Source organism: Shewanella gelidimarina, from assembly GCF_023283945.1.
Lineage (GTDB): Bacteria > Pseudomonadota > Gammaproteobacteria > Enterobacterales > Shewanellaceae > Shewanella > Shewanella gelidimarina.
Window position 1 is genome coordinate 230,686 of sequence record NZ_JAKIKW010000001.1, and the last position, 57,671, is coordinate 288,356.

46 protein-coding genes and 1 pseudogene (2 of these 47 only partly in view) are annotated in these 57,671 nt (G+C 44.6%); 24 read left to right on the forward strand and 23 right to left on the reverse strand.

Annotated elements, in window-relative coordinates:
- Positions 1–57 carry the 5' end (the start) of a DUF1145 domain-containing protein gene (locus L2729_RS01020; RefSeq protein WP_248986563.1) on the reverse strand. It extends 222 nt beyond the left edge of the window, so 57 of the gene's 279 nt are visible here — the first part of the coding sequence; its start codon is at positions 55–57; the stop codon falls past the left edge of the window.
- Positions 58–675: a 16S rRNA (guanine(966)-N(2))-methyltransferase RsmD gene (rsmD, locus tag L2729_RS01025; protein WP_248986564.1), complete on the reverse strand. Its 618-nt coding sequence runs from the start codon at positions 673–675 to the stop codon at positions 58–60.
- Positions 676–899: 224 nt separating this feature from the next.
- Here rsmD and ftsY point away from each other — a divergent pair, with 224 nt between their 5' ends.
- The 4 genes from ftsY (at position 900) to rpoH (ending at position 5,494) form a co-directional block, all read left to right on the forward strand.
- Positions 900–2,711, forward strand: a complete 1,812-nt coding sequence (ftsY, locus tag L2729_RS01030) for a signal recognition particle-docking protein FtsY (RefSeq protein WP_248986565.1) — start codon at positions 900–902, stop codon at positions 2,709–2,711.
- Positions 2,712–2,762: 51 nt separating this feature from the next.
- The gene (gene ftsE, locus L2729_RS01035) at positions 2,763–3,455 is read left to right on the forward strand and encodes a cell division ATP-binding protein FtsE (protein ID WP_248986566.1); all 693 of its coding nucleotides are present in this window, start codon (positions 2,763–2,765) and stop codon (positions 3,453–3,455) included.
- Positions 3,456–3,463: 8 nt separating this feature from the next.
- The gene (ftsX, locus tag L2729_RS01040) at positions 3,464–4,429 is read left to right on the forward strand and encodes a permease-like cell division protein FtsX (RefSeq protein WP_101090732.1); all 966 of its coding nucleotides are present in this window, start codon (positions 3,464–3,466) and stop codon (positions 4,427–4,429) included.
- Between the two features lie 207 nt (positions 4,430–4,636).
- Positions 4,637–5,494, forward strand: coding sequence for an RNA polymerase sigma factor RpoH (gene rpoH / locus L2729_RS01045; protein WP_248986567.1), 858 nt, complete (start codon positions 4,637–4,639; stop codon positions 5,492–5,494).
- 904 nt (positions 5,495–6,398) lie between these two features.
- On the opposite strand, the gene menE is transcribed toward rpoH, so the two are convergent.
- The 4 genes from menE to menD are packed head-to-tail and all read right to left on the reverse strand — an operon-like array spanning position 6,399 to position 11,427.
- Positions 6,399–7,862 carry an o-succinylbenzoate--CoA ligase gene (menE, locus tag L2729_RS01050; protein WP_248986568.1) on the reverse strand — a complete coding sequence of 488 codons (1,464 nt, stop codon included), beginning with the start codon at positions 7,860–7,862 and terminating at the stop codon, positions 6,399–6,401.
- Between the two features lie 6 nt (positions 7,863–7,868).
- Positions 7,869–8,912, reverse strand: a complete 1,044-nt coding sequence (menC, locus tag L2729_RS01055; protein ID WP_248986569.1) for an o-succinylbenzoate synthase — start codon at positions 8,910–8,912, stop codon at positions 7,869–7,871.
- Complete coding sequence (gene menH / locus L2729_RS01060; protein WP_248986570.1) at positions 8,912–9,718, reverse strand: 2-succinyl-6-hydroxy-2,4-cyclohexadiene-1-carboxylate synthase; 807 nt, start codon at positions 9,716–9,718, stop codon at positions 8,912–8,914. Before menH ends, menC begins: the two co-directional genes overlap by 1 nt.
- On the reverse strand, positions 9,718–11,427 hold the full coding sequence (gene menD / locus L2729_RS01065) for a 2-succinyl-5-enolpyruvyl-6-hydroxy-3-cyclohexene-1-carboxylic-acid synthase (protein ID WP_248986571.1): 1,710 nt from the start codon (positions 11,425–11,427) through the stop codon (positions 9,718–9,720). The genes menH and menD overlap by 1 nt, the downstream gene beginning before the upstream one ends.
- Positions 11,428–12,044: 617 nt before the next feature.
- Here menD and L2729_RS21595 point away from each other — a divergent pair.
- Positions 12,045–12,530, forward strand: a complete 486-nt coding sequence (locus tag L2729_RS21595) for a type II secretion system protein (RefSeq protein ID WP_283104081.1) — start codon at positions 12,045–12,047, stop codon at positions 12,528–12,530.
- Between the two features lie 433 nt (positions 12,531–12,963).
- Here the strand turns inward: L2729_RS21595 and L2729_RS01075 are convergent, their stop codons facing one another.
- On the reverse strand, positions 12,964–13,194 hold the full coding sequence (locus L2729_RS01075; RefSeq protein ID WP_428848206.1) for an Lrp/AsnC ligand binding domain-containing protein: 231 nt from the start codon (positions 13,192–13,194) through the stop codon (positions 12,964–12,966).
- A gap of 186 nt (positions 13,195–13,380) precedes the next feature.
- Positions 13,381–13,659 (reverse strand): annotated as a pseudogene (locus L2729_RS01080) (Lrp/AsnC family transcriptional regulator); the annotation flags it as partial.
- A 113-nt stretch (positions 13,660–13,772) separates the two neighbouring features.
- Here L2729_RS01080 and yjeH point away from each other — a divergent pair.
- Positions 13,773–15,026, forward strand: coding sequence for an L-methionine/branched-chain amino acid transporter (gene yjeH / locus L2729_RS01085; RefSeq protein WP_248986572.1), 1,254 nt, complete (start codon positions 13,773–13,775; stop codon positions 15,024–15,026).
- Between the two features lie 20 nt (positions 15,027–15,046).
- Here yjeH and L2729_RS01090 read toward each other — a convergent pair whose 3' ends face one another.
- Together L2729_RS01090 and L2729_RS01095 are read right to left on the reverse strand one after the other, a co-directional pair.
- Positions 15,047–15,505, reverse strand: coding sequence for a tellurite resistance TerB family protein (locus L2729_RS01090; protein ID WP_101090721.1), 459 nt, complete (start codon positions 15,503–15,505; stop codon positions 15,047–15,049).
- 374 nt (positions 15,506–15,879) lie between these two features.
- Positions 15,880–16,389: a DUF2780 domain-containing protein gene (locus tag L2729_RS01095; protein WP_248986573.1), complete on the reverse strand. Its 510-nt coding sequence runs from the start codon at positions 16,387–16,389 to the stop codon at positions 15,880–15,882.
- Positions 16,390–16,575: 186 nt separating this feature from the next.
- Here L2729_RS01095 and L2729_RS01100 point away from each other — a divergent pair, with 186 nt between their 5' ends.
- The 3 genes from L2729_RS01100 to L2729_RS01110 all read left to right on the forward strand — a co-directional run bounded on the left by L2729_RS01100 (position 16,576) and on the right by L2729_RS01110 (position 20,398).
- Entirely contained in the window at positions 16,576–17,304 is a 729-nt protein-coding gene (locus tag L2729_RS01100; RefSeq protein ID WP_248986574.1) for a hypothetical protein, read from the forward strand.
- 107 nt (positions 17,305–17,411) lie between these two features.
- The gene (locus L2729_RS01105) at positions 17,412–18,821 is read left to right on the forward strand and encodes a tetratricopeptide repeat protein (RefSeq protein WP_248986575.1); all 1,410 of its coding nucleotides are present in this window, start codon (positions 17,412–17,414) and stop codon (positions 18,819–18,821) included.
- A gap of 293 nt (positions 18,822–19,114) precedes the next feature.
- A complete protein-coding gene (locus L2729_RS01110) occupies positions 19,115–20,398 on the forward strand; it encodes a hypothetical protein (RefSeq protein WP_248986576.1) in 1,284 nt (427 codons plus the stop codon).
- Here the strand turns inward: L2729_RS01110 and L2729_RS01115 are convergent.
- Entirely contained in the window at positions 20,388–20,711 is a 324-nt protein-coding gene (locus tag L2729_RS01115; protein WP_248986577.1) for a hypothetical protein, read from the reverse strand. The genes L2729_RS01110 and L2729_RS01115 overlap by 11 nt on opposite strands.
- A 118-nt stretch (positions 20,712–20,829) precedes the next feature.
- A complete protein-coding gene (locus tag L2729_RS01120; RefSeq protein WP_248986578.1) occupies positions 20,830–21,825 on the reverse strand; it encodes a LysR substrate-binding domain-containing protein in 996 nt (331 codons plus the stop codon).
- 100 nt (positions 21,826–21,925) lie between these two features.
- On the opposite strand from L2729_RS01120, the gene L2729_RS01125 reads away from it, so the two are divergent.
- Together L2729_RS01125 and L2729_RS01130 are read left to right on the forward strand one after the other, a co-directional pair.
- On the forward strand, positions 21,926–23,128 hold the full coding sequence (locus L2729_RS01125) for a multidrug effflux MFS transporter (protein WP_248986579.1): 1,203 nt from the start codon (positions 21,926–21,928) through the stop codon (positions 23,126–23,128).
- A 163-nt stretch (positions 23,129–23,291) separates the two neighbouring features.
- Positions 23,292–23,894, forward strand: a complete 603-nt coding sequence (locus tag L2729_RS01130) for a tRNA-uridine aminocarboxypropyltransferase (protein ID WP_248986580.1) — start codon at positions 23,292–23,294, stop codon at positions 23,892–23,894.
- A 207-nt stretch (positions 23,895–24,101) separates the two neighbouring features.
- Here L2729_RS01130 and L2729_RS01135 read toward each other — a convergent pair whose 3' ends face one another.
- A complete protein-coding gene (locus L2729_RS01135; RefSeq protein WP_248986718.1) occupies positions 24,102–26,213 on the reverse strand; it encodes an EAL domain-containing protein in 2,112 nt (703 codons plus the stop codon).
- Positions 26,214–26,610: 397 nt separating this feature from the next.
- Between L2729_RS01135 and L2729_RS01140 the strand changes: the two genes are divergently transcribed.
- From L2729_RS01140 to L2729_RS01150, 3 genes are all read left to right on the forward strand, one after another.
- Positions 26,611–26,970 carry a hypothetical protein gene (locus tag L2729_RS01140; RefSeq protein WP_248986581.1) on the forward strand — a complete coding sequence of 120 codons (360 nt, stop codon included), beginning with the start codon at positions 26,611–26,613 and terminating at the stop codon, positions 26,968–26,970.
- 147 nt (positions 26,971–27,117) lie between these two features.
- Complete coding sequence (locus L2729_RS01145) at positions 27,118–27,780, forward strand: class I SAM-dependent methyltransferase (RefSeq protein WP_248986582.1); 663 nt, start codon at positions 27,118–27,120, stop codon at positions 27,778–27,780.
- A 51-nt stretch (positions 27,781–27,831) separates the two neighbouring features.
- Positions 27,832–28,803, forward strand: a complete 972-nt coding sequence (locus L2729_RS01150; RefSeq protein ID WP_248986583.1) for a DUF4157 domain-containing protein — start codon at positions 27,832–27,834, stop codon at positions 28,801–28,803.
- Between the two features lie 33 nt (positions 28,804–28,836).
- On the opposite strand, the gene L2729_RS01155 is transcribed toward L2729_RS01150, so the two are convergent.
- Entirely contained in the window at positions 28,837–29,526 is a 690-nt protein-coding gene (locus tag L2729_RS01155; protein WP_248986584.1) for a PilZ domain-containing protein, read from the reverse strand.
- Between the two features lie 835 nt (positions 29,527–30,361).
- Between L2729_RS01155 and L2729_RS01160 the strand changes: the two genes are divergently transcribed.
- Positions 30,362–31,693, forward strand: coding sequence for a M16 family metallopeptidase (locus L2729_RS01160; RefSeq protein ID WP_248986585.1), 1,332 nt, complete (start codon positions 30,362–30,364; stop codon positions 31,691–31,693).
- A 38-nt stretch (positions 31,694–31,731) separates the two neighbouring features.
- Complete coding sequence (locus L2729_RS01165; RefSeq protein ID WP_428848207.1) at positions 31,732–33,129, forward strand: M16 family metallopeptidase; 1,398 nt, start codon at positions 31,732–31,734, stop codon at positions 33,127–33,129.
- Between the two features lie 116 nt (positions 33,130–33,245).
- Here the strand turns inward: L2729_RS01165 and mutT are convergent, their stop codons facing one another.
- From mutT to nadC, 9 genes are all read right to left on the reverse strand, one after another.
- The gene (gene mutT, locus L2729_RS01170) at positions 33,246–33,641 is read right to left on the reverse strand and encodes an 8-oxo-dGTP diphosphatase MutT (RefSeq protein WP_248986587.1); all 396 of its coding nucleotides are present in this window, start codon (positions 33,639–33,641) and stop codon (positions 33,246–33,248) included.
- Positions 33,638–33,865 (reverse strand): DNA gyrase inhibitor YacG, encoded by a 228-nt coding sequence (yacG, locus tag L2729_RS01175; RefSeq protein WP_101090706.1) that lies wholly within the window; start codon positions 33,863–33,865, stop codon positions 33,638–33,640. The genes mutT and yacG overlap by 4 nt, the downstream gene beginning before the upstream one ends.
- A gap of 49 nt (positions 33,866–33,914) precedes the next feature.
- The gene (zapD, locus tag L2729_RS01180; RefSeq protein ID WP_248986588.1) at positions 33,915–34,649 is read right to left on the reverse strand and encodes a cell division protein ZapD; all 735 of its coding nucleotides are present in this window, start codon (positions 34,647–34,649) and stop codon (positions 33,915–33,917) included.
- A gap of 8 nt (positions 34,650–34,657) precedes the next feature.
- Positions 34,658–35,263, reverse strand: coding sequence for a dephospho-CoA kinase (coaE, locus tag L2729_RS01185; RefSeq protein ID WP_248986589.1), 606 nt, complete (start codon positions 35,261–35,263; stop codon positions 34,658–34,660).
- Between the two features lie 766 nt (positions 35,264–36,029).
- A complete protein-coding gene (locus L2729_RS01190) occupies positions 36,030–36,941 on the reverse strand; it encodes a prepilin peptidase (protein ID WP_248986590.1) in 912 nt (303 codons plus the stop codon).
- 89 nt (positions 36,942–37,030) lie between these two features.
- Positions 37,031–38,302 (reverse strand): type II secretion system F family protein, encoded by a 1,272-nt coding sequence (locus L2729_RS01195; protein WP_248986591.1) that lies wholly within the window; start codon positions 38,300–38,302, stop codon positions 37,031–37,033.
- Between the two features lie 117 nt (positions 38,303–38,419).
- Positions 38,420–40,126, reverse strand: a complete 1,707-nt coding sequence (pilB, locus tag L2729_RS01200) for a type IV-A pilus assembly ATPase PilB (RefSeq protein ID WP_248986592.1) — start codon at positions 40,124–40,126, stop codon at positions 38,420–38,422.
- 61 nt (positions 40,127–40,187) lie between these two features.
- Complete coding sequence (locus L2729_RS21600) at positions 40,188–40,664, reverse strand: prepilin-type N-terminal cleavage/methylation domain-containing protein (RefSeq protein ID WP_283104082.1); 477 nt, start codon at positions 40,662–40,664, stop codon at positions 40,188–40,190.
- Positions 40,665–42,490: 1,826 nt separating this feature from the next.
- Positions 42,491–43,375, reverse strand: coding sequence for a carboxylating nicotinate-nucleotide diphosphorylase (gene nadC, locus L2729_RS01210; protein WP_248986593.1), 885 nt, complete (start codon positions 43,373–43,375; stop codon positions 42,491–42,493).
- A 512-nt stretch (positions 43,376–43,887) separates the two neighbouring features.
- Here nadC and ampD point away from each other — a divergent pair.
- From ampD to L2729_RS01250, 8 genes are all read left to right on the forward strand, one after another.
- Positions 43,888–44,430 carry a 1,6-anhydro-N-acetylmuramyl-L-alanine amidase AmpD gene (ampD, locus tag L2729_RS01215; RefSeq protein ID WP_248986594.1) on the forward strand — a complete coding sequence of 181 codons (543 nt, stop codon included), beginning with the start codon at positions 43,888–43,890 and terminating at the stop codon, positions 44,428–44,430.
- Positions 44,431–44,479: 49 nt separating this feature from the next.
- Complete coding sequence (ampE, locus tag L2729_RS01220) at positions 44,480–45,331, forward strand: beta-lactamase regulator AmpE (RefSeq protein ID WP_248986595.1); 852 nt, start codon at positions 44,480–44,482, stop codon at positions 45,329–45,331.
- Between the two features lie 321 nt (positions 45,332–45,652).
- Positions 45,653–46,405 (forward strand): pyruvate dehydrogenase complex transcriptional repressor PdhR, encoded by a 753-nt coding sequence (gene pdhR / locus L2729_RS01225; protein WP_248986596.1) that lies wholly within the window; start codon positions 45,653–45,655, stop codon positions 46,403–46,405.
- A gap of 69 nt (positions 46,406–46,474) precedes the next feature.
- A complete protein-coding gene (gene aceE / locus L2729_RS01230) occupies positions 46,475–49,141 on the forward strand; it encodes a pyruvate dehydrogenase (acetyl-transferring), homodimeric type (RefSeq protein WP_248986597.1) in 2,667 nt (888 codons plus the stop codon).
- A gap of 12 nt (positions 49,142–49,153) precedes the next feature.
- On the forward strand, positions 49,154–51,091 hold the full coding sequence (gene aceF / locus L2729_RS01235; RefSeq protein ID WP_248986598.1) for a pyruvate dehydrogenase complex dihydrolipoyllysine-residue acetyltransferase: 1,938 nt from the start codon (positions 49,154–49,156) through the stop codon (positions 51,089–51,091).
- Between the two features lie 160 nt (positions 51,092–51,251).
- Positions 51,252–52,682, forward strand: a complete 1,431-nt coding sequence (gene lpdA, locus L2729_RS01240; protein ID WP_248986599.1) for a dihydrolipoyl dehydrogenase — start codon at positions 51,252–51,254, stop codon at positions 52,680–52,682.
- A 198-nt stretch (positions 52,683–52,880) separates the two neighbouring features.
- The gene (locus tag L2729_RS01245) at positions 52,881–57,374 is read left to right on the forward strand and encodes an EAL domain-containing protein (RefSeq protein ID WP_248986600.1); all 4,494 of its coding nucleotides are present in this window, start codon (positions 52,881–52,883) and stop codon (positions 57,372–57,374) included.
- Between the two features lie 64 nt (positions 57,375–57,438).
- On the forward strand, positions 57,439–57,671 hold the 5' end (the start) of the coding sequence (locus L2729_RS01250; RefSeq protein ID WP_248986601.1) for a patatin-like phospholipase family protein. 1,984 nt of this gene lie beyond the right edge of the window; the window shows 233 of its 2,217 coding nt (coding positions 1–233); it begins with the start codon at positions 57,439–57,441; the stop codon falls past the right edge of the window.

The following is a 57,671-nucleotide window of genomic DNA, read 5'->3' on the forward strand; positions in this document are numbered from 1 at the left end:
CATCATTAACCATGCCAAGGCGGTGGCTAGCTTTCCTAACAGTAAAGCCAGTTTCATTTAAACGCTCTCCTCAGCACCTTGAGTATCGTCAGTTTCCTGCTGCGGGCAGTATTGATATAAACGATAGATCACTTGTCCTGCTTTTTTCTCTTTAAGTTGTGTCCAACTTGCGGGTACCTCAAGTTGTGCCAGCTCAGACTCTGTTTCAACATAAATAAACGCGTCAGGTAGCAACCATTGGTGTTGGTCTAATAGCTGAATGCAATTTTCAGTCAGTGATTTTCTAAAGGGAGGATCGATAAAGACAATATCAAAGCCTTTATCAGGAGTTATGGCTAAATGCTTTAGGCTATCACCCTTGATAACATCCGCATTTTCACACTTTAACGTCGCTAAATTAGTGACTAGCTGTTTGGCCGCCTGCGGTTGTAGCTCAAATATTCTGGCATAAGCAGCATATCGAGATAAAGACTCTAAACTCAGCGCACCACTGCCACCAAAACAGTCCAGCACTCTGGCGCCACGTACATCGTTTGCTATCCAATTAAACAAGGTTTCACGCACTCGGTCAGTCGTGGGGCGCAATCCTTCTAGATCATGGATAGGCAGTTTGCGTGATCGCCACTGGCCAGAAATAATCCTTACTTGGCCACTTGAGAGTATTTTTTTGACCATGGTGTCCTCGTGATTTTGCCTTATGGCAGAAAGTGGTAGACTATAGCGTCTGATTTAAGGTCGTTATTTTATATCAAAGCACCACCAAAAGGTAAAAAGCCGTCGTGTACATACGATTCGGTTATGTTTTTGCTGCTTTAAGCAGCGTAATTTTGCCATGATTTTGATATAACGTCCTCCCCCTAACGCATTTATGTACAGCTATTTGAGCATCGGTAAAACACATGGCAAAGAAAGGTTTTTTTTCCTGGTTCCGCAAGGATAAATCTACAGAACAACCACAGGAAGCTGAAGCAGAGTTAAACGTATCAGCTTCGGCTGAAACTGAGCAAGCTGACGCTAAACAAATTGAAGCTGATAACGTTGCTGCAGAGCTCGTTGAATCAGAAAGAGTCGCTGCAGAACAAGCAACACAAGCAGAAACTGCGCGTATTGCCGCTGAGCAGGCAGAGGCTGAAAGAGTCGCGGCTGAGCAAGCCGCAGAAGCGGAAGCTGCACGTATTGCCGCTGAGCAAGCAGAGGCTGAAAGAGTCGCTGCTGAGCAAGTCGCAGAAGCGGAAGCTGCACGTATTGCCGCTGAGCAGGCAGAAGCTGAAAGAGTCGCTGCTGAGCAAGCCGCCCAAGCGGAAGCTGCACGTATTGCCGCTGAGCAGGCAGAAGCTGAAAGAGTCGCTGCTGAGCAAGCCGCCCAAGCGGAAGCTGCACGTATTGCCGCTGAGCAGGGAGAAGCTGAAAGAGTCGCTGCTGAGCAAGCCGCCCAAGCGGAAGCTGCACGTATTGCCGCTGAGCAGGCAGAGGCTGAAAGAGTCGCTGCTGAGCAAGCCGCCCAAGCGGAAGCTGCACGTATTGCCGCTGAACAGGCAGAGTCTGAAAGAGTCGCTGCTGAGCAAGCCGCAGAAGCGGAAGCTGCACGTATTGCCGCTGAGCAGGCGGAGGCTGAAAGAGTCGCTGCTGAGCAAGCCGCAGAAGCGGAAGCTGCACGTATTGCCGCTGAGCAGGCAGAGGCTGAAAGAGTCGCTGCAGAGCAAGCCGCCCAAGCGGAAGCTGACAATATTGCAACAGAGCAACAACCAGAGCCGCAAGCTAAGCCGGTAAAAGAGGGATTATTTGCCCGACTTAAACGTGGTTTAAAGCGCACGAGTGCAAGTATTGGTAGTGGCTTTGTTGGTTTATTTAGTGGCAAGAAGATTGATGACGATCTTTTTGAAGAGTTAGAAGAGCAGCTACTGATCGCTGATGTCGGTGTTGAAACCACCACCCGCTTGATTAAAAGTTTAACCGAGCAGGCCAGTCGCAAACAGCTAAAAGACGGTGAAGCACTGTATGAGCTGATGCGTGATGAGATGCAAAAAATATTAGATCCGGTATCAATCCCACTTGTTCCAGAAAGTGCAGACGGCCCGTTTGTTATTTTAATGGTCGGGGTCAACGGTGTGGGTAAAACCACAACCATCGGCAAGCTGGCTAAGCAATATCAAGCTGAAGGTAAAACGGTCATGCTAGCGGCGGGTGATACTTTCCGCGCGGCAGCTGTTGAACAGCTGCAAGTGTGGGGACAGCGTAATGATATTCCGGTAATAGCACAGCATACGGGTGCCGATAGTGCATCAGTGTTGTTTGATGCTCTGCAAGCCGCAAAGGCACGTAAGGTTGATGTGCTGATTGCCGATACCGCAGGTCGCTTACAAAACAAAGCACACTTGATGGACGAATTAAAGAAAGTCGTGCGCGTGATGAAAAAGCAGGACTCAGCAGCGCCGCATGAAGTGATGCTCACCTTAGATGCAAGCACAGGCCAGAATGCGATTAACCAAGCAAAAATTTTCCAAGAGGCTGTGGGAGTAACAGGGATCACCATTAGTAAGTTAGATGGCACCGCAAAAGGCGGGGTGATTTTTGCGATTGCTGACAAGTTTGGTATTCCTATTCGCCATATTGGTGTGGGTGAGCAGATTGACGATCTTCGTACTTTTGATGCAAAAGACTTTATTGAAGCACTGTTTAGTCAATCAAAAGACGACATAGACACAAAATAGCGTTAGTTTATAAACCTTAATAGCGATATCGACGACGAAGAAATCTAATTAATGATTCGATTTGAGCAAGTAAGTAAAGTTTATACCGGCGGGCAAAAAGCGCTATCGGATGTGAGCTTTCATTTAAAGCGTGGCGAAATGGCGTTTCTTACTGGTCACTCTGGTGCGGGTAAGAGTACCTTGCTCAAGTTGATCACGGTAATTGAACGCGCTAATGGCGGCAAGGTGTCAATTAACGGCCATGACATTGCTAAGCTCCGCCGTGCTCAAGTGCCCTATTTGCGTCGAGATATCGGGATGATTTTTCAAAATCATCACCTATTAATGGAAAAGAGCGTATTTGATAATGTCGCACTACCGCTAATTATTGAAGGTTTTTCCCATGGAGAGATCCGTAAGCGAGTGGCAGGTGCACTTGATATGGTTGGCCTCTACGGTAAAGAACGACATCATCCCATCATGCTTTCAGGCGGTGAACAGCAACGTGTCGGCATTGCCCGAGCGATTGTGAATAAGCCGCCGCTATTACTTGCCGATGAGCCCACGGGTAACTTAGACCCTAAATTATCGATGGATATATTGCGCTTATTCGAAACTTTTAATGATTCTGGGACCACGGTATTGATCGCAACGCATGACTTAGGTCTTATCGCACGCATGAAATACCGCACACTCACGCTTAAGCAAGGTCGTGTGCTTGGCGCTCAAGAATTAGATCAATCTGACTCTTTAGGTGCCTACTGAGAATTATGATGAATAAGCAACCTCAGTTAACTCGCAGCAAACTACCCATATCCGGCCAAATAGTGATGTTTTTTATTCGTCATATCCAACACGCTATGGCGAGTTTGGGTGAGTTATGGCGCAATCCCATTTCATCATTAATGACTATGGCGGTACTTGGTGTCAGTCTCAGTTTGCCAGCTGCGCTGCAGGTGCTGGTTAAAAACGCCGAAACTATCACTCAATCTTGGAACAGTGCTGCTGAAATATCGCTATTTGTTGATGAAGGGCGCAGTGAAAAAAGTATTCAAAGTTTGATCGCTCGACTCAAAGTCTACCCCGAGGTGGCAGAGGTCAATTATATTAATCGCGATCAGGCCCTAGAAGAGTTTCAACGGCTTTCAGGCTTTGGTGAAGCATTATCCTATTTAGATGTTAATCCACTGCCAGCTGTCGTAATGGTGACGCCCAGTCTTAAATATTCAAGTGCTACGGGCGCGCGCGAGTTGCTGAGAAAACTGGAGCAAGAAGCTGAAGTCAGTTTTGGCCGACTTGATATTGAATGGCTAGAACGTTTACAAGCCGTGGTGCGTTTACTTGAACGCACTGTACTGGCGATTGCTGCATTATTAGTGTTAGCCGTTGTGCTGGTGATTGGCAATACTATTCGCCTCGCTATTATGAATCGCCGTACCGAAATTGAGGTGATGAAGCTTGTTGGTGCCACGGAAGCCTTTATACGAAGGCCATTCCTTTATACCGGTATTTGGTTTGGTATCATTGGTGGCATATTGGCATGGGTGATTATTAATTTACTAGTGTGGTATTTAGACTCCGCACTGGCTGAGTTACTCGGTTTATATGGTAGCCAGCTGCATATGGAATCACTAACATTAACCGAGCTCGGGCAACTGGTTCTATTAGCTTCATTTTTAGGTTGGCTTGGTTCATACCTCTCCGTACGCCAACATTTACGGGCTATCGAACCTTCATAATCATAGTTCGTGCGTAAAGGCAAAGATGAACTATCCTTCATTTGCGTTGTCTCTATGTAGGTGTGAAAATTAAACCGTACATATTAGATAACGCCGATGGTTGACATATTTTGTCAATTAGTCGATAGTTCACGGTCCATCTCAATAGAGGTGTGATTTTCAGGTTTAGTTAGACCGTAGTATTAGTAATAAGTAGCAGGAGCGTGAATGACAGATCAAACGCAAACAATGGCACTAATGGTTCCTCAAAGTAGTGGAAGCCTCGAGTCTTATATTCACTCTGCCCATAGAATTTCTATGTTGGATGCAGAGACAGAACATGAGCTGGCGAAGCGTCTTCAGGAAACCGGTGACCTACAAGCTGCGAAACAACTGATTATGTCGCACTTGCGCTTCGTGGTACATGTTGCAAAAGGCTATTCTGGATACGGTTTACCGCAAGCCGATTTAATTCAAGAAGGCAATATTGGCCTGATGAAAGCCGTTAAGCGTTTTGACCCAGATGTGGGTGTTCGCTTGGTGTCATTTGCTGTTCATTGGATCAAAGCAGAAATTCACGAATATGTGCTTAAAAACTGGCGCATAGTTAAGGTCGCAACCACAAAAGCACAACGTAAGTTGTTCTTTAACCTTCGTAAAACTAAAAAGCGTCTTGGCTGGTTTACGGATAATGAAGTGGGTATGGTTGCTGAAAACCTAGGTGTTTCAAAGTCCGACGTGACCGAAATGGAATCACGCATGGCAGCCCAAGATCCCGCTTTTGATTTGGCCAGCGATAACGATGATGAGAAAGATTATGCACCTATGCATTATCTTGAAGACCATTCATCTGATTTGGCTAACCAAGTTGAAAATGACAACTGGGAAAAAAATAATCAAACCCGCCTGCTTTCAGCTATCAAAACACTTGATGAGCGTAGTCAGCACATTCTTCAGGCTCGTTGGTTAAATGAAGACAAAACAACGCTACAAGAATTAGCGTCAACTTATCAAGTATCGGCAGAGCGTATCCGGCAACTTGAAAAGAATGCGATGAACAAACTAAAAGGGCGAATGGAAGCTTAAGGCTTTTTATTTGCACTGACTAAAACCTGCTTCGGCAGGTTTTTTTATGTCTGGAACATTGGTTCCAGACATTGTTTTGAAATCAAGCTGGGCTTGATAAAGGTCGTGGTGCTTCGCCCACACCAGAGCCAAGGGGCAAAGCGCTTGCGCCCCTTGGCAATCCCTCAGCGCCCCGGCGAAATTTAAAAAGCAAAATTTCCAACGGGGGAGATTAGATTCTGTGAGTAATGGTTATTCAATTTAACACTAGCGTTTAGTTAAAGGCGTATGTCTTTAAATTGATAACTCAAATGCTGAATGATTGTGCTTTTCGAAACCAGTGTAGATGCAGCTGAGGCCGTCGAAAACAGGGATGTTTTCGTTGAGCTTACAGGGATGTACTAGCAGCGAGCCTCAGTGGCGTCTGCACATACGCGTGCCGCAGGCAATTAGTTGCACTCGATGCTGAAAGAGATCAATGAGGTTATTAGGGATACTGTTAGAACAGTTAAGCTGCTGTGTTTGAGGGTTAAAGCCACCATGGCTAAATGATTGTGCTTTCTAACCCTGTCTAGATACGGCTGAGGCTGTCGAAAACAGGGCCCATTCTGTTTCAGACAGAATTTGGCATTTCCTCCGTCCCTGGAGATCAGATGTTTTCGTTGAGCACATGGACTCTCTCTTTTATAAAGAGTCGCAGCGAGCCTCTGTGGCGTCTGCACATACGGTCGTTCATTCACATCCATGTGGTCACGAGATTCGGACATCCTGTCCAGCACCACCGCAGGTAATTGGAACCACTGTGGCTGGAGTTTTCTTCTCTTGTAGAAGGGTGAGACTGGATTTATGGACGAGAAAAGGAAGCTCACGGGTATATCAAGTGAAGCTTGATAAAAGTGTCAAAAGGTGATTAAAATTCAACTCACTATTTTGGTAGAAGAGCTGCTGCAATAATCTGTTTCCGTACTACTTTAATTCCTGCAGTGGTAACTTCTGGCCATGGGTAGTAACACCTTGGGCGCTTAAAACGGGCTATTTTGTCGGCGAGGAACTCAGTTAAATCTGCTTCCGAAAGCGGGTTAGCTGAATTATTAGCAGGTTTAATAATGGCTGCTGGTAGTGTGCCAAACTTGGCATCAGCTTTAGGGAAGACGATGGCGTCAACAATTAAGGGGTGTAGCTTTAACGCGGCTTCAACCTCTTCTGGTTGTAAGTTTTCACCGCCGCAGACAAACATGTTGTCTAAACGGCCGTCAATGCACAAATTACCGTTGTTATCCCAGTGACCTAAGTCTGTACTTCGAAACCAGCCTTGTGTCTCTAATCGCTTAGCTAGAGGCTTATTAAGGCCATCGACACCAAGGTAGCCAAGAAACAAACATTCGCCCTTTAACCATATCTCACCGTCCACTATTTTCAGCTCTCGATGGGGTAAAACTTGGCCGCTTGATCCGTCTGCACGGGCGATGCCAGTGGTGATCTGTGAGCCCATCTCGGTCATGCCGTAACTGGTAAAAGCGTTAATATTGAGCACGGCAAGTTGGTTGAGTAGATCGGCTGAAATCGCGCCACCACCTAACAGCATCGCTTTGACTTGATGTAAGCAGTGAGTGTCAGCGCTCAGTAACGGCTGCAGTTGCGTGCTGACCAATGACAAATGGCTGACTTGGTCTCTGGTTAATTGCTTGGCGAGGCTGATTGATTTATCTTCAAATACCACGCAGGCACCCACGAGTGCACAACGATTGAGAATAGCCAGCCCACCGATATGAAACAGCGGCAGCGAGAGTAACCAGCTATCTGTCTCCATAATATCGATCAACGTTTTAGCGCCTTTGGCACTGGCGATATGGTTCTGCAGGCTATGCACTGCGGCTTTGGGTAAGCCAGTACTCCCTGAGGTGAGAATGGCATCTACCGCTTGCTTAGGATCGATCTTGAGCGGTTGCTGAGAACTTGTTTTGTCAAACTCAAATTCTAGCAAGCGAGTGTTATCTGGGCCCAGTGTCAACAGTTCAGCTTTTAGATCTGGTAATAGGGCGTGGATGTTATTGGATAGCCAACAATAGCGATATTGATGGGTTTGGATTAACTCAATTAGTTGTATTTGCGCAAAGCGTGGTGACACAGGGCAAAACAGAAGGCCATTGTCGACGCATGCCCAATAAAGCTTGAGTAGCTCAGGGCTATTATTGGCAATACAAGCGACTCTATCGCCTTGCTGCAACCCTGCTTGCTTAAGCTGCTCACCAATCGCAATGACGTGCTGGCTTAGTTGCTGATAACTGATAGCCTTGCCACTCACTTTATAGGCAATTGAATCCGGTCGCTGTAGAGCAACCAGATGAATAGGTGATTGAATGCGGGCGTTAGCAGCACGGTTCGGCATAAGGGTCTAGCCCAACGCGAGTAGCAGTTGCAGATCGCCTAACTGCAGGCATTTTGCTTTACCTGTGCTTTGCAGCAGGTCTTGGCTAAATGCGCTTAAGGTGTCGATCCCAGGGATCTCATCTGGGGTCATAATGCTGGCCAAACGGCTGAGGGCAGCAATACCTAAACTGGCTTCCAAACTTGAGCTTAATATTGAGCGAACCCCATGTTCAGTGGCCAAATGCTGCAGCGACTGCAACTTCTCTAAGCTACCGATCAGCATAGGTTTGATGATAATAGCGCGGAGACCAGCTTGCATTTCAAACTGGTAGTGTGGGTCATTGAGTGACTCATCGAGTGCCCAAGGTGCTCCAATCGCGTTATAAAATTTTGGGTTATCGGCAGGTTGCTTGCAAGGCTCTTCAATGTACTCAATCGCATGCAAAGGAATACAGGCGATAAACTCAATGGCTTGTTGTAACTCAAAACCGCGGTTTGCGTCGAGTCGGAGTTTTAAATCGGGACGTATGGCTAAGATCTGATGGATCAACTGGATCTCATCTTCAAAGGACGTTTGTGCGACTTTGACTTTAACCGCATGAACGTTGTTAGCCAGCGCCGCCACACGCTCAGTAACGACCGTTAATGGCTCATCTTGATTATGGTAAATAAGCGGAATGGTGCGAGTCTCAAGACTGTGTCCATCGAGTGATCCCATCAGTTTGGCATGCAGTAAACTTAAACCATAGCTGATTGCGTTCTGCTCGGTTTCATCTGCAAAATCAAGCAGTCTAATCACTGGTTGTTGATGCAGCGCAGCGAGATATTTACTGAGTTGGTCGCTTGTTTGCAAAAGAGAGTGCTGACTAAAACCGGTTAACGGATGTCCATCGATATCAAGACCTGAAAGCGGTGAGATCTCCACCTGCTCAGTTCGCTCATCTGTAGCGGAACTGATTGTTGCGCTGAGCACCAAACCATGGCGCTGATCGATGCGTTGCTTACCCACGGGCAATAATCTATCGAGATCAATAGTGTATTGATAAAGGCTAAGTTTAGTGAGGATCATTAAGTGGGCCTATTGGATGATGGATTAGATGAGCATGGCTTAAGCAGCTGTAATACCTGCTTGCTAAACGCCATGGGTGCAGCACTATGGACATTATGGCCACTGGCCGCAACGCTATACATAGCGATGGGATATTGTTGCTGCCAGCGAGTCGCGAGTGAGAGAAATTTTTGGTCGTCAGAACCAGCAATAAAATAGCATGGCGCAGATATTATCGCTGGAGTGTCCCAAAGGTCAGCTTGCTCAGCGAGTGAAGTGGCTTGATAACAGTTGCCTAGGGCTAAGACTTGGTTGCCGCGGCGCTGCTGGATCATCGCTTGACGTTTGCTGGCACTAAGGTCGGCAAATACGGCTTGTTGATACCAAAGCGCTAAGAAATTCTCGATAGTCAGGCTATTTAATTGAGTTGCCCAGCGCGCATCACTGGTTTTTCTTGCGGCTCTGTCATCGGCAGATTTCAGCCCTGGATGGCACGACTCGAGTATTAAGCTCAAAATATTATCGGGGGCTTGCCGCGCAAGGTGCAGCGCAATACGGCCACCGAGTGAATAGCCAACCAAGTGATACTGCTGGATCTTAAGCTGTAATAGTGTTTGCTGGATAAGGGCGGTGCAGGCATCAAATCCAGGTGTTGGCAATGTATGGTTAAGGCTCTGGCCGTGGCCAGGTAGATCGATGCTAATGCAATAATATTGCTCCGCGAGCACCTCAATAACCGCAGACCAATCGGCTTTGCTGCCTAAAAAACCATGCAGCAGCACCATTGCTGGCATGCTGGGGTTACCTTGGCATTGATATGCCAACATCAGCTTTGTTTCACCCAAGTCGCGATATGCGCAATCTGGTCAGTGGCTTGGTTTTGCGAAACGCTCACTTCGATGACTGACGGCCCAGCGTAGGTCATGGCATATTCGTAAGACTCGATAAAGTCATCGAGATCGTCAACTTGGTTGTAGGCTAAACCAAACATTGCCGCACCAAAACCAAACTCAAGCCCATGGGACAAACGATAGTAATCGGTTCGTAGCTGCTCGTTTGGCACAGGCAGTAGATTAAAAATGTTACCGCCATCATTATTGAGGATCACAATGATTAATGGACTGGTGACGCTGCGCGCAATCGCCAGAGAGTTGAGATCGTGTAATTGAGAAATATCGCCAATAATCAGTGTGGTTGGCTTTTTTTCCGCAATGGCAACGCCGCATGCGGTGGCGAGTAAGCCATCTATCCCTGAAGCACCGCGATTGGTGAAAACGGTGGCGTGTTCTGCACTAATAGGGGCAAACATATCAAATAGTCTGACAGGCAAACTGTTACCAATAAATAGCTGGTGCTGGTTCGTTTGGCGTTTGGCTATTGCTCGTATGGCCTGCGCTTCACCGAATTGAGCATGATCAATTTGCTGCTGGTATAAGGTTTCTAGCGCTTCATTCTGCTGCACTAATGCTAAGGCCCATTGAGCCTGAGATGAGCGTGGCCAAGGTAGCGCGCTAAAGGTGTTAGCGTGCGCAATCCATACCTGTTTAGCTTTATGGTTAGGGTCGAGCCTTTGTTGCTGCGGCAGTACTTGCCAGTAGTCTTTCCAGTGATGCTCGCTCAAATAACTGCTCAAGCGTTTTGACAAGATACGTCCGCCAAACACAATCACTTTTTCGGCCTGTGCTAGCAAAGCTTGCGACTTAGGTTGCAGTAACAGTTGGTCGATATTACCAATGGCGGCGCTGCTTTGTCGCAGTTGCGATTGGGCATCGGTCACTATGGGCCAGCCGAGCTTTATCGACAATGCGATCAGTTCCTCGGGGTGATGCTCTGGAGCCAGTGTCGCCGCGACAATAATGCCTTTACCATGGACAAACCTTGCCAGCGCATCATGGGTTGGCAGTTGTGAAGCGGTTTGGGCTGCGTACTGAATATAAGGTGCTTTAGTTTGCTGCCATTGGGCTATCGGCTTTAAGTAATGACTAAAGTCTGCTTGGGGCGCTGCAGGGTAGAGTGGCTCGCGGTACATACAGTTTATATGCACGGGTTGTGTTTGGTTACTGACGGCATCATCGATTGAGCTCAGTAATGCCGCTGGGCTAATGCTCTTGTCTGGCGTGGGCAAGTTTAGTGACTTGGCATATTGAGCGAAAATAGCGGGCTGAGTCATCGCTTGGTTAGCGCCACAATCGATAAGCTCTGGTGGACGATCGCCTGAAAGCACAATCAGTGGAACTTGGGTTAGCCAAGCTTCAATAACAGCTGGATAAAGGTTAGCCACTGCGGTGCCAGAGGTGGTGATGATAGCCACTGGTGCGCCACTGGCCTTGGCTATGCCCAGCGCCATAAAGCCTAAGCCTCTTTCATCAAAATGCAGATGTTGGCATAGCTTGCCCTGCTTAGCCGCAGCAAGGGTTAAGGGGGTTGACCGTGACCCTGGCGCCATACAGACATGTTTGACCCCTAGACGAGCAAGCTCCTCTAAGATTAATGTTCCCCAAAGCAGGTTTAATTCAGCTGTATGTTTAGTTTGCATAGATAATTACCATCCCAATGATAATGTTAGTTTAACTTGCTTTAGGGCAAAGGAATATGATCGTCCTTGGTTTTCTTAAATCTAAGGATTTTCACTGGCAACGAATAAATCAATAGTCGGTTTTCGACCGTTAAGCACCTAGCAATAGGTGTAACCGTGATTAACATATCGGAATGTTGAATTTATCGCAGGGCTTATGAATGTATTCTTGGTAAGTGGAGCGTTTAAAATTATCTCCTTTGGCAAAAGATATCATTTCTTTTTACGACCAAATGACATTGTTAACTCGCTGTGAGATCAACACAAAATGTTATTGTCGATTTTGTCACTGCTCTGGGTGATCGCACTTAAATTATTGCTTTCAAAGGCTGCACAAAGTAATACCAATTGTATTAAGTATCTGTTCATTGAGTGCTTTGAAAGTCACCCTACAGGAAGCGCTAAATACTTAATACAATTGCTATGGCGGCGGTTATTTACGCAAGCCATCAAGATGATTTTCCAAGGCATAAATACCATATACACCATTTGGACGATGCTGTAAAATTGCGGAGTGACAATAATATAAGTTCAAACGTTTTATTTATATCGAGAAGAAGATTGGAGTTAAAAAAGCATTGAAAAGTAAGGGCTTTACACTCATCGAGCTGGTGGTAGTTATCATTATATTGGGGATCCTTGCGGTCGCCGTAGCTCCAAAATTTTTAAACATAAGTCGCGATGCACGTATAGCATCTCTAGATGGGTTTGTCGGTGCGGTTAAATCAGCGAACTCAATTGTTATGAGTAAGGCTGTTCTCGCGGGAGTTGCATCGGCTAAAGTTGAAACAAACATCCCGAATACTGATTTATATGTGCTTGACGGTAATATGAGCATTAAGCCTGAACACATAGAAGCTGCAATGAATGTTGATGGGTTTATGATTACTGATTATTCATTAAATGAGCGCATTCCAAGTGCTTTCGTATATTTGGGGGATAAAAAATTAGAATATCCAGAGCTTAGAGCCATGAGGTGTTCTGTTCTCCTTTCACGATCAGTCGTCGGTGGCGATATTGTTACCCGTGAATTGCAGGTGGAAAAAATTTACGATGGCTGTTAAATTGAATTAGACATTATGTGGGCCAGAGCAAACTTTAGTGCCAAGCGTTCGGTTTGGGATTTGACCTTTAATCGAAAGTTCTGAAGTTCGAAATAATCGAAATAATCGAAAGTTGGCAGCCACTCCTTAAGTCTCTCTTGTCAAAAATAGTGTTAGCAATGACTGATACACTCCTATTGAAGATAGTAATAACCCGTAAACGCGGCAGTGGTTAGCATAACGCCGACTGCTAACCAGCAGACAGATTGCGGCTGATTGCCCTTAGAGAGTGTTGGCCAGCTTAGGGCCATTGCTTATCAAGCATCAAGGCCTGCGCTAAAACAGAGTTAGGAGGAGTCCGGAGGGTGTTGCCATAACATGCCAGTGGCAATGACTAGCGGCATGGCAAGTCAATTATCGCTTTCCTTCTTACATCATTTTCAGTTTCATATGATTAACCTTGATTGTCTATCCACTCACTCATCACCACATGCGTTTTAATTTTGGTGATATCGTCTTGAGCATCAATAAACTCACGGATCTCGTGTAGGCGTTTCATTGATGCCGCAGTGGCATAGACCAGCAGATCCATATCGCCAATAATACCAGTTGCATTAAGTATCTGTTCATTCAGTGGGAATTCAAAGCGCTGAAGGCAAGTCGGGAACTTGAAGCTAATAGTAATTCTATATCAAGAGTTTTCGTCGAAGCATGCAGCGCTTTGAAACCCACCCTTTGGGAAGCGCTCACGCATTCCACTTCTGCATTGCATTGGCTCACAAGGGAATAACCATTCTGTCGTCAATGCGCCTTAAATTGAAAAGCTTGAGCGCTTCTGAATTGACAACATACTTGATGCAACTGGTATAAACCCTTTACAAGTAATGATTTCTGGGATGGTATGGAAAATTTTGACGACATCGGCACAGTTGGCGCATTTGTGTTGGATCTCAAAGTAGGCTGAGACCCCATCAGTTTGGGATGCACTTAATATCACTTGATAACCACGAATAGTACCCGATGTTTCCATCTTCTTTATTCGCTCAGTAACTGCAGAGCGAGATAGGTTCACTGCTGCGGCAATGTCTGAGATGCTGCGGCGAGCATCTGTTCTTAGGGCACTTAAAATGGCATTATCAAACTTATCCATAATCAATTCCAACATAATGACGGTAGATTTGGTGAAGGTGACGGCGATCAAACGCAGAAAGCTAGTCAGTCTAGAATTATAATGGTGCCATTGTAAACCAGAGCTTATAAGACATGAATCAAATACAAGGAACCATAGGCCGCTGGCAAGGTGCCGGGCTTATGGCCACCACTTTGTTGGGCACCGGCGTGTTTATCCTGCCACAAATGACAATAGTGACCGCTGGGCAAGGCGCATTAATCGCTTGGCTAGTATTAACGCTAGCGATTATTCCGGTGACGCTGGTGTTTGGACGTTTAGCCAGTCTGCTACCCCACGCCGCAGGGCCGGCCTATTTTGTAGAGCAAGCGTTTGGTCGTACTGCTGGACGAACGATTGGCTTGATGTTTTTACTGGTGGTGCCCATCGGTGCTCCGGCCGCTATTCTAATGACCTTTCAATTCGTTAATGCTCTAGTGCCGATAAATGGTTGGGCGCAAGTTGGCACTGAGTTGTTATTGCTAGGAGTGCTGCTGTTACTTAATTTACGCGGCATTCAAGTTTCGGCAAAGCTGCAGTTTGGGTTAACGTTAGCGATTGTCTCGGTTGTGGTCGCGCTATTTGGCGGTGTTGGCTTGAGTTTGTCGGAGCTTGAATCTTTTACCCATCAAGATGCACCTAATGTGAGCCTAATCATGGCCGCGGTCGGTATCGCATTCTGGAGCTTTTTGGGTATCGAAGCGATGACGCATCTTGCCAATGACTTTCGTCAGCCTAAGCAAGATATGATCCCAGCAATGCTCATCGGCACCGTGTTGGTTGGCGTGGTTTATTTAGCCTGTACTTTATTACTATTGGTCGTGCCAAGCGATACACCAGTGGCGATGGTCGGGGTGTTCGACAGCTTATTGGGCGGCTATGGCGCACAGGTGATTGGCGTATTGGGGATAGTGAGTGGTTTGGCTACCGTTAATGTTTATACCGCGAGTGTCTCTAGATTAATCTGGAGCTTTAGCCGAGATGGCGTATTGCCCAAATACTTTAGCCAATTGAATCAGCATCATTCACCTGCTCGTGCTGCAATAGCGGTGCTGATTGCGATGGCATTAGTCATTATAGTGACCTACGCAACAGGTCAGCAGTTAGAAGATCTTATTGCGTGGAGCAATGGGGTGTTTGTGATTATCTATTTGGCCGCTATGTTTGCTGCGGCTAAATTACTGAGCAAGCGCTACTTGCCATTGGTGATACTGAGCTGTGCATTATGCGCTGTTATTGGTTTTGCTTTAGGTTGGAATATGACCTACGCGATATTATTAATGCTGGTCCTGTTTCCCATGTTGTGGGCGCAGAAAACCCACCTGAATCGAAAACAACTCGCGTTGTAGCAGCGGCAATAGCCGTTTGCTCAAGGTTTTTGTTGTGTTTCAATTGCGATGTTGCGCATCTGAATGAGTTCGCTATGCCTAAGGTGTAGCAATTCAGAAGTGCGACGGATCATCTGGTCTTCATATTGGCACAGGTGACCGTCAACATAGGCTAAGCGCCACATTGCGAGGATCAAATGCTGTTTTTGCTCGATATCGAAGTTGTCATTAATAGCTTGAGTAAACTCATAAAGTGAGGTTGAATTTTGTTGTGACACGGTCGCATTGGCGATTAATGCGCTGACATCTTCTATCGATAAGCCCAAAGTAGTGGTGAGAAGCTCAGGTAATATCTTGGCTTCCTCATCTGACATGTTCTCATCGGCCATGACGACTTCTAAAAGCAAACTGGCTGCGGCAAGGTTAAGGTGCTGCGCCTGCTCTTCAGCAGAAAGCGTGTGGTGTTGAGCTTCAAAAAATTGTTTTAGCTTGGCAAGCATGCAAGTTCCTCAAAGGTGATTATAAAAATTAGAACATTAAATCGCATGAGAGTTCCATCTTGACTAGGGGCAGTTGATCTTTCACGGTTGTTTTTGCCGCAGTTTATTGGCTATTTTGACAAGGCGGAGGCTATGTCGTTTAGTCATTCTCCACAAATAACCTACAACACAGTCAAAATAGCCAAGAAGCGCGGCCCTTCGGGTTCGTTTCATTGCTTTTATTACTGCGTTACGAGCTTTTCGCTTAGCCAGCTAAGCAGCATCGCTCAAGCCTTGTACTAAAATCATTGAATTCGAACAAAAACTAAGCTCGAAAGATCAACAGCCCCTAAGCTGAGTGCTTCAACAATAGCCAAGATGGATAAATCTTTGGTTTACAATATAGCGCCAAGTCCTTTCATGAGTAGGTCTGAGGTGCCAGAAGTGCCATTCGTGTCGAGGTAACCCTTTACGATATCAATCATAGGTGCGGCTAAATCTTTAGAAATACCTAGCTTTTCAAAAGCGTCGTATACCATAGCACCGCCCTGCAGTGAGTCACCTAATCCACCCGCTTTAGATAATAAGCCTGACATACCTGAATCGTTGTCGAGCTCTGGCACTGCACCTAGCAAACCATCAATACCGGGGATAGAGTCCGAAATTGAGCTGAAATCACTGCTGCCCAGTGAAGACTGTGCGAGTGATAACAAACTGCCTAAACCGCCTTCTGCTTGGCCTTGGCTCAAGCCCAATTGCGACATAACATTACCGACTAAATCATCAGACTGTGAAGGAGTTGAAACCGCTTTGGTTGCTTCTGCTAATGGGTCGAATCCGTGGGCGTTAATCTGAGTTGAGAATATGCTGAGAAGGGTCAGAATACTTGCAGTGAATAATTTCATAAGGGCCATCCTTTTAAGTTAAATCTGTTGTGTTTTTTTAGGAGTTTAACGGTTTTAACAAATTGTTTGCAGTTTTTTTACTTTTAACAAATAGCGAATACGTGATTTCAACTGTGCATTAATTACCAAACTTGGGTATCCTTAGCCCTAATTCGTGTTACTCGATTTCATTTTTTGGAAAACTCTATGTCATTATCAGCAATCTTGACTCAAGCATTTAACTTTTTTCGTAATAATATTAGCCAATTAGCGGCTTTGACTGTTCCAGTGTTGTTTATTCAAGTGGGTATTCAGCTGTGGTTGAGTTTAGAGATAAACGCTGCTGATCTTGAAAACCCCCAGTTCGGCACCAGTCATATGGTCGCTATGATGGTGTTGTTGCTGGTATTTTCATTTTTAATTGCCGCATTAACGCTATTTTTAGAGATCCGTTCACAGGGACACAGTCCTAGTAACGGCATGATATTAAAAACCAGTTTGAACTTTGTTCCTGCGCTATTGTTAGCTGGCGTCTTTTCGGGTCTAGCGGTACTGGCACCTTTCTTCGTGCTACTCGCGATCAACCCTATGCTGGGAATAATTGGTTTGGTGATGAGTGTTTATCTTTTTGCTCGGCTGGCCTTTGTTAACTTCATGGTGGTCGTTGAGCGATTGACACCCATGGAAGCCATTAAGCGTAGCTTTGCATTTAGTGGACCGATAACACTGAAAACAATAACGGTATTATTACTGTATATTCCGGTCTCTTTGGTGGGAAGCGTACTAGCGATGGCGACACAACTTGGCGGTCTACCGTTACAGTTAGTGGGTGAAGTTATTGTGGCATTTTTTGGCTTATTCGTTAACGTGGTCCTATTTCGTTTATATATGGTGTCACGTGAACAGCCAGATACAGCCGGTAACCTAGAGCCGTAACCCTCAGTATTGAACATCGGCAATGATGGCGAGTGTTTTGGATGACATGCGCCATTGTTCTAGCTAATTCAACGTAACGCAGGTGGTAAACGGCGTGGGAGCATATCTTGTTAAACGATATTGAATTCGTTAATCAGTTTTCAGTCGAGCTGGGACAGGATTATCGCAAGGCTAAAAGCTTTGTAACTGATGTGCCAACGCAAGCTTTGCTTCATGTCAGAAGCTTTAGCCATAAGCTCACCAGCTTATTGGCTGAAGAGCATGCTATCGATTTCGATAGCCCCAACCTTTACGATCGGATTGAACTGCTAAACCAACGCAGACTTATCGATGTTAAAACCACCCGAGCTCTACATAAACTGCGTGCCGATGGTAATCGTGGTGCCCATCCTGAAAAGTATCACCTTACTCCTGAGCAATTGCAGCAGTTAAGTCAGCGCGCAATAAAAAATCTACTCTTGCTGGTGGATTCACTGTTTAGTCAGGTGACGAATACGAGCAAGCCAGAATATTACTTTGAAGAGTTTGATGCCTTAGCGGGTAGAGACTTGTGCTATCGCGCGGTGATGGAGCGAGATGCAGAATCGCAATATCTGGTCGGTATGTCGCTTAAGACACGAGCGTTAATGCAAAGAGAGCAGGAATTAGCATTACAAGAAAGCCGTGAAGACAGGGTTGAAGATCGCTCTACTGCATCGTTTAAGCAAGCCAGCTATTGGTTTGCGCAAGCCGCCAATGATGATGTGAATGCCTTATATGAACATGGCGTATCATTAGTCCATGGTTACAGCGGTGAATTTGATGTTGTAGCGGGTGAGCAGGCGATTGCTTCAGCGGCAGCTGAGGGGGTTGCTAATGCCATGGCGTTGTTAGGTTACTTCTATTTAGTCGGTAGTCAGCATTTTGAAGCCGATGTTCAGCTTGCAGAGCGTTACTTGAGTCAAGCAGCGAAGCTTGAGCAATCAGAAGCTATGGCAAATCTGGGTGTACTTTATTATCAGCAATCTGATCTAAAAACGGCTTATAAATATATCAGTCGCGCAGCAAAAGTCGGCTTCCCGCATGCACAGTACCATCTGGCACTGATGCTAGCCCGCGGTGAAGGCTGCGATGCTGATGCGGTACAAAGCGAACATTGGTTGGCTGAGGCTGCAGAGCAAGGCCAAGTCGATGCTATGTTCTCTAGAGCGCAGTCGATGCTACATGATGACACTGGATTAGGTGATGATTACTCTCAAGCAGAAAGCTATTTACGTGAAGTGATTAAATACGGTCATAGCGTGCCAGCGATGATAGAGCTGAGTATTGCGCTTGCCGACGGCATGCTGGGGCGTATCGATGTGGTTGCTTCAGCCTCGTTATTGAAACTGGCCCGGGAGCACGCTAATGATGAAGAGCTGGCGGTTATCGAACCCTTATGGGCTTCACTTGAGCAGCAAGTGCTCTCTGTGATTAAAATGACAAACTCACCTCAAGAAAAAGAAGCGTTAGCAAAAGCGGCTGAATTACTTAGCTAAAGTCATTTATTTGCGTTTTATAATGTACTCACTACTAATGCATATTAGTTTGTTCCACCTTTCCTAAGCGGTATGAATGAACCTGATTGAACTGAATATTTTGTATCCAGGTTGGCTATAATTCAGTGAAACAGCGGATTGAAAACATAGTGTCGTTGATTTATCTCCTCTGAAGCATCACTGCTGACAGTACACTTTTTGTCACATGACGATGTGAATTATTCGTTAACCACTCGTTGTATACATTATTCAATGCGTGTACATTGACGACAATCTACACGCTGGAGCGCCACATGCCTTACTCTGCTAACAAAGAAGCAAAATCCATTGTTACACCTCTCACGGATCTTAACGCCAGCAACCAAGAACTTAATCAGTTTGCGGAGCGCTATACTCGATTTGCGCTTGCAATCGGACAGCATGACGAACTTTACGTTGATGCGTATTTTGGCCCTAGAGCATGGCAAGAGGAGGCTTTTTGGCAGCCATTAACAGAGCTTAGGTCGCAATACGAAGAGGGCTGTCAGGTGCTTGCGGTTATTGGCGAAAATCATCTTGATAAAGAATTGAGTGGTCGCTATTGTTTCCTCGAAAAGCAATGGCTATCGATTGGTGCGTATTTAGATCTATTGGAGGGGAAGCCCCTTAGCTTTGGGGAAGAAGCTCGTCGGCTGTACGATTCAGCGGTCGCTGAATACTCATTAGCAGAATTGAACAGTATCCATATAGAGCTCAATACTTTATTGCCTGGCGAAGGGGCATTAGCAAGCCGTTTGGCCGAATTTAAGTTGTCTTATATTGTACCGAAAGATAAAGCCGCTGCAGTATTTAACGCGGCGATTGATAAAGCGCGTGAATTGACTAAAAAGCAGTTCATATTACCTGCCCATGAGAATTGTGAAATTGAGTATGTTAATGACAAAGTGTGGACCGCATATAATTGGTACAAAGGTGATTACCATAGCTTAATTCAACTCAATCAAGATCAACCGTTAACGATTGACCGTTATTTGGAGTTAGCGACTCACGAAGGCTATCCTGGTCATCATGTCTTCAATGCCCTGCAAGAGCAGTTGTTGGTAAAAGAAAAAGGTTGGTTGGAATATTCAATCTATCCTTTGTTCAGTCCAATATCTTACCTTGCTGAAGGCAGCGCTAATTATGCTTTGCGTCTATTGATGAGTCAGGATGAGAGGGTGTCATTTGAGCGTGATGTGTTAATGCCGTTGGCTGGCCTCGAGGCGGACCTTACTCTGTTCCACCAGGTGTTTGCTTGTATTAAGCGGCTTGGGTACTTTGAAAACCATGTCAGTAAATTATTAACGGATAAAAAGATTGATCATGAAGAGGCGACTCGTCTGCTGGTTGATGACGCGTTTTATACTCACTCAAAAGCGGAACAACGCACTCGTTTCTTTGAGCAAAATCGTTCGTATATTATTAACTATAGTGTTGGGGAAGATGCTGTTGCTGAGTGGGTGGAGAGTGGAACTGCTGATAAAGCGATACACTGGCAGCGATTTGAGGCCTTATTATCAAGACCTCGTAGCGCATCAGCAATGAAAGTTACTCGTTAGGATTATGCTCAAAGATACGGCCTGCTGCCGTTGATTGAGAAGTGTTTTCTCGGGAAACGTTTTCTTGAGATGTATCGTCTTTCTGAAATTTTTGTCCAGCTTGCTGTTTATTGAAACGGGCGAGTTGACGCTTTAGGTAAACGCGACCAAACAAGCTTAATGCCATAAATGTGATGGCGCCGAAAAGCAGCAAAAAAGGCAGCGCGACGAGCGCTAGAGTCATAAAGGCCAAACCGATAATGAATGCTAACCAGCCACGAGAGCCAGAAAATCGATTTTGCATTGGGTTGCTTTGAAACGAGTTATAAATCATATCTTCTCCAAAATGTCTTAGTTGTTAGCTTACACTAAAAAGATTAATAGCAACTGAATGGGCAAGTTAACGGTTTTAATATTGCCGATTATCTAAGCAGAGATCACGTTAATAAAGGTTAATCTTGTTCTGCGTTCAAAAAGTGCTTTAAGTCAGGTGAATTGAAAGCTGTTGCAACACTTTGACAAATAACATTTTTCACCCACTGGTGCCCTGGATCATCATCGTTTCTTTGGTGCCAAAGCAATACATAGGCAAGTGGCATGAATTCGAAAGGCAGTGGCAGTTCCGCTAGCGGGTACAATTTCTTTGCATGTTGGGCAAAACTCGCGGGCAGGGTAAATATCAAATCACTATGGGCGCAGATACTCGCAGCGCCATAAAAGTCAGGTACAGTGGTACTGATCCGGCGATGATGCCCTAGATCTGCCAGATGATAATCTAATGCCCACCAATCATTGCCTTCACAGCGCACCTGTACATGAGACATCTCTAAATAGATATTTAGATCCCAGAGGCCGGTTGCAATCGTAGCCAGCAAGGGGTGATCTTGCCTGACTAAGCAAACTTGCTCATCGGTGAATAGGGTCTGGTGTGCAATACCTTCTGGCAGGCGATCAATTTTAAAAGCGGACTGAGGGTGAAGATCACGCCCTGAAATACCGAAATCTATCTGACCTTGCTGAATCGCTAGGGTCGAGTTTTCCGTCCAAACATAGCTGTCTAATTTAAGATTGGGTGCCTTGGTCAGCAAAGGGCCGATAAAGTAGGGGATCAGCGTTTCATATGCACTCTCAACCATAGAAAATGAAAACTGCCGAGTGCTGCTGCCAGGTTCAAAACTGGGGGGTAAAGTCAGTTGATATAAGCTCTGTAAACTTTGAGGCAGCAATTTTCCAAGTTGTACGGCATGGGCAGTAGGCCTTAAGCCATGCGCCGTGCGTAAAAAAAGTGGATCGCCTAAGGTATCTCTCAAACGATTAAGGCTCTTACTCAATGCTGACTGACTTACATGTAAGCGATTTGCTGCTCGGGTAACACTTTGCTCCTCCAATAGTATTTGTAGAATGACGAGTAGGTTTAAGTCGATACGTGCCAAATTCTCTAATTTCACGAGATATTCCTCAATGGAAATTCATTATGGAAATAATATCATTTCTGTTCATACCATAGTTTGATTAATATAGCCGTGTTTACAATATTTGAGAAAGATAATGCGCCGTAATTTACTCCCTATTTTAATGTCGATGGTTGTACTCAGCCCATTGGCGATCGATATTTACCTTCCTTCTATGCCTGCTATGGCGACTGAATTTGCTGTTTCGGCTAGTCAAATACAGTCGACTTTAGTGTTGTTCCTTTTTGCTATGGGAACGGGACAATTATTAATTGGACCGTTAGCCGATAGATATGGCAGACGACCTGTCGCATTGGGCGGTATTATTCTTTACATCGCCAGCAGTATCCTTGCCGCCGTTTCCGTTGAATTTCACTGGTTGCAGTTTGCGCGTGTATTGCAGGGCTTAGCGGCTTGTTCGACCTCTATTGTGGTCTTTAGTGCGGTACGTGACTGCTTCACTCCAAAAGAGAGCGCGCGTTATTATAGCTATCTTAACGGCATGATTTGCGTTATCCCTGCATTGGCACCAACCTTGGGTGGTTTACTGGCATTGCAGTTTGGTTGGCGTTCGACCTTCGTGTTTATGACGTTGTATGCGATATTAATCCTGATTTTTGTGGGTTATCGCTTACCGGAAACACGTCCTAAAAGTACCGATAGTTCAGGGCCATTATACCGTTGGGCTCGCTATAAACCCGTAGTGATAGAGACACACTTTTTGTTCTATGCATTTGCCTGCATGGCGGGAATGGCAGCTATTTTAAGCTATGTCTCATACGCTCCGGTGTGGTTGATTGACCGATTAGGGGTATCAGAGTTGATGTTTAGTGGATTGTTCGGTTTAAATGCTGCCGTCAACATCGTCGCTTGTTTTGCCGCGCCTTTAGTCATCAAAAAATTAGGTAACCGTCCCACTGTCATTGTCGCACTTTGGTTTATGTTAGCGTCTGCAGCCACCCAAGTATTGGTGCAGGTGGTTGGCCCACAAACTGGGTTAGCGGCAGCGATTAGCTTTATGTTACCAATGATGTTGCTCTGTATTGGCTTTGCTTTATTGCTTGGCCCTGCAACCAGTATGGCGTTATCCGCATTTGGTGAGAGAGCTGGCACTGCGACGGCAATGCTCGGTTTTATTCAGATGAGCGGTGCGTCACTGCTGACTGCGATAGTGCAACAAACGAGTTTGCCTGCACCTTATGCTGTTGCCGTTATCATGGGCGGATTGGCGATTATCTTGTTGGCTATGATGGCGATGTCTCGCTTTGATCATTGGCATCAAGAGCAGTACGCTCACTAACAAATTAAGGATTAACCGTTAGCGTAACGCGACGGTTAACCGTAAAACACCCTTTGACCTGTATGAATTAACCATTCATGCAGGTTTTTTTTATCCATAAATTGGCTTGGAATTGGTATAAACTAAGCACTATCGAGTTTGTCCCATTATTAGGTTTACACTTTTGTCTCGTCCTAACTGCCCTTCGTGCCACTATCCACTAAAAGCCTGTTTGTGCGCCAGCATCAAAAAAATGCAGGTTAAAACTGAGCTGATTATTTTGCAAGATCCCACTGAAGTGGGCCACGCTAAAAATAGTGTGCGGCTGTTGGAGTTAGTTATTCCTCAGGCGCAAGTCGTGGTAGGCGAAACCGCAGAGGACTTTGCTCTGTTGCGTGAGCAATTGGCTTTGGCCAATAAACCGATATATTTGGTGTATCCATCAACGGCAAGTCAGTCAGTGACTGATATCGTCATTGATACCGATGTGATTCTAATCTTGCTCGATGGTACCTGGCGCAAGGCATATAAATTATTGCAATTAAACCCATGGTTACAGGCTTTTCCGGCTTTGCATCTTGATTTAGATTGCGCTTCTAACTACACGATTCGTAAAGCCAGCCGCAGCGATAGTGTGTCAACATTGGAAGCGAGTGCGATGATGCTAAAAGTGATAGAGCCTGAACAAGATGTGACACCACTAACCGATGCGTTAGCGGCTTTAGTCGAACAGAGGTTAGCGTCAATGCCGGCTGATGTGCGCGCACGATACCAAGAAAATAAATAGAAGTAGGATTTGTGAATTGCATCGTCTCTTACTTAATAAAACCCCATTTAGGTCACGCTAATTCAATAAGAGATAGGGTTTAATAGAGATGTCAGCTAGATTAGTTGATATAAGAGGCTGCCTCTTTCACCGCTTTTGCAGGGAGCGATACTGAATTTATTCAGGTGATTGATGCAGTCATCTTTTAGTACAATGGCACTTATTATTTTAAGCTTTTTTTAGCAAGCTTAATGATTCCGATGCAAAAACCTCGGCCGTAGCTGGCCAGCCAAAGTAATAACCTTGACCATATCCTTTACCCATCTGCAGTATTAGATCTTTTTGCGCTTGGGTTTCAACACCTTCAGCGATATAGCAAATATTCAATGTATGAGCCAGTTGCACCATGGCTTTGCATAACTCTTTGCCTTGAGGTTCGTGCAGTCGTTGCGCGAAACTGGAATCGATTTTCAAGCAATCAATGGGCAAGCTACCTAATCGGCTTAGCGAGGATAGACCTGCGCCGAAATCGTCAATGGCTATGCCAATATTGAGTTGTTTGAGCTCGTTTAATACTGCCGCTATCATAGCGGGTTTGCGGATCAAAGCTGACTCTTCAATTTCAATCACCAGTTTGTCGGAAGGTAATTGAGTTTGCTGCAGAACCTTGGTTAACATTGACAAGAAGTCTGGATGTTCTAACTGCGAAGTGGAAATATTGACCGTGATTTTCAACTGGTCATTGTACTGCGCATGCCACTTACTCATCTGGTTACAAGCTTGCTCAAGAGCCCATAGCCCTACGCTCACCATTGAGTTGGTTTCTTCTAGTAATGGGATAAATTCACGGGCTTCCAATATCTCGCCGCTACTGCGTTTCCATCTTAATAGTGCTTCGACAGCAATCATATTATTGTTTTCGAGATCAATAATCTGTTGGTAAACCAAACTGAATTGACCCAGGCTTTGTGCATGTCTTAGATCATTGAGTATACGCAGTTTTTTCTCTGCTGCTTCTCTGATCGCTGCATTATAGAATCGAATATGATTTGGGCTTTTCTTAGCGGAATACATTGCAGTATCAGCCATGCTGAGCAATTGATTCGCCTCGTCGCTTTGCTGTGGAAATAACGATATGCCGATACTGGTGCTTAAATAAAACTTTTGACCGTCTATCTCAAAGGGGACATCAAACAAGGACAGTACCAGATCTGAAAAAGCTTCTATCTCTTGTTTGTTTTTGCACTTTGGCAGCACTAAGGTAAATTCATCGCCCCCTAAGCGGGCTATCTCTGCATCGTCTAGGCAACAGGTTTCTAATCTAGCAGCCACAAGCTGTAAGACTTTATCACCCGTGGCATGACCAAAACTGTCATTAATATTCTTAAAACCATTGAGATCCAAAAACATCAAGGCGCCAATCATTGTGCTGTGTTGCTTGATATTATTAATGGCTTTATTAAGGATTTTAATAAGGTGGAATCGATTAGGCAGGCCAGTCAGTTTGTCATACATTGCTTGCTGAGTGAGCTTGGCTTCCAGCCGCTTCTTTTCACTGATATCGCTGAATAAGTTAACGAAATAGACGGTATTGCTAGCATAGATACGCCTGCAACTTTGCCAGGCAGGAAATTTTGAGCCGTCGGAACGATATTTCCACACCTCTCCTTGCCAGCTACCTTTGTTTTTTAATGGATTTGGAGCAATGCCATCATTAATCATCGCCTCAAGGTTAAGCTCACTGGGTGTTTTACCCAACATGTGCTCAGCGCTATAGCCGCAAATGCGGCACATCGCTTTGTTTACCGCAAAAATATGACCGTCTTCGTCAGTAATATAAACAGCTTCAGCACTGTCTTCTAAGGTGATCGACATTAACTCTTTGGGTAGATCTTCAAAGCCATTACTTGAGTGTGAACGCCGTTTTCCACGCCTATCCATAGGCGTAAATTGGATTAATACCACATCATTACCATCAAGACTAAACGGATAAAGCGTGACTTTTGTTGGGAGTTCAGTGCCTTGCTGACTTAAGTGTAACCAGTTAAAGGAAACGATCTTTCCTTTGGCGGCTTCACGCAGCTGTTGTTGGCCATATTCGACACTATTTCTTCCAGAAGATTGGATCCTCGGGGAAAAATCATAGGGTGTGGAATGGATGAAATTTTGTTCAATACTTTCGAAATAGCTTAGAGCAACGGAGTTGGCACCAATGAAGCGGTAGTCTTGTACAATTGCCAGAGCGGGCAGAGCTTCAGCGTTTTCAAATTGAATAAGCTGCTCGGAAAGAGAAGGGGTGGCAGATCTCAGACGAGAGTATAACTCTGACCACTTTTGCATACTCATTTTTCCCGTTCCTTCATTACATTATTCAAATAGCAGACACTGACTAAAAGTGAATAAATCTAGCGTTTTAGCAACTGCTTTCCATAAGCGTCAAAAATACCTTTATTTGACGCTTTGTACAAACTTGTTGTAACAAAATTTTATATTTAGTGAATTTACGAGATGTTAATCCTATTTATTGCGGAGGTGTTTACTGAAAACTAACGTTCAAACAAAAGCAGAGTACTGTATTTTTTACATGAATTAGTGGCTTGTTATGGCTGTAGATTGTCGTTGTTGTGAGGTGATTGGTATAACACATTGGTATCAGACCCAAACAAAAAGTGATAAATGAATCATGCTGTTGCTAGAATGTGACTGATTGACTCACACTGATAAAAGGAATTGTTTGATGATGGCACTAAAATCACCTCATATAAGATGGATATTCGGAGTTTTCCTGTGTTTTATCAGTAGCAGTATCATGGCTGCTGATGAGCCATCACTGGCTGAAAGAGGTGAGACTGCAAAGGAACGCTCTTTGACAATAGAGCAAGAACAGTTGAAAAAAGCACGCGAAGCGTCCAGTTTACATGCTGAACAAGAGGAAAAACTGTTGTCGAAGGCTGAGCCAAGCGATTGGGAAAGTCAGCAATATGAAAAAGCTCAGCAGCACTTTGAAGCGCGTGAATCGAGAGAAGAGAAGTACTTACGTGAGGCAAAGGAAGCGGCGAGTAAAGAACGCAAAATGCCTAAACCTATTAAGGACTAGTTAATTATGTTGAGGTTAGGGGCTGTTGCTTATCTGTAGCAATAAATAAGCGCGGTATGAGTGCAAATATGCGATGAAAGTTAAACAGTCCCCTGATACTTATCATCAAAACAATAGCTAAAACTAACCTGAGTAGTGAGACGTCATTTGAGTTTATGTCCTTTATGCCAACAAACGAGTTTGAGCGTATTTCATCAGGATAACGTTCGGGCATATCAACGCTGTGACAACTGCTCTCTAGTCTCTGTGGCGGCTGCGTTTCGATTGAGCGTGATAGACGAAAGAGCGATTTACGATCAACATCAGAATGATCCTGATGATCAGCACTATAGACAATTTCTTGCTCGAGCCATTAATCCGCTATTTGAGCGAATAGAGCCTGATGTAGAAGGGTTAGATTTTGGCTGTGGCCCGGGGCCTACCATTAGCGTGATGGCTGCGGAGTTAGGGATCAAGACTCACAATTATGACCTGTACTACTTTAATGATCCCGAGTTGCTTAGTCGCCAGTATGACTTTGTCACTATGACAGAAGTGATTGAGCATGTGGCAGAGGCACTGCCATTGTTGCAAACGTTAGACTCACTGCTTAAGCCTGGTGCCATTTTAGTAGTGATGACGAAGCGTGTTATTAGTGAAGCGGCGTTTTCAACATGGCACTATAAGCAAGACTTAACTCACATCAACTTTTACTCAATCGAAACATTTGAGTGGATCGCGGCCAAGTTTAATTGGACGCTTGAAGTGATAGGCGCCGATGTGGTGTTTTTGACAAAGCCGCTAGTAGCGGAGGTTAATTGTTATACTTAACAGCTGAGTGTTTCCCCTTTTATCCATCATGATTTTAACGGAATAATAAATATGATAAATCGAATGTCGCGTGTGATTGGTTACGCAGTATTGGTCTCTGGGCTGCTATTAAGTGGCATCGTGCAGGCAAAGGCGCCTTATTCAATCGCATTTCTCAATAAAACTGAAGCTGCACTGGTACTGACCCAAAATGATGATTTCATCCAGCGTGTGAGTCAGTTTGATATCGACGCCAGAATGAAGCAGCCCAATGCACAGTCAAAAAGTGATTATCTTGCTTTTGTCGCGCAGCAGACAATGGATTGGAATGAACAAGAGCAATTAGTGCTCACTAAGGCATTTGACAGTATTAGCGCTAAACTAGTGGATTTAAATATTCATTTACCTGAACCGATTCAGTTTATTAAGACCACGGGGCTAGAGGAGGGCGGCGCTGCTTATACGCGTGGGCAAGCGATAATTTTACAGGCTCGCCAAGTTGCTAATGAAGAGGGGCTTCCGCGGTTATTGGCGCATGAACTGTTGCATGTTTATTCTCGATTCAACCCAAAAGTTAAACAGCAATTATATGGCGCGATTGGTTACCACTATATCGGTGATATTGATTTTCCGAGCAAGCTTGCACAGCAAAAACTCACTAACCCCGATGCACCTGTCAATGACTTTGCAATACGCGTTAACTATAAAGACCAGCCAGTGTGGGTCGTTCCCATTTTATTTGCTGACGTTGCGCAATATGATCTTGAAAGGGGCGGTGAGTTCTTCGATTATCTAACCTTTGAATTTGTCATTGTTGGCCGAGATACTGAAGCTAGCAAAAGCACTTATGATGCCGCTGAAGTTGAAATAGTTGCGGTGCCTGAGCTAAAGGGCTTCTTTAGCCAAGTGGGTCGTAACACCAACTATATTATTCATCCGGAAGAAATTATTGCCGACAATTTTGCTTTATTGGTTATTGAAGAAACCGAATTGAAATCACCAAAAATCTTGTTCAAAATTGAACAGGTCTTTAAGCAACACTAATCGGTAATACTAAACGATATTAAAAATCAGTAATCATTGGTTTTTAGGGTTCTGTAATAAATGGTGCAAGATAACCTTTTGCACCATTTTTTCTGTTTCATCGTGTTCAGTTTCTAAAATTAGCCCATATTGGATCTGTCCTGTTTGACCCTCTGCATCTTGTTGATTCTTCAGGGTGACCAAGGTTTCGATACTGTCGTCTTGCCCTTCAAGGTCGACTTGCAACAGGTATTGACGACCCAATTCAAAGCCTTCTATCTCGTCACCCACAAAAGCGCCCCCCTTGATTGATATATCACGCAAGTTGCCATGAGATACCACATTACGAGTGGTGGTACACACTAGGTTGGCTGTCACGTTAATCGGCACCCGAGAGTGTTGTCTTAGTGCGACCGTTTGCAGCGCTTTGGGGTAATCAATAATTATCCAGCGGCCAACGACGCTGATGATCTTCTGAATACGACTTCTGAAGGCTAGAATGTTAGCGTCATGCTCATCACTATTAACCACGCGCATAATCACGCTTTGATGCTCCCTTACAAATGGAGCCGCCGCTAGCCAAGCTTTATCATTGCCGTGAGCCAGTATTATCGACCGACCGGAGTCCACGCCAATCAACTTACTGCGCAATCGAATCGCTTGAGTGGGTGTCAAAATCTGCAAATGAACCTCTGTATTACAGGTTAAATTATCAAGTGCATTAAAATCATTTTCTGTTGGCATGCTCAGACATATAGTGGCAAAAGTCGTAGCTTGAAGCTAACACACAATCGTGGTTTAGTTGATATTTCACTAAGATATTTTGCTGCATTATGGCTGTCACAATTAAGGGATAACCGCTGCTCACATCGCGTTATTTCGTTGCAGTGCTAGTGCAAAAACGGCTAAAAAATCAAATGTTAGCCAAGCTGGCTGTTACCTTTTATTAACCAATGTTACGATTAATTTACCGAGCGTTACAAATAATGTGCTGGCTTAATTTGATTTTCTCGACGATTTGCTTTGTTATGTCAGCTGGATAATACCAATCAGATTAAATAAGTGGTCTATTTATTAATGTGAATCAATGTGCCTTTACCAGACGTGAATGGCCATAACGAGTGTCTTAATTATAACGTTCACCACATGGTAGAAGTGCATTCTAGCCATTAATAGTGACCAGATAATAAATGAGATTGGTATTAGGGGCTGTTGATCTTTCGAGCTTGGTTTTTGTTCGACTCTTTCCCGTAAAGAATAATGGTTTTAGTACAAGGCTTGAGCGATGATGTTTTAACGTGTTAAATAAGCTTGTAACGCACGCTTGTAGTAAAAGACTAAAAGCATTGAAACGAACCCTAAGGGCCGCGCTTCTTGGCTATTTTTACGGTGTTGTAGGCTATTTGTGGAGAATGACTAAACGACATAGCCTACGCCTTGTCAAAATAGCCAATAAACTGCGGCAAAAACAACCGTGAAAGATCAACAGCCCCTAGTCAATATCGGTAATTAAAACTGATATTTATAGTCATTTAGTTGCTTGCGACTATGACGTAAGTGCTCAAACAAGGAGCGAATAATGAAGCGCTATACAAAGGCATTGTTAGTGTCTGTGGGTATGCTATTGACAGCACCTGCAGTTCAGGCAACAGAAGCCAAAGATATTCAAAGTTTCACGCTGGATAACGGCATGAAAATAATGGTGTTGGAAGACAGCTCGATCCCTAACGCCAACATGTACCTTTTTTGGAAGGTCGGCTCTCGAAATGAGGTACCTGGTATTACCGGTATATCGCATTTCTTTGAGCATATGATGTTCAATGGCGCGAAAAAATACGGCCCGAAAATGTTTGACCGCACCATGGAGGCGGCAGGTGGCGCAAACAATGCTTACACCACCGAGAATCTAACGGTGTATACCGATTGGTTCCCCGCCAATGCGATTGAAACCATTTTTGAGTTGGAAGCAGATCGTATCGAGAACCTCGATATTAGTGCCGACATGGTTGAAAGCGAGCGAGGCGTTGTTGCCTCTGAGCGATTAACCGGGCTCGAAAACTCAAATTGGCGTAACTTGCAAGAGGAGCTTAAAGGCGCTGCCTTTAGAGCGCATCCATATAGTTGGTCGGTGATTGGTCATGAGTCCGATATTGCGGCTTGGACATTAGATGATTTAGTTCAGTACCATAAAACATACTATGCACCGAATAATGCTGTTGTGGTGATTGCGGGTGATGTGAAATTGGCTGACGTTAAACGTCTTGCAGATCAATACTTAGCGCCTATTCCAGCACAAGCACCCCCAAGAGAAGTTAAAACGGTGGAACCGCTGCAAAAGGGTGAACGTCGGGTATATGTTCAAAAAGCGTCGGTAAGTACACCTAATGTGATGTTGGGCTATCACGTGCCTTCGACTTCAAATGCTGATTATTACGCACTGGATCTGTTGTCTTCTATTTTAACGACCGGTAATAGCTCACGCATGTATCAAGGCTTGGTCGATAAGCAAGTGGCGATTGAAGTTGAAACCTACATGCCAATGTCTTTCGATGCGAATCTCTTTTATGTCATGGGTGTGGCTAATCCTGGCGTGACAGCAACTGAACTTGAAAAAGGCATGATTGCTGAGATCAACCGTGTTGCGCGTGACGGTGTGACAGAGAATGAGCTTGAGAAGGTTAAAAACATCAAGTTAATGGGTTTCTATCAGGCGATGGAAACCATTAATGGCAAGGCTAATACAATTGGCACGTATGAACTGTTCTTTGGCAGCTACGATAAACTTTTCAATGCACCGCAAGCCTATAACAAAGTCAGCCCTGCTGATATTCAGCGTGTGGCGCAAACTTACCTTAAACGTTCAAATAGAACTGTTGCTGTGTTGGCTGCTACTGAGGAGACTGACGAATGAAAACCAATGTCTTGAAAATAAAACAAGTTGTCAGTGCAATGACCATTGCAAGCGTTATGGCGCTTACAGGCTGCGCGGCGACAGACATGAAAGCCACCACTGTGGATACCGGCAGTTTTAGTGTGCCCGCCTATCAGCAAATGACGCTTGATAATGGCCTGACTATCTACCTTATGCCGCAAACCGAAGTGCCGTTAATCACCGTGAATGCGACTATTCGTGCCGGTGCGGTGAACGATACTACATCGGGTGTTGCACAGGTGACTGCAGCGAGTTTGATGTTGGGTGCTGCGGGTAAAACGAAGCTGGAAATCGAACAAGAGATCGACTTCTTAGGCGCTAGCCTTTCAAGTGGTGCGGGTAAAGAGGGCAGCTATCTAAGTGCTGACTTTATGGCAAAAGATGCTGATATCATGTTGCCTTTGATCCAAAGTATCCTGTTATCGCCAGATTTTGACGCGACTGAGTTTGATAAGCTACGTCAAAGAGATATCGCCGGATTAGGGCAATCTAAAGAGAGTCCTCGCGCTGTAATCAGCCGTTATTACGACAAATTAATTTTTGCTGATCACCCTTATGGTAATGCCGCGTCAGGCAACAGTGGTTCGCTAGCAGAGCTTAATGTGTCGCAGTTGCGTGCTTTTCATAAGAGTTACTACCAGCCATCAAATACCGCCATTAGTGTCGTCGGAGATTTTGATGCCGCGACAATGAAAGCTAAATTGCAGCAGTTATTCGCTAAGTGGCAAGATACAGAGACCGTCACTCGTTTAAACCTAAAACAGGGCTTACCAAAGCTTGATTCAAGCAATGTGTTGTTAGTCGATAAAGGCGATGCGGTGGAAACCACGTTTTTAGTCGGCGGCATGGGCATTAGTCGTGATAACCCTGATTTTGTTGGTTTAACCGTAGTCAATACCATATTAGGTGGCCGTTTTACTTCATGGCTAAATGATGAATTAAGGGTCAATGCTGGGTTAACCTACGGCGCTCGTTCAGGCTTTAGTGCTTATTCTGCGGCAGGTACCTTTAGGATTAGTACTTTCACTAAGACGGCGACGACTAAAGAAACCATAGATTTGGCTTTGAAAACCTATAACCGCTTATGGGAGCAAGGCCTTGATCAAGCCACGTTAGATTCGGCTAAGGCTTACGTTAAAGGGCAATTTCCGCCTAAGTATGAGACCAGTGGTCAGTTAGCTGGGCTAATGTCGGATATGTATCTTTATGGTTTCGATGATACCTTTATCAATGAATTTCAGGCAAAGGTAGATGGCTTAACGTTGCAAGAATCAAAGCGCTTAATCGATACTTACTTCCCTAAAGACAACTTACAGTTTGTTATTATTGGCAATGCCGCCAAGATAGCGCCTATTGCTAAGCAATACGGGTCGGTAAAGCAGGTCGATATTAAAGATGTTGGTTTTGGTGGGTAGCCGATAACTTGAGCTTCATTATCTTGAGTTCAGGTTATACTGATATTCGCTAATCGATCAAAAAGCCGCGATGAATGTCGCGGCTTTTTTACGCTTAATTTATTATTAAAACATAATTAGGCTGTCGCTAAGATCTTCTCGACTATCGCTTTATTGGCTGCGGGGAACTCAAACGAGGCTAAATCTTTCTTAGCGACCCACTGCACCTCTTGGCCTTCTACACCATTGGCAACCCCAGAAAAATCGGTCACCCAATGAATATCAAGCATGACCTTTTTATCACCGTAATCATGATGGATCTCCATCATAGGCGTGGTGCTTGATACACAGAGGTCGACCTCCTCTTTAAGCTCTCTTATGAGCGCTTGAGAAGTGGTTTCACCAGATTCTACCTTACCCCCTGGAAACTCCCATTTTCCACCTTGATGCAGGTGTACGTGACGTTTAGCCAACAAAATTTGCTTGGCGTTGTTTTCAATCACCCCTACCGCGACGTGAATTTGTTGACTCATTGCTTATTGTCATCGTCGTTGAGAAAGAAGTCCGCATCATCGTAGCCGAGTTGATCGAGCATCTCGGGGTCAAATTCAGGTTTAACAGGGATCGCGTGCTTCTCTGACGCCCAATCACCGAGATCAATCAGCTTGCAGCGGTCACTGCAGAAAGGCTTAAATTTAGCGTTGTTGTCCCAAGTGACTTCTGCTTGGCAGGTCGGGCATTTTACAGTAAGAGGCATAATTTAATTAGCAGTGCTTAAAAATGAGAGTGAGACGATTTTATCGCTTTTAAGGACAGGTTGCCATCTCAAACTGAAAGGATTGATCTGAGTGCTTTTGTTTATCAAACTGCACAAAATGGATTGCATAACGGTTTTTATGGCCGCTAATGGTAGGGTAGCAGCCTTCTTCGGCAGCGAGCTTAACTCTGATCAGCGATAATGTCTGGTCGCTGTTGCCTTGATAAAACCCAGCCACGGCTTGGTGCTCAGTATACTCGGTTGATTGTCGTGTTAAGTCGAGTAGCAACTTAATCGGTGATAGAAGGCAAGCAAACTGGCTCATCCATTCTTGATATTCAGCCTGACGAGCTTCCCAGGGTTTAGCCAGCCAAAAATGCAGTTGTGGCAGGTCAAAATTACAGCTTGCACCAGGCATGTTAAAGCGTTGTCTGAGTGCTGAAAGAAAGCGATCCTGTTTTAACTGCATGCCGGTGCGTTGCGAAATTTGTAAAACCTCTCGCGCCACACTGAGTTTGTCGATATACGTTTCGACCTCTGCGTTATCAATAGTGGGTAGAGATTGCCATTTAGACAGCGCAAAAAGTTGTCTGTCTAAGTCTTTAAGCACTTCACCACGATAATCGCAGCGCTCGGTGAGTTCACATAGTGAGAATAGCGGATAGAAACAGCGGTGCTGGTGGTCATGATCTAAATTGGCCTGTAATTGTTCAGCCAAATACTCTAACCGTAAATAGCGGCGTATTTTTTCGTTGAGTGGTTGTTCATAGATCAAATCAGTCATGGCGTTATTTAAGCACTACTTGATAATTTTAAATAAAGTGTGTTTAGTGCATTTACCTTGCACTTTAACGCTGATACCTCTCCATGATTGTCTATGACATCATCAGCTTGTGACAGTTTCTCGGCTCTAGTGGCCTGACTGCCTATTATATTTTGTACTTGCTTAGCAGACACCGCGTCTCGTGCAACGGTTCTTTGCTGTTGTAACTCAGGTGAAATATCCACCAAAAGTGTACGATGCACTAACCTATCTAACCCGTTCTCAAATAGCAAGGGAACAACCATAATTACATAATTTGATTGCGCTTCCTTACATTTTTCCAGCATGGTTTCTCTGATCAACGGATGCAATAAGCTATTTAACCATAAGCGATCGTCATCGTGATTAAAGATACGCTCTCTTAGCTTTGAGCGATCTAAATGACCATCGCCGAGTAAGATACTGTCGCCAAAATGGTACACAATCGCATTGAGTCCCTTGGAGCCAATGCTGACCACTTCACGCGCTACAATATCGGCATCCACTAAGGTCACGCCAAGGTCCGCAAACAGGTTAGCCACCGTGGTTTTACCGCTGCCGATGCCTCCCGTTAGCCCTATGATGTAATCAGCCATTTTAGCTATCTCACTATTGGAATTTTAGGTTGATAAGGTCCTAGGTACTAGGACGTTCGCCAGCTCACTGCTAGGACGGACTACGTCCTGCTAGGAAATCAACAGAAAACACCCTTTGGTTTTTGATGTTGATTTTATGCCGTCGCTTTTCTCTTTTCTAGTTTTCACCGTAAGCGAAGCGTTCCGGAGTGACGAAGTCACGTGCCCTAGGCCGTTTGCCTAAGATTTTACCGTCTTATCTGAAAGCAGAGAAGGTCCTAGGTACTAGGACGTTCGCCAGCTCACTGCTAGGACGGACTAGGTCCTGCTAGGAAATCAACAGAAAACACCCTTTGGTTTTTAATGTTGATTTTATGCCGTCGCTTTTCTCTTTTCTCGTTTTCACCGTAAGCGAAGCGTTCCATAGTGACGAAGTCACGTGCCGTAGGCCGTTCGCCAGCTCACAGCTAGGAAATCAACAGAAAACACCCTTTGGTTTTTGATGTTGATTTTATGCGGTCGCTTTTCTCTTTTCTAGTTGTTACCGTAAGCGAAGCGTTCCATAGTGACGAAGTCACGTGCCCTAGGACGTTCGCCAGCTCACTGCTAGGAAACCAACAGAAAACACCCTTTGGCTTTTGATGTTGATTTTATGCGGTCGCTTTTCTCTTTTCTAGTTTTCACCGTAAGCGAAGCGTTCCGTAGTGACGAAGTCACGTGCCGTAGGCCGTTCGCCTAAGATTTTACCGTCTTTGCTAGAACGCTAGAACGCTAGAAGCTAGAAGCGTTATAACGTCGACAGATACCATTGGGTAATTAACTCTCCCCATATCATAGCAATCCAGCCCGCGACAGCAATGTAAGGCCCGAAGGGGATAGGAGTGCCTTGGTTAAGTTTTTTAAACGCAATCATGGTAATGCCAACAATGGCGCCCACTAATGACGAAAGCAATATCACCAATGGCAATACTTGCCAGCCAAACCATGCGCCAAACACGGCTAACAGCTTAAAGTCGCCGTAACCCATACCATCCTTGCCTGTTAGCAACTTAAAGCCCCAGAACACACTCCAGAGGCTCAAATACCCTGCGGCGGCACCAATAATAGCATCTGACATCGGCACAAACGTGCCGCTTAAGTTTAAGATCAAACCTAGCCATAACAGTGGCAGCGTGATCTGATCTGGCAGCAGCATTTCATCAAGATCAATTCCGGTAAGCACGACCAGCGCAAAGGTCAGTATGCTGGTAAATACAAATTCTGAGGTGGGTCCAAAATGCCAAGCAAGAAAGGCCACTAAACCGCCAGTGAGCAATTCAACAATCGGATAACGTGCCGATATTGGGTTATTACAAGCCGCGCATTTGCCTCTTAATGATAGCCAGCCGAGTATGGGCAAGTTATGCATTGGCTTAATATTGGTTTTACACTTTGGGCAAGCAGAGCCCGGCACTACTAAGTTGTACTTCTCAGGAAAAGCATCAATAGGCGCGTTGAGGGCTGTTTCGTTTGCGTCAAATACTGACTTTTTATATTCGGCTAGGTAATGATTACACTCTTGCTGCCAGTCACGCTTCATCATCACCGGTAAACGGTGAATCACCACGTTCAAAAAACTGCCGATAACGGCGGCGAATACAAAGCTAAGCGCAACAAATAACCAAGGGTTATGGTTAAAAACAGTGATTAATTCAGTCATTATTTATCTTTATATTGTTTATATTGTTTATATTATTATGTATCTAAGTTCTTGATATCGATTGTTGAAGTCAAGCTAATTAGGTATGCCTAACTGCTAACCACATCACCTAATTGGAAAATCGGTAGGTACATACCGACAATCAAGCCACCAACTAAAGTACCAATGACGACCATCATAATGGGTTCAATCAAGGTTGATAAGCCATCAACGGCATCATCGACCTGCATTTCATATATATTGGCGACTTTATTGAGCATATTATCTAAGGAGCCTGATTCCTCACCAATCATCACCATCTGGATCATCAAGTCGGGAAACAGCCCGGTGGTGCGCATCGCCACATTCATCTGCATGCCCGACATCACTTCGGTGCGAATATTGAGCACCGCTTTTTTATACACCGCATTACCCGAGGCGCCTGCAGCAGACTGTAAACCATCGATTAATGGCACACCTGCAGCAAAAGTGGTGGCAAGGGTGCGAGCAAATTTCGCCATCGCGCCCTTATGTAAAATTTCGCCAACAATAGGGATTTTCAACACGAGGGCATCGACTTTATCACGAAACAGTTGCGAATTACGGTGGGCTCGCCTAAAGCTCCATAAAGCAGCGACAATCGCAATAATAAACAGGTACCAAGAGGCTTGCAACCACCGTGACAGGTTAACAATCATTTGAGTGAAGGCCGGCAGTTCAGCACCAAAGCCTTGAAATATTGATTCAAATTGTGGCACTACAAACAGTAGTAACAGTGAGGTAACCATTATCGCTACAATGACCACTGCCGCTGGGTAGAACATGGCCTTTTTAATTTTCGACTTTAGCGCTTCAGATTTTTCGCGGTAGGTGGCAATACGGTCAAATACTGCGTCCAATGAACCTGAATGCTCACCGGCAGCGACCAAATCGACATAGAGGTCATCGAAATAAAGTCTATGTGGCCTGAGTGAGTCAGACAACGGAATACCCGATTGCACGTCACTGACAATGGTGGCCAACAGTTCGCGCACTTTAGGTTTTTCATGGCCTTTACCGAGCAGTTCCAGCGTGGTCACAATCGGCACGCCCGCGGCGAGCATGGTGGCAATTTGACGAGTGACCATGGCGATATCCATGGGCTTGATTTTCTTTTCTGTTTTAAACAGCGGCGCCGATTTTTTACGTACCGTTTTGGGGATAACGCCTTGGGCTTTTAGTTGGACCCTAATCTCTGCAGTTGATACACCGCGCAGTTCGCCACTGGTGCGACGGCCATCACGGCTGACGCCAGCCCATGTGTAAGTGACTACCTTAGGTTGGCTTTTTTGCTTTTTTTTTCTATTTCTAATTTGTTTAGATTGTTTGCTTGCAATAGCCATAGGGGCCCTTGATGCTCTTTAATGAGTGTTATTATTGGCTTTGCTCGACTTGTATTGAATCTCAAAAAATAATGTTTATAAATAAACACTTAGAAATAAAAGCTCAGCAATAAAAGCTTAGAAACTGGTGACTCGGTTGATCTCGGCAATACTGGTCACGCCTTGAATCACTTTTAACAAGCCTGAATCGCGCAAATCGCGCATACCTTGTGATTTTGCTTGTTTTAAAATTTGCAGTGAGTTACCGCCTTCCATAATGGTGCGGGCAATTTCATCGGACATCTTCATCACTTCATAAATACCGACTCGGCCCTTGTAGCCGCCAGAGCAGTGCTCACAGCCGACAGGTTTGTGCGGGGTAATGCCCTCGTCTAGCTGTTGCTGGCTAAAGCCAAGCTTTAGCAGCTCATTATCGGGAATAATCTCGGGTGTTTTACAGGCTGGGCATAATCGTCTTGATAGGCGCTGGGCAATAATTAAGTTAACTGAACTGGCAATGTTATAACCTGCCACGCCCATGTTGATCAGGCGGGTTAAGGTCTCAGCGGCAGAGTTGGTATGCAAGGTCGATAATACCAAGTGCCCGGTTTGTGCCGCCTTAATGGCTATTTCGGCGGTTTCTAGATCGCGAATTTCACCGACCATCACCACATCGGGATCTTGTCTTAAAAAAGAGCGCAGCGCCGAGGCAAAAGTGAGCCCGGCCTTTAAATTAATGTGCACTTGGTTAACGCCTTCAAGGTTTATCTCTACCGGATCTTCGACGGTAGATATATTACGCTCTTCGGTGTTAAGAATATTAAGCCCGGTATACAGGGAGACGGTCTTACCTGACCCGGTAGGGCCGGTGACCAGTATCATCCCTTGTGGCTTTGATAGCATCTCTTCATACATCAATCTTTGGTCATCTTCGTAACCGAGCTTTTCAATACCCAATTGCGCCGAAGATGAGTCCAAGATACGCATTACTATTTTTTCGCCCCAAATGGTGGGCAGAGTACTGACACGAAAATCAATCGACTTGGTGCGCGACATCTTCATCTTGATACGGCCATCTTGTGGCACACGTCTCTCGGCAATATCAAGCTTTGACATCACTTTTAAACGCGCCGATATACGGCCTGACAAGTTGACGGGCGGCTCAGAGACCTCTTTTAAAATACCATCGATGCGAAAACGGATGCGATAACGCTTCTCATAGGGCTCAAAATGCAAGTCCGAGGCGCCTTTACGAATGGCATCGGTGAGAATTTTATTGATATAGATAACAATCGGCGCATCATCTTTACCGTTGCCGGTTTCTTCATCGCGTTTGTCGGTGTCAGTCACCTCAATGCCAGCAAGAGCTTCTTCATCTATTGCACTTAAGTCGAGCCCGGTAATATCTTCTTCTAAAACGGTTTCTAGCGCTTTAGTGAGTTTGTCATCTTCCACCAAAATCGCTTCGGCGTGCAGGCCTGCGCTGAATTGGAAGTCCTCAAGCGCGGCAATGTTAGTCGGATCGGAAGTGGCGATATAGAGGCGGTTACCACGTTTAAACAGCGGCAAGCACTTGTGTTTCTCTATCAGCTTTTTATTGAGAAATTCATCGGGGATCGCACTGATATCAAACTCATTGAGATCGAGTAGCGGCGTGCCATACTCTTCATAACACAGCTCGGCAATGGTTTTAGCCGATATTAGTTGCTGTTGGATGATGCTGCTCACAAGCGAGGTTTGATTTTTACGAGATGCGGTTATTGCCGATGCAATTTGTTCTTCGCTCAGTAGTTGCTTGCGAATAAAGAGAGTGGATAAGCCTAGGTGAACCCCTGTTGTAGGCATGGATGGTTTTATTCCTTATTAAATAATAGTGAGGACAGAGCCTCACTATTACTGTTCAATATTAGCTTGCTGTACAGTTCTTAATTGTTACGTCAGCACCACCTGTACCCGTTAATGCGCAAGTCCAAGCTAACTCGCCATTTGCATCCTTCGCACCGGTCAGTTCAGCAGTTACTCCGCCTACAACATTGGTAAGTGTTCCAGCCGATTTGCAATATGCGATTTTAGGAAGTGCAGTAACGGCAGCTTTACCTGCTGTAAGGTCTGCTGCCGCAGCATCTCTTTTTGCACAATTTAGAAGAGATTCAACGGAATAACGTTCAGCCAATTTTACTTTGGAGCCACTCATACCTGCAACAGCACTGGTTGCATTAGCTTTAGCGATATAATCTTGATAAGCAGGCAAGGCAATTGCGGCCAAAATACCGATAATCGCCACTACGATCATTAATTCAATTAGGGTGAAACCCTTAGCGTTGTTCATTTTTGATTTGTTCATCGCTCTGTTCATCATTGCTCTATTCATCATAGTACCCATGTCTATCTCCATTAGAAATCAGTTAAGTCAGTGTTAGTGTCTATATACAAGAGCACAGTTTCACGACTTAGTTAAATAGTGCTTCAACCTTGCTTAATGCTCCTGCGCTAGCATGTCGCAATATCCAAAGCTATGAGCCAGTGGTAGAGGTTTTAATAAAGACCTATATACCGATGTTGGCTGATAGCGCGACCTAAGGTGTCAGTGTCTATCTTGTTATTAATTCTTATCACTCATTTTTTGAGCATTTTACTTATAAATCGTACTTCGAACTCTTTATTTCGAACTTTTAATTTGGAACTTTTAGCCTACTCATTTTCTTTTAGCTGCTTTACATGGATAAAGCCGTTTTTGGTGACTTCATCTATGTCAGTTTTCAGGTTGTCGGAAAAGTTAGTCCCAACGTATCTGCGCGATATTTTGGGGCTCTCTTTTGTTTAACCTAAAATGCTACTCAAGCGCTATGTCCATTTGTTGATATCGACTAGATTACTTAAGCTCGTTTTATCGTACTCGATAGCAGTCAATAGCAGTCAATAGCAGTCAATAGCAAATAAATAACAAGCTGCTGTAGCTGTCAGCTTGTCTATAGGCAAAGTTAGTACAAAGTTAATGGAATTGGAATAGGTAATAACAACAAAGTTGCAATATAATTGGTAATTCATCTAGAAGTTGTGTTTCTGGTACTAAAAAGTTATAGCAGTATATTGGCAGTCGTAGGGTTATTGACGAATTATGACGAAACGTCATTTTTACGGCGGGTAAAATAGGTTGAGGTAATTTAGTGGTCGCTCAAGCTGTGGTGGCCTGCTTGTGGCTTAAATACTGCAATAGTTGCCGAGTTTTCGATATCTAACATCAACTCTGCAAGTGAATATTCTCAGGTTTTTTTTGATACTCTACTGCTGTTTTATACAGCATTTTACACTGCGATATAGCGGACTTATTTATAGCGGACTTAGTCGCGATAAGTTTTCTTACATTGGGCTGTTTTTATATAAGATAGCGATCTTTTTATTTACCTTTTTGCAACATTTAGTGCGGTAAAAGTATGTGAAAACAACCTGGGTAAATTCAGCAGCGTTTTCTAATCGCAAATAAGTTCAACTGTTTATACTCCCAATACTCCCAATACCATCAATACAATATCTTCTATACATGGCTATATGATGTGACTAGTGAGTCTAGATATCACTCGGCCGAATTTGATATTGAGCCGCTGACAACTATTAGTTGCTGATAGCTGCTGATGCTATTAAAAGCGGATCTATATTTTATCACTTAGCTGGAGTAGGGACGAAAGCACAAATAATAAACAATTAATCATGAGGCGCTTATTATTTAAGCAATATTGATACTTGCCTAAAGTAGTCACTTTACATCAGCAACTGATTTCGATTGTTTAATAATGGCGCTAAATGGGCCGTTGTTATCCCAAGGTTAGTTTTGTTTAATTATTCATCAGATAACTAGTGATTCGGAGAATAGTCATTAAAAAATGGTCATTAGAACATTAATTAGTCATCAGAAAATCAGTCCTATACTGTTCTGCTTTGGTCTATTCATTTGTTCTTTTGATTAGGGTGTTTATTGAGCTGTTTAATTGAAAAATGAAATACTGCTTTAACTCAGGGGCTGCACTTAACTGCTTGAGTCTTGCTTGAGTCGAGTGAAAAGTGACATGGCACGTGACGAGATAGGGCTAAGGATAGCTGCCGAGATAAAAGTGAGGTTGGGGGGAAAGCAAAAAAGGTCTCAGCGATGAGTTGCTAAAACCTTTTCTATATTCAGTGCTCAATAAATACTATATCAATGCCATGTAAGCGCTATTTAAGTCTTAAAGATAGATCCAACGCGCGCACGTGTTTGGTGAGAGCCCCGACGGAAATATAGTCGACCCCGGTTTTGGCAAAGTCGCTAATGGTATTGAGTGTGACATCGCCAGAGACTTCAAGCTTTACGCCCATTCCTTTGGCTTTGTAATCATTATTGAGCTCTACCGCTTCTAACATCATGGTGACATCGAAATTATCGAGCATGACGATATCTGACTCTGCATCTAATGCTTGAGTTAGCTCATTGATACTCTCAACTTCCACTTCGACCGGCTTGTTAGCATGTAACGCTCGAGCAGCAGTAATAGCTAAGGCGATGCTACCACAGGCCATGATGTGGTTTTCTTTAATTAAGAACGCATCAAACAACCCAATACGATGGTTTTTACCGCCACCACAAGTGACTGCATATTTTTGCGCGGTTCTGAGCCCTGGAATCGTTTTGCGTGTATCTAATAGGTGTGTATGAGTCCCCGATAGACGGTCCACATAGTGCTTGGTTAATGTGGCAACACCAGAAAGTGTTTGAATAAAGTTCATCGCGGTGCGCTCACCGGTCAAAATAGCGCGTGCTGGCCCTTCTAGCTCACATAATAGTTGGTTTGGTACCACTAAATCGCCATCGTCCACATGCCAGTGCAGGGCGACATTACCACCGAGTTGATTAAATACTTGCTCGGCCCATGCTTTACCACAAAAAACACCCTCTTCACGAGTGATTAGCGTGGCTTGGGCTATTTTGTCTGCAGGGATGAGCTGAGCGGTAATATCGGCATCGAAACGTTGTGATGCAGAAAGATTGGAGTGGGCATCTTGATGGCCTAAATCTTCGTCTAGTGCGGCTTTGACTGAGAGTCGGATGTCATTTTCAAGCATCTTAGGCTGTCCTTACTGACTAAATGTAGCAATGGAATAGGTGTATTTTTATGTCTGTAATCTTAACATAAAGCCTTGTGATATAGCCTAGCAATATTGTTTGAATGTTTTAGAGGAGGATATTTTTTTATGCTGCTTATTGGGTCCGCTTTTATCATGGTGTTGTTTTATGGTGCCAGTTTCATCTCCGTTGTTTGATGAATGCTTTATACGACCGTTTGGCTTGCTATTTTAGCAAGGTAGTGCTGTTTAGCGGGTCTAGAATCATCAACTTTAGCAGTGCAGAACAGCTAACATTGGGCTGTCTTTGGGATGATCGGAGTGGTGATTATTGATGCGGATAAGCCTCGGTGGTTTATATTGAAGCTTTGAATTTTAACAACAGCTTAGCTGAATGTATTAACTCAAAACACAGCCCGAAAGATTGACCGCTACGATGAAGTTATCGGCTATATTCATAGGGGTAAACCTGATAAAGTGTGGGTTATCTACGTCGGTTAATCGGGGTGTTTTTGCGTTATTCTCTTATTGATGGTTGGTTTACGCAGGCGCGCTTGTGTTTATCACCACATTTTAACGCGCGGCCGCTAAATGAGGTCAGCTTATTAGTGGTGCATAATATAAGCTTACCAGCAGGTCATTTTGGTTTGCCTTATATCGACCAGCTTTTTCAAGGCTGCTTAGATGTAAGTGCACAGAGTGATTTTACTGATTTGAACGGGCTGCAAGTGTCGGCGCACTTTTTGATCCGGCGTGACGGCGAGCTAGTGCAATATGTGTCGTGTGATGACAGAGCTTGGCATGCTGGTGTGTCTCAATATGATGGGCGGACGGGCTGCAATGATTTTGCCATCGGCATTGAGCTCGAGGGCACAGATGATATTGATTATACCGATAAGCAATATGTGTGTTTGGCACAGCTAGCTCACAGCCTTATTGAGTATTATCCAAATTTAACGCCTGACAGCATTGTCGGGCATAGCGATATTGCACCCGGGCGGAAAACTGACCCCGGTGACAGTTTTGATTGGCAGCGTTTTAAAGGGTTGCTTTGACGCTAAATGGTCACACTTTATAAGTTAGGCAATCGAGGGTGGAAAATCTATGGCTTTATTTTCATTATTAATCGCAATTTTTGTTGAACGCATGCGCTTGTTACCAGACGCTTTGCAGTTTGATGTGATCTTGGCTAAATACCATCAAACCCTGTTTGGTGATAAACAAGTTCGCTCAACCTTTATGATGGCATTGGCGCTGCTGTTACCTGCATTATCAATCAACATCATCTCTTGGTTTATATCCGGAATGTTCTGGGGCGCGATTAGCTTAGTGCTGTGGGTGGCAATTGCAGTGTTATGCTTTAGTCATAACCAGCAAAGACAAGCGTTTAAACGCTATATTCAAGCGGCTTGTCGTGGCGATTCGCAGGCCTGTTTTAACTATGCAGCAGAGCTGGATTCGAGTAAGTGTCTTGAGTCCGTCAGTGAGCAAGATCTTGGTGAACGTGTCGGCCAGAGCGTGGCTTGGATAAACTACCGTTATTACGGCGCCATTGCCTTGTATCTTATTCTGCTCGGCCCGGTGGGTTCAGTACTGTATTGTACGGTGCGCTTTTACAGTGAAGAGAATCGTAATCGCGATCTTGAATTACCCTTGGTTGATACGCTGTTATTTATTCTAGATTGGCTTCCAAGTCGTATCTTTGCATTTGGTTATGTACTCAGTGGTCACTTTAGACTGGCTATTTCATCTTGGATTAGTCTGGCCTTTAACCCTAAGACGGATGCCAGAGATATTATTACCAAAGTGGCTACCAAAGCGGAAACGCTGCCAGAGTCCTCTTCTGCCCCCGTTTGCGTGCAATCGACCATTGCACTTTTACAGCTCAGTAAACGTAATTTCATACTGCTTATTACGGTGTTATCGCTGATGACTATTTTTGGTGTTGTGAGTTAAATACGGTAGCAACTCGTAACCCCAAAATATGCTGGATCAGAGGGCTTTCTATATAATAGTAGCCCTCTTTTTATTCGGGACCCTTATATCATTGCGGATGTTTCCGTGAGGCGTTAATGAACCACGGTTTGATGCGTTGCTCAACGACAATCAGCTAATTGGAACATTGGTCTGACCCCATCTTGAAAAAAATCAGCTATGCTCACACATCGCGCATGAATATGATGCAGATCACTAACTAGACATATAAAGTGTGATTTGATAAAGTGCGCTCAGTTAACGAAATTGGTAAGACCAATTTACAATAGGAGCTGAGGCCATATGGCTTATAGCAAAATAAACCAGCCAAAAATATCTGACGTCATCATGGGTCAGTTGGAACAGATGATCCTGGAAGGTAGTATTCAGCCAGGGCAGAAGCTTCCACCTGAACGTGAATTGGCGCTGCAGTTTGAGGTTTCACGCCCCTCTTTGCGTGAAGCGATTCAAAAGCTAGAAGCAAAAGGCTTGTTGATGCGCCGCCAAGGTGGCGGTACCTATGTAAAAGAACAGTTATGGCAAAGTCTTGCCGATCCCATCGTTGAGTTAATGCATTCTGATTCAGAAAGTCAGTACGACTTACTGGAGTTTCGTCATGCCACTGAAGGCATGATGGCTTATTTTGCTGCACTTCGTGGTAACGACGCTGATATGCAAAATATCCAGCGCTGCATATTAGAAGTGGAAGCGGCAGAAGAGATAGAAGCGCAAGCGGATTCAATTGTACGTTTTTATCGTGCTGTTGCCGAAGCATCTCATAACGTGGCGATGCTACACCTTGTATTAAGTTTATCTCCTGTGCTGCATAAAAACGTGGCACAGAACTTAGAGCTTTTAAGCCGACGCGAAGAAGCCTCTACTATGGCGAACGATCACAGACGAGCTTTGCTCGCTGCTATCGTGCGTCGTGATCCTGAAGCAGCCCGAGAAGCTTCCAATGAACACTTAAGTTACATTGAAGAAGTGATGTTGTCTGTAAGAGAAGAAGATAGCCGGTTGCAGCGTAGTCTGCGCCGCTTAAAAAGTGGTGCTTAGGGACTAAGTCAAACACCACTTTATTCATATAATTCATTATTATTAATGTATATAGGGAAGGACAGCGTCATGTCTGAACATATGCTACACGATTTAGATCCACTAGAAACTCAAGAATGGGTAGATTCACTGCAAGCGGTATTAGAGCAAGAAGGCCCTGAACGTGCGCACTACTTATTAGAAAAGTTGATTGATAAAGCCCGTCGTAATGGTACTCATCTACCTTATAAAGCGACTACCGCTTACTTGAACACTATTCCTTCAGGCCAAGAGCCACATATGCCAGGCAACCAAGAGATGGAGCGCCGTATTCGCGCTATCGTCCGTTGGAATGCGTTGGCGATGGTGCTACGTGGTTCTAAGAAAGATCTGGAGCTGGGTGGTCACATCTCAAGCTTTGCCTCTAGTGCAACCATTTATGACGTTTGTTTTAACCACTTCTTCCGTGGTCCAAATGAAAAAGACGGCGGCGATTTGGTTTACTTCCAAGGCCATATTGCTCCTGGTATCTATTCACGTTCTTTTCTTGAAGGGCGCATCACTGAAGATCAGATGAATAACTTCCGTCAGGAAGTAGACGGCAAAGGTCTGCCTTCTTACCCGCACCCTAAGTTAATGCCTGACTACTGGCAGTTCCCTACGGTATCTATGGGTTTGGGTCCTATCCAAGCTATCTATCAGGCACGTTTCCTTAAGTATCTGACTGACCGTGGTATTAAAGATTGCTCTGAGCAAACGGTATATTGCTTCTTAGGTGATGGTGAGTGTGATGAGCCTGAAACATTAGGCGCTATCGGACTTGCGGCACGTGAAGAACTTGATAACCTTTGCTTCATCGTTAACTGTAACCTACAGCGCCTTGATGGTCCTGTGCGTGGTAACGGTAAGATCATCCAAGAACTTGAAGGCGAATTCCGCGGCGCAGGCTGGGAAGCGGTTAAAGTGATTTGGGGTCGTTATTGGGATCCACTACTTGCCCGTGATACTAGCGGCAAGTTACTGCAGTTGATGGAAGAAACCGTTGATGGTGAATACCAGAACTGTAAAGCTAAAGGTGGCGCTTATACGCGTAAGCACTTCTTTGGTAAGTACCCAGAGACTGCTGAAATGGTGGCTAACATGTCAGATGATGACATTTGGCGTCTAAACCGTGGTGGCCATGATCCAGTGAAGATTTTTGCTGCGCTTCAGCACGCTAAAAATACTAAAGGCCGTCCAACCGTTATCCTTGCTAAAACCGTTAAAGGTTACGGTATGGGTGATGCGGGTGAAGGCAAAAACATCGCGCATAACGTGAAGAAAATGGGCCTTGAATCCCTTAAATACTTCCGCGATCGTTTCAATATCCCAATTAATGATGATCAGTTAGAAGATATTCCTTTCTATCATCCTGGTGCTGATTCAGAAGAAGTTCAATATCTTCAAGCGCGCCGCGCAGAACTGCATGGTGCTATTCCTTCACGCCGTCAGAAGTTCTCAGGCGAGATTGAAGTGCCATCATTGAAGATCTTTGATTCGGTACTTAAAGGCTCAAACGGCCGTGAGATCTCAAGCACCATGGCGTTTGTGCGTATTCTTACTGCACTGCTTAAAGACAAGAAAATTGGTAAGCAAATCGTACCAATTATCCCTGATGAAGCACGTACCTTTGGTATGGAAGGTCTATTCCGCCAGGTCGGTATTTATGCTCACGAAGGACAAAAGTACATCCCACAAGATTCAGATCAAGTGGCGTACTACCGTGAAGATAAAACCGGTCAAGTACTGCAAGAAGGGATTAACGAGCTAGGTGCAATGTCATCTTGGGTCGCTGCGGCAACAAGTTACTCTGTTAACGACACGCCAATGATCCCGTTCTATATCTACTACTCAATGTTTGGTTTCCAACGTATTGGCGACATGGCTTGGGCTGCAGGTGATATGCGTGCGCGTGGCTTTATGATTGGTGGTACATCGGGTCGTACAACGCTTAACGGCGAAGGTCTACAGCATCAAGATGGTCACAGCCATGTGTTGGCTAATACGATTCCAAGCTGTATCTCTTATGATCCAACCTACGGTTATGAAATTGCAGTTGTGGTTCAAGACGGTATTCGTCGTATGTATGGTGAGGAGCAGGAAGATGTTTTCTACTACCTAACCACGATGAACGAAAACTACGAACAGCCAGCAATGCCTGAAGGCAGTGAGGAAGGTATCGTTAAAGGTATCTACAAACTTGAAACTCTACAGGGTAGCGGTAAAGGCTCTGTACAGTTAATGGGTAGCGGCACCATTCTAGAGCAAGTGCGTAAAGCGGCAGTTGCGCTTTCGAAAGACTTCGGCATATCTACTGACGTATACAGTGTGACTAGCTTCAATGAGCTAACACGTGATGGCCAAGCGGCAGAGCGTTACAACATGCTGCATCCAACTGAAACACCAAAAGTGCCTTATATCACTGAAGTGTTATCTAGCGATGCGCCGGCGATTGTAGCCACAGATTACATGAAGATTTACGGTGAGCAGCTACGCGCTTATATCCCAACAGATTACAAAGTGCTGGGTACAGACGGTTTCGGCCGCAGTGATAGCCGCGAGAACCTACGTCATCATTTTGAAGTTGATGCTAAGTTTATCGTTATTGCTTCACTTAAAGCGCTTGTTGACCGTAACGAGCTACCTGTTGATGTGCTGACTAAAGCCATCAAAGAATATGGTATCGACGTTGACAAGATCAACCCACAGTACGCGTAAGAGGGAAACAAAATGGCTGAATTAAAAGAAGTTTTGGTTCCTGATATCGGTGGTGATGACGTTCAGATTATCGAAATCTGTGTTGCTGTAGGCGATACGCTCGCAGCAGAAGAATCAATTATCACGGTTGAAAGCGACAAAGCGACCATGGATATTCCAGCACCTTTTGCTGGCGTATTAAGCGAGCTTAAAGTGGCAGTAGGCGATACCGTATCAGAAGGTACTTTGATTGCGATGATGTCTACCGCAGCAAGTGCAGCACCCGCAGTTGAAGCATCAGCTCCAGCGCCAGTTGCTGCAGCAGTTGAAGCTCCGGCTCCAGTAGCAGCACCTGCAGCTCCGGTTGCTGGTGGTACAAAAATTATTGACGTGATGGTTCCAGATATCGGTGATGCAAGCGATGTTGAGATTATCGAAGTCTTAGTGGCTGTTGGTGACAAGATTGATGTTGACACTGGCTTGATTACTTTAGAGACAGACAAAGCGACCATGGAGGTGCCTGCACCTTCAGCGGGTATCGTTAAAGCACTTAAAGTGACCTTGGGTGACAAGGTCTCGATGGGTTCTTTAGTACTGACTCTAGAAGTCGGTGATGCCGCTCCGCTAGCATCGGCTCCAGCCGTTGAGGCTCCTGTCGCTGCGACCGTCGGTGTTAGCTCTGTGCAACAGATTGCAGTACCAGATATTGGTGATGCTGCAGATGTTGACGTGATTGAAGTACTGGTTGCCATTGGCGATGAAGTGACACTCGATCAAGGTCTAATTACCCTTGAGACAGACAAAGCGACCATGGAAGTGCCTGCACCTGTTGCCGGTAAACTGGTTGGTTTGACGGTTAAAATCGGTGACAAGGTATCTCAAGGTAGCGTGATTGCGACCATTGAAGCGGTTTCTGCCGCGCCAGTTGCCGCAGCTCCAGCTCCTGTAGCAAGTGCTCCGACTCCAGTGGCAGCGCTAGCTCCTGCAGCAAGCAAGCCACCCGTTCCGCATCATCCAAGCGCGGGTAGTCAACCTAAAACAGGTGCTGTGCATGCATCACCTGCAGTGCGCCGTTTAGCACGTGAATTTGGTGCTGACTTAACTCAGGTGACTGGTACGGGTCGTAAAGGTCGTATTCTGAAAGAAGACGTTCAAGCGTTCATCAAGTATGAACTCAGTCGTCCTAAAGCATCGGCTGCTACTGCTGTAGCGGGTGGCGCTGGCGGATTAAACGTGATTGCTGCACCTAAAGTTGATTTCGCTAAGTTTGGCGAAGTTGAAGAAGTGCCGTTAAGTCGTATTCAGAAAATATCTGGTCCTAATTTGCATCGTAACTGGGTGACGATTCCCCATGTGACGCAGTTTGATGAAGCCGATATCACTGAAATGGAAGCATTCCGTAAAGATCAAAACGCGATTGCTGCGAAGAAGAAAGCGGATTATAAGATCACGCCTTTAGTCTTCATGATGAAAGCGGTTGCTAAAGCACTAGCTGAGTTCCCTGTATTTAACTCAAGCTTAAGTGCCGATGGCGAGTCATTGATTAAGAAGAAGTACTTCCATATTGGTGTTGCTGTTGATACGCCGAACGGTCTTATGGTACCAGTGGTGCGTGATGTCGATAAGAAAGGCATTGTTGAACTTTCACGTGAGCTGATGGACATCTCACTCCGTGCGCGTGACGGCAAACTTAAGTCTGCTGATATGCAAGGTAGCTGTTTCACTATTTCAAGTCTTGGTGGCATTGGTGGTACGGCATTTACGCCTATCGTTAACTACCCTGACGTGGCCATTTTAGGTGTGTCTAAATCTGAAATTAAGCCGAAGTGGAACGGTAAAGACTTTGAACCTAAGTTAATGTTGCCGTTGTCATTGTCTTACGATCACCGAGTTATTGATGGTGCGATGGCTGCGCGATTCAGCGTCATGCTTTCAACCGTCCTCAGTGATATTCGCACGCTTATTTTGTAAAGTTGAAGGCTGCTCATGATGAGCAGCCTTTTTTCTATTACGACTAGGATTGTGATCAGTATCAAACAAAGGTTAAAATGCGGCCACCTTACAAGATCTGGCTAGATTTTGCAGTTTGGACGGTTTTTCCGCCAACGACATAAAAAGAATAGAGGAAAACATGAGTAACGAAATCAAAACTCAGGTAGTTGTACTAGGCGCAGGCCCTGCGGGCTATTCATCGGCATTCCGTGCTGCGGATCTCGGCCTAGATACTGTCATCGTTGAACGCTTCAGCACATTGGGTGGCGTTTGTTTAAACGTTGGTTGTATCCCATCTAAAGCACTGCTTCATGTTTCTAAAGTGATTGAAGAAGCTAAAGCTGTTGCTGATCACGGTGTCGTTTTTGGTGAGCCAAAGATTGATCTTGATAAGCTTCGTGGTTTTAAAGATAAAGTTATTGGTCAGCTTACTGGCGGATTAGGCGGAATGTCTAAAATGCGTAAAGTTGATGTTGTTAATGGTCTAGGTAAGTTCACTGGCCCAAATACAATGGAAGTGACTGCGGAAGATGGCACGGTTACAGTTATTAACTTTGACAATGCGATCATTGCTGCGGGTTCACGTCCGATTAAACTGCCATTTATTCCACATGAAGACCCACGCATTTGGGATTCTACTGACGCGCTTGAGCTTAAAGAAGTTCCTGCTAAGTTGCTAGTTATGGGCGGCGGTATCATTGGTCTAGAAATGGGTACCGTTTACTCATCTCTAGGAAGCGAAATCGACGTGGTTGAGATGTTTGACCAAGTGATCCCTGCTGCAGATAAAGACGTTGTACGCGTATTCACTAAGCAAATTAAGAAGAAATTCAACTTAATCTTGCAAACTAAAGTGACTGCGGTTGAAGCAAAAGAAGACGGTATCTACGTTACAATGGAAGGCAAGAAAGCACCTAGCGAACCTGTTCGTTATGATGCAGTACTTGTTGCTATTGGCCGTTCTCCAAACGGTAAAGGGCTAGACGCAGAGAAAGCTGGCGTTAATGTTGATGAGCGTGGTTTCATTAACGTTGATAAGCAGATGCGTACTAACGTCCCTAACATCTTCGCCATTGGTGACATTGTTGGTCAACCAATGTTGGCACACAAAGGTGTGCATGAAGGGCATGTTGCTGCTGAAGTTATTTCAGGTCTTAAGCACTTCTTTGACCCTAAAGTTATCCCTTCAATTGCCTATACAGACCCAGAAGTCGCTTGGGTTGGTCTAACTGAGAAAGAAGCAAAAGAGCAAGGTGTTGCTTATGAAACTGCGACTTTCCCTTGGGCTGCAAGTGGCCGTGCAATCGCATCAGATGCAAGCGAAGGCATGACTAAATTAATCTTCGACAAAGAGACTCATCGTGTTATCGGTGGTGCTATTGTGGGTGTTAATGGCGGTGAATTGCTCGGTGAAATAGGCCTAGCAATTGAAATGGGTTGTGATGCTGAAGACTTAGCGTTAACGATTCATGCTCATCCAACATTGCACGAATCAGTGGGTCTTGCTGCAGAAATGTATGAAGGTTCAATTACTGACTTGCCTAACCCTAAGGCAAAAAAGAAAAAGTAAGCTTTTTCTAATTAATCAAGCGCTCTGATGAGCGCTTTTTTTATGTCTGTAACCCAGTAAATTGGGAGTTTTTCCAATCAAAGCGTGATTCTGTGTTATCTAAATGATACATTCAAGTTAATCTAATAAAGCTTAATACCCAAAGGATTTTAAACCCCCACGGAATCCTGAATTTCCAAGTGACTTGGGTGTATACCAATGAGAATAAGAATTATAAAAAAATGGTTTAGCTTGGTCATTTTATTGATTAGTTGCGCTACACCGGCATTAGCCAGTGGAGTCGTTCAGCGGATTTTTACCGCAAGTGATGGGCTAATTAATGGCACCGTATGGGATATTAGTTTTGATGCCCATGGATTCACTTGGCTGGCAACAGAAGAGGGGCTTTACCGTGTTAGTAGCACTAAAATCAGAAGAATCGATCAAGTTGGTTTAGACTCAAAACTGAGCGATAACTTGATTCATTTAGTTTCCCCTTTAAGCCAACGTCACCTGCTTGTGAGTAGTTTCTACGAAATCTATCTTTACGATATTTACGCAAATACTTTTACCGCCTTTGGTAGCAGCACTCTTTTTCCTGAATTTGAAGGCCTGGGGATCATCTCTCAAGTTGAAGATGACAATGGCAACCGAATTTTGCTCACCAGAGAGGGCGAATTATTACGCTTTAACTACAGGAAAATGTCGTTAGAGCGGGTTAATTTTTTAAGTAGCAATGAGGATTATCCTTGGCGGGCAATATCAGCTATTTCAGACAATCGATTACTGGTGGCAACAGAAGGACGCATTGAGGTTAGAGATGAGGTTGGCGAACGGGTGGCCGTGTTGCCTTGGCCAGAAAGTGATGGGCGAATCGAGCAGATATTTAGAGATTCAAATAATCGAGTTTGGATCAGCTCCAGCAAGGGCTTCTTTGAGTTAATACAGCAGGACTTGTCGATCCGCAAGGTTACGCAGCTACCTTATTACATTACCCATATCGCTGAGGACCAACAAGGTTTTTTTTGGTTGGCAACGCGATCCGGTTTATTCAAATGGCTGCCAGATGCTCCCTCTGGCCAACTTTATGGGAATGAGATAAAGCAAAAGTCGAATATCGATTACATACACGATATTGCCGTTGATGATACTGGCCTTATTTGGATCGGTGGCTCAGGCGATGGGGTTGCCGTACTGGCGGATAAACCCGACTTTTTACTGGAGCAATTTAGTAAGGCTGCACCCTACCAACTGCCAGATGAAGTCATTTGGTCTATCTATGCCGATAAAGAGGATGTGTGGTTTGGCACTGATGCTGGATTACTCCTCATCGATAGGCAAACAAAGCATCCGTATTTCATAACGCCTAAGAATATTGATCTAAACGACAGCATCTATCACATTGAGCCATTGGATGAGCAAAACATTCTGTTATCCAGTACCAATGGGCTCTCTATTGTCAATAAAAGCACTTTTCATACGCAGACGTTTGGCGATTGGATGGGAGGCTCGGGCACTTTAGAGAGTAAAACGGTTTACGATACCTATTTTGATACACTCATTAAAGGTCGGATTTGGTTCGCCACTAATAGGGGATTATTTTTTTGGGAGCCTGGCTTGGCAGAGCCCCAGTATGTCAGCTTGAGTCCTGATAAGAGTATCGTTCAACTACAGATAATTAAGCATGTAAACCGAGATAGTGCACAGAGGTTGTGGCTGGGAGGAAACCGGCTGCTTGGATATCTAGATCAACAAGAAAATTTTCACGCCGTTACCGCACCACTGGTACATGGATTGGATACTACCTCGGTTAACACCATGAAAGAAGTTGAGCCCGGTCTTTTTTGGATTGGACTTAAAGATCGCGGTGCCGTTGAATACAACTCACAAACGGGTGATGTTCGGTCTTTAACTGAAGAGTGGAAGATAAGCTGCAATAGTGTGTATTTTATTGAAGAATTTGAACAATATCGGATTATAGGTTGTCCACGTTCGATTATCCGATTCGATACCATGACGGATGAAGTCATCGTTGTTGCCGCTGAAGATGGATTCATTAGTGACGAGCTAAATGAAGGGGCGGTTTTTGTTTCTCCTGAAGGGCTATATGTGGGTACGCCTGATGGAGTAATGCTACTTGATGTAAACAAACTTAAGAATCGTATAGTAAAAGATACTATCTTGCTTGAGTCGATGGAGGTCTATTTCGAAGACCGCACCGAGGTTAATTTATTACCGCAAGAGGGTCATCGTATTTTACCCGGTGCGCAACTGGTGAGTTTTCAGCTGGCGCGCAATAATTACCTCGATGAGAAACCGTTGCAGCTGCAATACCGTTTACGCCGCGATGAAGATAAAACCGCTGGTAGCTATATTTATCTCGACGGCCAATCTCAGTTAAATATTTCAGGCTTAGATGCGGGTACGCACGTGCTTGAAATTATTAGTGTGCAGAATGAAGTATGGTCGGCTGCCCCATTTTCTTTCTCTTTTGAAGTGGAAATGTACTGGTGGCAAACCGCTTGGTTTAAAGGTTTATTGCTGGTTGTGGTCTTACTGCTCGGGCTCGGCATTATCTTTGTTCGGCAGCGGCAGGTAATGACATTTAGAGGGATGAACTCCGCGCTTACAGAGAGCGAAAATAGATTAAAACAAGCATTAAAAGGCAGTAACTCTGAGTTATGGGAGTGGCATCTAGAGACTGATATTTTTAGACTTGAAAATGTGGGCGGTTTATTGAGTAAGCAAGAGACTCAGGTTCATCTTAAACTTGGTGAATTTCCTATTCATAACGAAGATAAAAGTCATGTGCTTACCGCTTGGAAAGATATGCTCGATGAGCGTACCGATCGCTTCGAAGTAGAGTACCGCTACTTGCGAAGTGATAACCTTTGGGGTTGGGTGCGAGTATTAGGTAGACCTGTCGAGCGTAATGGTTTTAACGGTAAAATTGAGCGTGTTGCAGGTATCTATACCGATATTACTGAACAGCGCCAGCTAAAGGATGATGTTTATCTATTGGCTCAAGCATTTGAAAATACAACTGAAGCGGTGCTTATCTACGACAGAGATGAGTTGATCCAAGTCACCAATAAAGCGGCGCAAGATATATTGGGTTTCAATGCTAACACGCTCATTGGCCGATCATTTGCTGAGGTACTACGGGGTAAAGAGTCGGGTACTCATATTGCTGATTTACTGCAACACGGCTTGAGCTGGACGGGCGAATGCACCGTGGCGTGCGCCAATGATCAGCTGTGCGCTGTTTGGCTTAACGTATCGTCTATTTTAAATGCCACTGGGGAAGCGACGCATTATGTGGTGGTGTTCTCTGATATTACTGATCGTAAGCGCACGGAAGCAGATCTTCGTCGTCTGGCTAATTATGATGTACTCACAGGTTTGCCAAATCGTTCTTTATTTTCGAGCAAATTATCTCAATCTATTTATCAGGCTGAAAAAGAGGGCGGTAAGCTCGCCTTGCTGTTCTTAGATTTAGATCGCTTTAAGCACGTTAACGATTCTTATGGTCATAGCATGGGCGATGCTTTGCTTGTGGAAGCCTCAAACCGCTTACAAGCGTTTATCACTAATGACAATGTTTTATGTCGCTTTGGTGGTGATGAGTTTGTTATTTTGCTGCGTAGCGATACGGAGCTCGATAGCATTAATCAACTCTGTGAACAGTTATTGGCCAGTATTCAAAAACCGTTTGATCTTTATGGGCGTGAGTTTTATATCTCAACCAGTATTGGCGTCAGCCTGTGGCCAGAAGACGCTAAGCAGCCTGAAACGCTGATCAAAAATGCCGATTTGGCCATGTATCATGCTAAAGATGAAGGTAAAGGTAACTTTAAATATTATTCCCAAGAGCGTAATGCCGAGGCACTTTATCATTTACGGTTGGAGACGGATCTACGCAAAGCTATCGAAAGGAATGAATTTGAGCTTCACTTCCAACCACAAATTGATATTTTACAGAATGATAAGCTTGTTGGAGTGGAAGCCTTATTGCGTTGGAACCACCCTCAAGATGGCTATGTACGTACCGACATTTTTATCAAAGTCGCCGAAGCATGTGGGCTTATTGTTGATATTGATCGTTGGGTTATGCGTGAGGCTTGTCGCCATGGTGCCCGTTGGGCACAAATTTTAGATGAACCGCTTAAAGTCTCAGTCAATATCTCAGCATTGCATTTTCGCCAGCCAGATTTTATTCATGGTGTCGAAAAAAGCTTGGCAGCAACCGGAATGCCAAATCGTTCATTATCGTTGGAGATCACTGAAGGCGTATTGATGAAAGAGCTTGAAGTCGCTAAACAACACCTAAAAGAGCTTAAGAGTTTAGGGATTGATGTCGCGATTGATGATTTTGGGACGGGTTATTCCTCCTTGGCTTACTTACGTCATTTTGAAGTGAATACTTTAAAAATTGATCGCTCTTTCCTTATTGATATTGCGACTAATAAAGCCGATCAGGCCATTGCGAGTAGTATTATTGAGCTCGCAAGAAACTTAAAATTAGATGTTGTGGCTGAAGGCGTCGAAACTCATGAGCAGTTAGAGCAGGTCTTTAGCCGTGGCTGCTATGTCATCCAGGGGTATTACTTTGCCAAACCAATGTCAGGCACTGATTTAGATGCTTACATGGCGCTACGCTCAGAAGCCAGTTTACTGTCTAAAGCAGGGCAACAGATGACACCTATTGCCTAAAGCTTGCACAAGTTAATTAAATACCCTACGTTAAAACATCATTAGAAGAGTTGAATAAGTCATTATGATACATAGAATTATTATTCTTTGTTTGCTGGTATTCTTTCAGTCATTTGTTAGCGCTACAGAAAGGCCTAAGATAGGCCTTGTACTCAGTGGCGGTGGTGCCAAAGGTGCTGCGCATATTGGCGTGCTAAAAGTACTGGAAGAGAACAATATCCCGATTGATTACATCACTGGTACCAGTATTGGCTCTTATGTCGGTGGCATGTATGCATTGGGTTATAGTGCTGCTGA

Bases quoted from the DNA above. Each gene is read 5' to 3' on its own strand.
- zapD (WP_248986588.1), bottom strand. From the start codon at position 34,649: ATGACTGATTTGATCTATGAACAACCACTCAACGAAAAAATACGCCGC.
- rsmD (WP_248986564.1), bottom strand. From the start codon at position 675: ATGGTCAAAAAAATACTCTCAAGTGGCCAAGTAAGGATTATTTCTGGC.
- L2729_RS01165 (WP_428848207.1), top strand. From the start codon at position 31,732: ATGACCATTGCAAGCGTTATGGCGCTTACAGGCTGCGCGGCGACAGAC.
- pdhR (WP_248986596.1), top strand. From the start codon at position 45,653: ATGGCTTATAGCAAAATAAACCAGCCAAAAATATCTGACGTCATCATG.
- menH (WP_248986570.1), bottom strand. From the start codon at position 9,718: ATGTTGGCATATCAATGCCAAGGTAACCCCAGCATGCCAGCAATGGTG.
- coaE (WP_248986589.1), bottom strand. From the start codon at position 35,263: ATGGCTGATTACATCATAGGGCTAACGGGAGGCATCGGCAGCGGTAAA.
- lpdA (WP_248986599.1), top strand. From the start codon at position 51,252: ATGAGTAACGAAATCAAAACTCAGGTAGTTGTACTAGGCGCAGGCCCT.
- nadC (WP_248986593.1), bottom strand. From the start codon at position 43,375: ATGCTTGAAAATGACATCCGACTCTCAGTCAAAGCCGCACTAGACGAA.
- L2729_RS01140 (WP_248986581.1), top strand. From the start codon at position 26,611: ATGATGGCACTAAAATCACCTCATATAAGATGGATATTCGGAGTTTTC.
- L2729_RS01150 (WP_248986583.1), top strand. From the start codon at position 27,832: ATGATAAATCGAATGTCGCGTGTGATTGGTTACGCAGTATTGGTCTCT.
- ftsX (WP_101090732.1), top strand. From the start codon at position 3,464: ATGAATAAGCAACCTCAGTTAACTCGCAGCAAACTACCCATATCCGGC.
- L2729_RS01195 (WP_248986591.1), bottom strand. From the start codon at position 38,302: ATGGCTATTGCAAGCAAACAATCTAAACAAATTAGAAATAGAAAAAAA.
- pilB (WP_248986592.1), bottom strand. From the start codon at position 40,126: ATGCCTACAACAGGGGTTCACCTAGGCTTATCCACTCTCTTTATTCGC.
- L2729_RS01100 (WP_248986574.1), top strand. From the start codon at position 16,576: ATGTCATTATCAGCAATCTTGACTCAAGCATTTAACTTTTTTCGTAAT.
- ampE (WP_248986595.1), top strand. From the start codon at position 44,480: ATGGCTTTATTTTCATTATTAATCGCAATTTTTGTTGAACGCATGCGC.
- rpoH (WP_248986567.1), top strand. From the start codon at position 4,637: ATGACAGATCAAACGCAAACAATGGCACTAATGGTTCCTCAAAGTAGT.
- mutT (WP_248986587.1), bottom strand. From the start codon at position 33,641: ATGAGTCAACAAATTCACGTCGCGGTAGGGGTGATTGAAAACAACGCC.
- aceF (WP_248986598.1), top strand. From the start codon at position 49,154: ATGGCTGAATTAAAAGAAGTTTTGGTTCCTGATATCGGTGGTGATGAC.
- menC (WP_248986569.1), bottom strand. From the start codon at position 8,912: ATGATCCTCACTAAACTTAGCCTTTATCAATACACTATTGATCTCGAT.
- menE (WP_248986568.1), bottom strand. From the start codon at position 7,862: ATGCCGAACCGTGCTGCTAACGCCCGCATTCAATCACCTATTCATCTG.
- yjeH (WP_248986572.1), top strand. From the start codon at position 13,773: ATGAATCAAATACAAGGAACCATAGGCCGCTGGCAAGGTGCCGGGCTT.
- L2729_RS01155 (WP_248986584.1), bottom strand. From the start codon at position 29,526: ATGCCAACAGAAAATGATTTTAATGCACTTGATAATTTAACCTGTAAT.
- L2729_RS01190 (WP_248986590.1), bottom strand. From the start codon at position 36,941: ATGACTGAATTAATCACTGTTTTTAACCATAACCCTTGGTTATTTGTT.
- L2729_RS01110 (WP_248986576.1), top strand. From the start codon at position 19,115: ATGCCTTACTCTGCTAACAAAGAAGCAAAATCCATTGTTACACCTCTC.
- L2729_RS21600 (WP_283104082.1), bottom strand. From the start codon at position 40,664: ATGGGTACTATGATGAATAGAGCAATGATGAACAGAGCGATGAACAAA.
- yacG (WP_101090706.1), bottom strand. From the start codon at position 33,865: ATGCCTCTTACTGTAAAATGCCCGACCTGCCAAGCAGAAGTCACTTGG.
- L2729_RS01135 (WP_248986718.1), bottom strand. From the start codon at position 26,213: ATGCAAAAGTGGTCAGAGTTATACTCTCGTCTGAGATCTGCCACCCCT.
- aceE (WP_248986597.1), top strand. From the start codon at position 46,475: ATGTCTGAACATATGCTACACGATTTAGATCCACTAGAAACTCAAGAA.
- L2729_RS01090 (WP_101090721.1), bottom strand. From the start codon at position 15,505: ATGCTTGCCAAGCTAAAACAATTTTTTGAAGCTCAACACCACACGCTT.
- L2729_RS01125 (WP_248986579.1), top strand. From the start codon at position 21,926: ATGCGCCGTAATTTACTCCCTATTTTAATGTCGATGGTTGTACTCAGC.
- ftsY (WP_248986565.1), top strand. From the start codon at position 900: ATGGCAAAGAAAGGTTTTTTTTCCTGGTTCCGCAAGGATAAATCTACA.
- L2729_RS01115 (WP_248986577.1), bottom strand. From the start codon at position 20,711: ATGATTTATAACTCGTTTCAAAGCAACCCAATGCAAAATCGATTTTCT.
- L2729_RS01245 (WP_248986600.1), top strand. From the start codon at position 52,881: ATGAGAATAAGAATTATAAAAAAATGGTTTAGCTTGGTCATTTTATTG.
- menD (WP_248986571.1), bottom strand. From the start codon at position 11,427: ATGCAAACTAAACATACAGCTGAATTAAACCTGCTTTGGGGAACATTA.
- L2729_RS01095 (WP_248986573.1), bottom strand. From the start codon at position 16,389: ATGAAATTATTCACTGCAAGTATTCTGACCCTTCTCAGCATATTCTCA.
- ftsE (WP_248986566.1), top strand. From the start codon at position 2,763: ATGATTCGATTTGAGCAAGTAAGTAAAGTTTATACCGGCGGGCAAAAA.
- L2729_RS01160 (WP_248986585.1), top strand. From the start codon at position 30,362: ATGAAGCGCTATACAAAGGCATTGTTAGTGTCTGTGGGTATGCTATTG.